Genomic DNA, 46057 nt, shown 5'->3' on the forward strand with positions numbered 1-46057 from the left:
CCCAGCTCCAGGATCGGGAACAGGTCGGTCAGGTAGTCACGCAGCACGTTGCCGGTCACCGAGATGGTGTCCTCGCCGCGGCGGATGCGCTCGACCGAGAGCTTGGTGGCCTCGACGGGGGCGAGGACACGGATGTCCAGGCCCTCGGTGTCGTGCTCCGGGAGGTACTGGTTGACCTTGGCGATCAGGTTGGCGTCGTGGGCGCGGGTCTCGTCCAGCCAGAACACGGCCGGGTCGCCGGAGGCGCGGGCGCGGGTGACGGCGAGCTTCACCCAGTCCTTGATCGGCGCGTCCTTGGTCTGGCAGGCGCGGAAGATGTCGCCGGCGGAGACCGCCTGCTCCAGCACCGCGTCGCCGGCCGCGTCGACCAGGCGGACCGTGCCGGTGACCGGGATCTCGAAGGTCTTGTCGTGGCTGCCGTACTCCTCGGCCTTCTGCGCCATGAGGCCGACGTTCGGGACGGAGCCCATGGTCGACGGGTCGTAGGCGCCGTTGGCGCGGCAGTCCTCGATCACGGCCTGGTAGACGCCGGAGTAGGAGGAGTCCGGCAGGACCGCGAGGGTGTCGGCCTCCTGGCCGTCCGGGCCCCACATGTGGCCGGAGGTGCGGATCATGGCCGGCATCGAGGCGTCGACGATGACGTCGGACGGCACGTGCAGGTTGGTGATGCCCTTGTCGGAGTCGACCATCGCGAGGGCCGGGCCCTCGGCGAGCTCGGCGTCGAAGGACGCCTTGATCTCGGCACCCTCGGGGAGGGCCTCCAGACCCTTGAAGATGCCGCCGAGACCGTCGTTCGGGGTCAGACCGGCGGCGGCGAGCGTCTGGCCGTGCGCCGCGAAGGTCTTCGGGAAGAAGGCACGCACGACGTGACCGAAGACGATCGGGTCGGAGACCTTCATCATCGTGGCCTTGAGGTGCACCGAGAACAGGACGCCCTCGGCCTTGGCGCGGGCGATCTGCTCGGTGAGGAACTCACGCAGCGGCGCGACGTGCAGGACGGACGCGTCCACGACCTCGCCGGCCTGCACGGGTACCGACTCGCGCAGCACGGTGGTGGAGCCGTCGTCGCCGACCAGCTCGATGCGCAGCGTGCCGGCCTCGGAGATCACCGCGGACTTCTCGGTGGAGCGGAAGTCGTCGACGCCCATGGTGGCGACGTTCGTCTTCGACTCGGACGACCACGCGCCCATGCGGTGCGGGTGGGTCTTGGCGTAGTTCTTGACCGACGCGGGGGCGCGGCGGTCGGAGTTGCCCTCGCGCAGGACCGGGTTCACGGCGCTGCCCTTGACCTTGTCGTAACGGGCGCGGATGTCGCGCTCCTCGTCCGACTTCGGGTCGTCCGGGTAGTCCGGAAGCGCGTAGCCCTGCGCCTGGAGCTCGGCGACCGCCGCCTTGAGCTGGGGGATCGACGCCGAGATGTTCGGCAGCTTGATGATGTTCGCGCCGGGCGCCTTGGCCAGCTCACCGAGCTCGGACAGGGCGTCCGCGATGCGCTGGTCCTCCTGGAGGAACTCCGGGAAGAGGGCGATGATGCGCCCGGCCAGCGAGATGTCACGGGTCTCCACAGTGACACCCGCCTGAGAGGCGTACGCCTGGACCACCGGCAGGAACGAATACGTCGCCAGGGCCGGGGCCTCGTCAGTGTGCGTGTAAATGATGGTCGAGTCAGTCACCGGGTGCTCCGCTCCACGTCTGCAACATTGCTCGACATCAAGATATCTCGTGGGAGCCCCCGGCTCGACAGGGGTCCGTCCCGCGTCGGACGAGGAGAGGCGGGAAACGGCCGTACGGGCCGAAGCGGGTCCGCCGGAGCGAATCGCCCTCATCGGACACCTCCGGCATCCCTCCGGCCGCGGAAGTGAACGCGCGAGCCGGAGTGAAAACCGGTTCCACCCGCCGGAGGCAACCGGACGGCCCGCTCAGCCGTACATCAAAGAGACCGCGCAACTGATCTTGCGGCGGATCTCCCTGCCCTCTGTCGCCCGAACGAAAGCGAACCATGAGATATCGCACCAGAGTGACGGCCCCCGCGGCCGCGCTGCTCGGAACGGCGGCCGCGCTCGCCGTCGCCCCCACCGCCTCGGCGCGGCCCCTGGCCTTAAGGCCGGACCAGGGCACCCCGGGGGCGGAGACCCTCGGCGACTCCGTCTTCCCGGCCCTCGGCAACGACGGCTACCGCGTCGAGGCGTATCACCTCGACTTCGCGTACGACGCCACGACCCGCCTGGTCGACGCCAGGGCGACCTTGAGGATCAAGGCGACCCAGGACCTCTCGCGCTTCTCGCTCGACGCGCTCGGCCTGGACGTGCGGACGGTGCGGGTCGGCGGAGTGGCCGCGGCCTTCGAGCAGGCGGGGGAGAAGCTGCGGGTCACCCCGGCGCGGACCCTGCCGAAGTCCTGTGCCGTCGCGGTCTGTGTCGAGTACGGCGCCGACCCGGCCAGGACGCTGGCGTACACCGCCTGGGTGCCCACCCCCGACGGATTCGCCATCTGCCCCCAGCCCAACGCCGCGCACACCGTCTTCCCGTGCAACGACCACCCGACGGACAAGGCGGACTTCAGCTTCCGCATCACCGTGCCGAACACCCTGCGCGGTGTCGCGAACGGCTCGCTGACCCGCACGGAGCAGCTCGACGGCGACCGGACCGCGTACACGTACCGCTCGGCCGACCCGATAGCCACCGAACTGGTGCAGATCACCGTCGGCGACTACGTCGTCAAGGAGCGGCAGGGCCCGCACGGGCTGGGGCTGCGGGACGTCGTCCCGACCGCGCGGGCCGCCGCGCTGGAGCCGGCGCTCGCGCTCACCCCGAACCTCGTGGCGTGGCTGGAACAGCGCCTCGGCGCCTACCCGTTCGAGACGTACGGGCTGCTGCCCTGCAACAACGACGCCTCGAACGCGTTCGACTTCACGGGCCTGGAGACCCAGACCCTGACGCTCTACAAGCCGAACTTCCTGCTCCAGGAGGAGAAGAAGATCGGCTCGCACATGATGCACGAGCTGGTCCACTCGTACTTCGGCAACAGCGTCAGCCCCGCCGACTGGGCCGACCTGTGGCTGAACGAGGGCCACGCGGACTTCTACGGGCTGCTCTACCGGTACGAGCGCGGCTGGGCCGACTCGCTCGGCCTGACCACCATGGAAGCCCGGATGAAGGACACGTACGCCAGGGGCGACCAGTGGCGTCAGTCCTCCGGCCCCGTCGCCGCGCCGAACGCCGTCAACCTCTTCGACAACCAGCGCTACCTGGGCGGAGTCCTCGTCCTGTACGCGCTGCGCGAGCTGGTCGGCGAGGACGTCTTCAACCGCGTCGAGCGCACCTTCCTGGAGCGGTACCGCAACCGCGCGGCGACCACCGCCGACTACATCGCGGTCGCCACCGAGATCTCCGGCGCGGACCAGTCCGGCTTCCTGAACGACTGGCTGTACGGGACGAAGACCCCGCGCATGCCGAACCACCCGGACTGGACGGTCACCCCGGTCGTGTCGAGTCTGGTCGCTCCGCGCAACCGCGCGCCCGGCCACTACCCGGACTCGACCGCCACGCTCTGACGGCCACGCCGTGACCGCCACGCTCTGACCGGGCGGGCGTGAAAAGGGGGCCGGGCGGAGTGATCCGCCCGGCCCCCGGCCCGTTCTCAGGGCCCTGCGCGGGGTTCTCAGGGCCGCTGCGCGGCCTCGCGCTGATGCGGGATGGCGGTCTCCAGGAAGCCCGCTCCGCCGGGCTGGAGCGCGACCGTCCGGGCGGGCGACGGAATCCGGATGCCCTCGTCCCGGTAGCGCTTGTGCAGGGCCTTGATGAACTCGTGCTTGATCCGGTACTGGTCGCTGAACTCGCCCACACCGAGGATCACGGTGAGACCGATGCGCGAGTCGCCGAACGTGTGGAAACGCACGGCGGGTTCGTGCTCCGGGACGGCACCGTCGATCCCGTTCATCACGTCGGCGACGACCTCGTTCGTGACCCGCTCGACGTGGTCGAGGTCGCTGTCGTAACCGACGCCGACCTGCACCAGGAGGGTCATCTTCTGCTCGGGCCGGGTGAAGTTGGTCATGTTGGTGCCCGAGAGCTGGGCGTTGGGGATGATGACCAGGTTGTTGGAGAGCTGACGGACCGTGGTGTTGCGCCAGTTGATGTCGACGACGTAGCCCTCCTCCCCGCTGCTGAGACGGATGTAGTCGCCCGGCTGGATCGTCTTCGAGGCGAGGATGTGCACGCCCGCGAAGAGGTTGGCGAGGGTGTCCTGGAGCGCGAGCGCGACGGCCAGACCGCCGACGCCCAGGGCCGTCAGCAGGGGCGCGATCGAGATGCCCAGGGTCTGCAGGACGACCAGGAAGCCGATCGCCAGCACCACGACCCGGGTGATGTTGACGAAGATGGTGGCCGAACCGGCGACGCCCGAGCGGGACTGCGTCACCGACCGGACCAGACCGGTGATCAGCCGGGCCGCGGTGACCGTCGTGACCAGGATCAGCAGGACGGTCAGCGACCGGTTGACGGTGCGGCCGACCGGCGCGGTCAGCGGCAGCACCGCGGCCGCCGCGGCGATGCCCCCGGCCACCGCCGACCACGGCACGACGGTACGCAGCGCGTCCACCATGACGTCGTCGCCGCTCCAGCGGGTGCGCTCGGCGTGCTTGCCCAGCCAGCGCAGCAGCATCCGCAGCAGGAACGCCGCCAGCAGCCCGGCCGCCACGGCTATTCCGGCGATCATCAGGTCGTCCAGGGTGACGGAGCGCTTCATCGGTGACCTCCTCGGAGAGCGGGACCGGGACCCGTACCGGGATGAGGGCCCACGGGCCGAATGTGCTGTGTCGTCACTTGCCACCTGCTCGAATCCGGGAACGCGATCATGCCCGGACGGGCGTTCGCCGTCGTCCGGGGAGACGGCTCATCCTGCCGCATCCCCCTGCCTCTCCGTCACCAGCCCTACGGGGGGCAGCCTTTGGCAACCCGATCCGGCCACCGCGCACCGGCCACCGAGCACCGGCAGCCGGGAGCGCACCGGCCACCGCGCACCGGCAGCCGGGAGCGCGCCGTCGGGGCCGTGCCGGTACATCACATGCCCGTCGCCACCGACGGTCACCTCTTGTCCAACGGCGACGGGCGGATGCACCGGCACGGCCCCGACCCACCACCGGACCGGAACCGCGCGACCGCGGCCCCCGCCGCACACGCGCCCGCCGGTGTCACCCCTCGCCGAAGGCGCCGTGGCGTCCCGCGCCGGAGGCGAAGCGGGCCGCGCCCTCCATGCTCTCCTCCAGGACGCCCATCCCGTAGCGGAGTTCGGTCCGCATGGCCTCCTTCTCGACCAGGCCCTCCTGGTCGAGGACCGAGGCCCGGTCGCTGCGCAGGCAGGCCTGCGGGAAGCCGGCGATCTCGGCGGCCAGCCGTTCGGCCTCGGCGCGGGACCGGCCGGCCGGGACGACACGATTGGCGAGCCCCATCTCGTACGCCTCCCGGGCGCCGACGGGACGGCCGGTGAGGATCATGTCCATCGCCCGGCTCGTGCCGATGAGCCGGGGCAGCCGTACCGTGCCCCCGTCGATCAGCGGCACGCCCCAGCGACGGCAGAACACCCCGAAGACGGCGTCCTCCTCGGCGACCCGCAGATCGCACCAGAGCGCCAGCTCCAGACCACCCGCCACGGCGTGCCCCGCGACCGCCGCGATCACCGGCTTGGTCAGCCGGAGCCGGGTGGGCCCCATCGGCCCGTCTCCCTCCTCGGCGACCTCGTTCCCCCGCTCGGTGCCGATGGCCTTGAGGTCCGCGCCCGCGCAGAAGCTGCCGCCCTCGCCCCACAGCACGGCGACGCGCGCCGTCTCGTCCGCCTCGAACTTCCGGAAGGCGTCGACGAGTTCGGCGGCGGTCGGCCCGTCCACCGCGTTCCGGGCCGCGGGCCGGGAGAGGACGATCGTGGTGACGTGACCCTGACGTTCGCTGCGGACCGGCATCGCGCTGTCCCTTTCGGCGGCCGACGCGCCACACCGCACGCCGTGGTTACTCCTCGGTATCACAGCATGCGGCGCACCGCACGACCCCGGGACGGACGCGCTCGTGTCCCCTCGCCCCGGACCGGGTCAGATCACCTTCCAGCGGACCAGCGCGCCGAGCGTCAGCGCACCCGGCAGCAGCGGCACCCACACCGTGATGATCCGGTACGCCAGCACCACCGCCGTCGCCACGGCCACCGGGCCGCCCGCCGCGACCAGGGCCACGATCAGCGCGGCCTCCACCGAACCGAGCCCGCCGGGGGTCGGCACCATCGCGACCGCGATCGTCGCCGCCAGGTAGGCGATCATCATGTGCGTGGGCGACACCGGAAGGCCCAGCGCGCGTCCCACCGAGGCCAGTCCGGCGGCCTGGAGCAGCGGGAAGGCGAGCGAGCCGCCCCACAGGGCGAAGGCGCGGGACGGGCGGGTGTGCACCGAGCGGGCCTCACCGAAGGCGGTGCGCAGGAAGGAGAGGACGGCCGTGCGCAGCTTTCGTACGAGAGCGAGCACGGCCAGCGCGGCGCACAGGACCACGCCGACGCCGAGCAGCAGCGGCCCGGTCGCGCCGTCGGGTATCAGACCGTCGACCCGCAGCGCGTCGGGGAACGCGATCAGCAGGCCGACGAGCAGGGTCAACCGGGCCACCGCCTCGGCCAGCAGATACAGCGCGAGCGCGGCCGAGGACCGGGCCAGCGGCACCCCGCACACGGTCATGAACCGCAGATTGACCGCCCCGGCACCCAGTCCGGTCGGCAGCAGATGGTTCGCCGCGCCCGCGGCGAACTGCGTGGCCAGCAGACGCCGGGCGGGCAGCCGTTCCATGACCGCGCCCTGACGGGTCACGGCCGCGGCCACCCAGGTCAGGCAGGTGGCGGCGGCCGCGGCGACGAGCCAGGGCCACTCGGCCGACCTCAGATGGCCGAAGCCCTCGGCGAGCACGGACCGGTGGCGTACGGCCACCACCAGGACCAGCGCGAGCGGGATCAGGCACAGGACCGGCCGGACGGCGGGCCGCAGGGTGAGGAGGCGGGGGAGGCGGGGGAGCCGGGGCAGTGCCCGGGGAAGTCGTACGGCTGTCACATCTCGAGAGGTTTTCCACGCCGCACCAACGCGAGGTTGCGGGCGCGGGGACGGAGGCTGACACGCCGGGCAAGCCGTGGGACGCGCGGCCCGCGCGTCGTCCGCGGGGGCGGGGGAGGCCCACCCGTGGGAGTGCTCCCGCCCCGATGCGTTGACCTCAACAAAGCTTGAGGTCCTACTGTCTCTCTTATGAGCATGGAGACCACAGCCTGGACGCAGTTGCACAGTGTCATGAACGCCCAACAGGAGCGTCGTCCCTTCGACCGCGCGACGCTGCGCCGCATCGCCGCCTTCGCCCGCCCGCACCGCCGCCGTATCGCGCAGTTCGTCCTCCTCAGTGTGGTGACGGCGCTGCTGGCCGTCGCGACGCCGGTGCTCGCGGGCCACGTCGTGGACACCATCGTGGCCCACGGGGACGAGAGCACCGTCGTGCGTCTTTCCGTGCTCATCGCCGTCATCGCGCTCGCCGAGGCGGCCTTCGGGATCGTGGGCCGCTGGCTCTCGTCGACGCTCGGCGAGGGGCTCATCCTCGATCTGCGCACGGCTGTCTTCGATCATGTGCAGCGCATGCCGGTCGCGTTCTTCACACGTACACGTACGGGAGCGCTCGTCAGTCGACTCAACAACGACGTGATCGGCGCCCAGCGCGCGTTCAGCAACACCCTGTCCGGCGTCGTCGGCAATGTCGTGACCCTGCTGCTCACGCTGGTCGTGATGCTCACCCTGTCCTGGCAGATCACGCTGCTCGCGCTGGTCCTGCTGCCGGTGTTCGTACTCCCCGCCCGCCGCATGGGCAGCCGCATGGCCAGGCTCCAGCGGGAGGCCGCGGACCTCAACGCCTCCATGGGCACCCGCATGACCGAGCGCTTCTCCGCGCCCGGCGCGACCCTCGTCAAGCTCTTCGGGCGGCCCGGGGAGGAGTCCGCCGAGTTCGCGGCGCGCGCCCGGCGGGTGCGGGACATCGGTGTCCGTACGGCGATGGCGCAGTCCGCCTTCATCACCGCGCTCACCCTGGTCTCGGCCCTGGCACTCGCCCTCGTCTACGGGCTCGGCGGCTGGTTCGCCCTCCGGGGCACCCTGGAGCCGGGCGCGGTCGTCTCACTGGCCCTGCTGCTCACCCGTCTGTACGCGCCGCTCACCTCGCTGGCCGGAGCGCGCGTCGAGGTCATGAGCGCCCTGGTCAGCTTCGAGCGCGTCTTCGAGGTGCTCGACCTGAAGCCGCTCATCGAGGAGAAGCCGGAGCCCCGCACGGTCCCGGAGGGGCCCGCGGCCGTCGAGTTCGAGGACGTCCGCTTCGCCTACCCCTCCGCCGACAAGGTCTCCCTCGCCTCCCTGGAGGAGGTCGCCGCCCTCGACACCCGCGGCGGCGACGAGGTCCTGCACGGCATCTCCTTCCGCGCCGAACCCGGCCAGACCGTCGCGCTCGTCGGCTCCTCCGGCGCCGGCAAGTCGACCATCGCGCAACTCCTGCCGCGGCTGTACGACACCGACGCGGGCGCCGTGCGCATCGGCGGCGTCGACGTCCGCGAGCTCAGCGCCGCGTCGATGCGCGCGACCCTCGGCATGGTGACCCAGGACGGGCACCTCTTCCACGACTCGGTCCGCGAGAACCTGCTCCTCGCCCGGCCGGACGCGACCGAGGACGAGCTGTGGGACGTACTGAACCGGGCCCGTCTCGACGACCTCGTACGGTCCCTGCCCGACGCTCTCGACACCGTGGTCGGCGAGCGCGGCTACCGGCTCTCCGGCGGCGAGCGCCAGCGCATGACCATCGCCCGGCTCCTGCTCGCCCGCCAGCGCGTCGTCATCCTGGACGAGGCCACCGCCCATCTCGACAACACGTCGGAGGCGGCCGTCCAGGAGGCGCTCACCGAGGCGCTGGAGGGCCGCACCGCCCTCGTGATCGCGCACCGGCTGTCGACGGTACGGGCCGCCGACCTGATCCTGGTCGTCGAGGCGGGCCGGATCGTCGAGCGGGGCACCCACGAGGATCTGCTCGTGGCGGACGGGCGCTACGCGGAGCTGTACCGCACGCAGTTCAGGACCGGCCGGCAGCACCACGAGGAGCAGCTCCCGGTCACGGCGGACGCGACGCCGTAGCGGCGACGCGAACACCGTGACCACCCGATCACCTCGGCCGGCTCGGTCCGCTCGGCCCCCGCTCAGACGGTGAAGCGGTGGCTGCCGGAGCCGACGCGGTACACCGCGCAGCCGTCCTCCGTACGCAGGAAGGCTGCGCCGGTGTGGGCGACCGCGTCCGGGCCGGCCGCCGGGATCCATACCTCGGCCGTGGTGTTGGCGGGCACGGCGCAGGTGAGGTCGAAGCCGTCGGAGCGCTGCCGCCACCGGGTGGAGACCGGGCCGTAGAGGGAGGTGAACGTGGCCCGCGCGGAGGTGACGCCGCCGCCCGGCCGGGGACGGACGACGGTCTCCCGGTAGCCGGGCCCGCCCGGCGAGATGCCGGCGACGGTCGCGTACATCCACTCGCCCACCGAGCCGTAGGCGTAGTGGTTGAAGGAGTTCATGTCCGGGGTCTGGAAACCGCCGTCGGGCCGGATGGAGTCCCAGCGTTCCCACATCGTGGTCGAGCCCTTGTCGATCTGATAGCCCCAGCTCGGGAAGGAACGCTGCAGAAGCAGCCGGTAGGCGACGTCGGTGTGCCCGGTGTCCGTGAGGACCGGGAGCAGCCGGGGCGTCCCGAGGAAGCCCGTCGACAGATGCCAGTCCCTCGCGCGGATCAGGTCGACGAGCCGTCCGGCCGCCGCCGTGCGCAGGGCGTCCGGAACCAGGTCCATCGACAGGGCGAGCACGTACGCCGTCTGCGTGTCGCCCCGCACCTTCCCGTCGGCGCCGACGTAGGCGTTCCGGAACGCTTCCCGGACGCGGTCGAACAGGCCGGCCCAGGGCGCGGGATCCTCGCCGAGCGCGGTGGCCATCCGGGCCGCGAGGTCGGCGCTGTGCGCGAAGTACGCGGTCGCGATGACGTCCTTGGGCGTCTCGTCCGAGACGTTCAGCCAGTCGCCGTAGCCGTCCGCGGGCCGCAGCAGGCCCTGGCTGTGGCGCTCCAGGTAGCCCAGCCACGCCCGGACGGACGGCCAGGCGTCGGCCAGGACCTGCCGGTCCCCGTAGGCCTGGTACAGCGACCAGGGGACGGTGACACCCGCGTCGCCCCAGCCCGCGACCCCGTTGCCCACCGTCCCGACCATGGGCGCCACGTCCGTGAACGCGCCCTCGGCGGTCTGGCCGTCGCGCAGGTCCACGAGCCACTTGGCCAGGAAGCGCGCCGACTCCATGGTGTACGCGGCCGTGGGCGCGAAGACGTTGATGTCACCGGTCCAGCCGAGCCGCTCGTCGCGCGCGGGCGTGTCCGTGGGGACGGAGAGGAAGTTGCCCCGCTGGCCCCAAGTGATGTTGCTGTGAAGCTGGTTGAGCAGGGGAACGTCGGTCTCGAACTCCAGGGTGAAGGGCGCCGACGTATGCATGACGCGGCCGGTCACGGCCCCCGCGGAGGGAGTCCCGGGGAACCCGGTGACCTCGACGTAGCGGAACCCGTGGAAGGTGAAGCGCGGCTCGTACGTTTTCTCGCCACCACCCCTGAGGATGTACGTGTCGGTCGCCGCCGCCGAGCGCAGATTGGCGGTGTAGAGGGTGCCGTCCGGGTTGAGGACCTCGGCGTGACGCAGCCGCACGGTCGTTCCGGCCTCGCCCGAGACGCGCAGCCGGACCGAGCCGACCATGTTCTGGCCCAGGTCGAAGACGTGGACGCCCGGGGCGGGTTCGGTGACTTTCTCGGCGGGCCGTTCGGCGGCCACGCGCACCGGGCCGTCGGGCTGCGCGACGATCCGGTGGGGCGCCGCGTCCCCGGCGGCGCGGACGGCGAGCCAGGTCCGGTCGTCGAAGCCGGGGGAGGTCCAGCCGTCGGTCTCCGCTCGCGCGTCGTACGTCTCGCCGTTCAGCAGGTCGGCCGCGACGATCGGTCCGGACGCGGCCCGCCAGTCGGTGTCCGACGTGACGCGCTCTCTCGTCCCGTCGGCGTACTCCACCTCCAACTGCGCCAGCAGCGCGGGGCGTTCACCGTACTGGTGGGGTCCGAACATGCCGACGTTCCCCGCGTACCAGCCGGGCGCCACCCAGACGCCGATGGCGTTGGCCCCGGGCCGCAGGAGGGAGGTGACGTCGTACGTCTGGTACTGGACGCGCTCGCGGTAGTCGGTCCAGCCGGGGGCGAGCTGGTCGCGGCCCACCCGTCGGCCGTTGAGGTGGGCCTCGTACAGGCCGAGGGCCGTCGCGTACAGGCGCGCGCGGGCCACTCTCCTGTCCGGCAGGGTGAACGCGTGGCGGAGCTGGTTCGCGGCGAACGACGCCGGGACGACTCTGCCCCAGGGGCCCGCGCCCCACGCGGCGGCCACCTTGGCAGCCGGCCAGCCGCCGTCGTCGAAGCCGTCCCCGCGCCAGCCGTCGGCGGGCTTCGCGTCCGTGGTCCGCCAGGACGCGTCGGTGACGGTCCGCCGCTCACCGGAGGCGGTGGTCAGCGTGAGAACACCGACGAGGCCGGCGGGCCCCACCGTCGCGTTGGCCGCCTCCACCGCGAGCACGTTCCGTCCGGGGCGCAGCCGTCCGAGGACGTCGACGACGGCCGGACGGCGCCAGTCCTCGTGCTCGGTCGCCAGGTCGGTACGGGCCACTTCGCCGCCGTTCACCGAGAGCGAGAAAACGTTGTCGGCGCTGAAGGCGATCTTCGCCGCCGTGACACCGTCGGGAACGTCGACGACCCGCCGGAACCACCGTGTGGCCGCCGGGGCGCTGCTCGCCGGATCACCCTCGGGGAACCAGATCCAGGCGCTGCCCTCCAGAGAGGGCGCGTCCGTGAGGGCGGGAGGAGCCGAGACCCACTCCGCCGACCACGGCGTGTCCAGGAGACCGGTCTCCCACCAGGACGGCGCGCTCCAGCCGGAGGCCGTGCCGTCGGTGTCCCAGACCCGCACGGACCAGAAGTAGCGCGTGCGCGGGGCGAGCCGGGGACCGGCGTACGGGACGAGGACGGACTGGCCGGACGTCACCTTCCCGCTGTCCCAGACGTCGGGCCGGGAGAGCCCGGACGCGCTGGTGGCGACGCGGATCCGGTACGCGCTCTGCCGCGTCCCCGGTGCGTCCGAGACCATCGGCCAGCTCAGCCGGGGGTGCGGTGTGTCGAGCCCCAGCGGGTGCTCGACGTACTCGACGGTCGGAGCGGTGACGCGCGGGGCCGCGCGCCGGGCACGCGGGCCGGCCGGCGCGGGTGCCGACGAGGGCGCGGCCGAGGCCGTTCCCGCTCCGGCGGCCGTCGCCGCGACGACACCCGCCGCTCCGGCCGCGCCCGCCAGGATGTTCCTCCTGCTGATCAACTGGGGCCCCTCACCTAGGAGTTGTGAATCGTTTCACGGCGGTGAAGGTAGGGGCGGGGGAGGCGACGGTCAACAAGGGCGGCGGTATTTTCCGGAAATCGGCCATGCTTATCCGTGTCATCAACCGAATCGGCCGGTTCGCGTGCTCGAACATTGAACGGTTTCAATCGATCGGAGGGGGCGGGCTGCCGCCGGCCCGCGGCCGGTGCCGCGTGCCCGCCGTGCGGTCGCGTGGTGATGGTCACGGACGCCCTCGGAGACCCTCGCCGCGCTGCTATAGTCATTTTCGATCGATCTCGATCGCAGGATTGTTACTCCCTACGCAGACGCCACCGGCGTCCGGCGTGAGGGAGGCAAGGCCTGGGTGGCGCCCCGTGCGCTCCCCGGGCCTTTTTTGTTGCCTCGTTCCGTGCGTGCGAGATCGCGGACCGAGGCAAGACCGCAAGAATCAGGGATGCAAGGACGCGTCATGAACACACCCACACCCGGTGCGCTGGCGGAGAAGATCCTCAGTGGCGTCGGCGGCTCCGAGAACATCGAGAGCCTCACGCACTGCGCCACGCGCCTGCGCTTCCAGCTCCACGACGGCGAGAAGGTCGACCAGGTCGCGCTCGACGCCCTCGACGGCGTCATGGGCACGGTGCCCCAGTCCGGCGACCGCTTCCAGATCGTGATCGGCGGCGCCGTCGCGGGCGTCTACTCGGACATCATGAACCTGCCGTCGATGACCGGCGGCGCCACGCCCCCTCCGCAGTCCGACGCCGAGGTCAAGGCCGAGATCCGCGCCAAGGGCCGGGGCCGCTTCTCCTGGCTCGACAACTTCTTCGAGTACCTCTCGGACTCGTTCCGTCCGCTCCTGGGCGTGCTGCTCGGCGCCTCCCTGATCATCGCGATCGCCTCCATGCTCGACGCCTTCGGCATCGTCGACTTCCGGTCCGCGGACAAATCCGCCACCTGGGTCTTCGTCGACTCGATGTGGCGCTCGGTGCTGTACTTCCTGCCGATCATGGTCGCCTACAACGCGGCCAAGAAGCTGAAGATCGACCCCTGGGTCGGCGCCACCGTGATGGCCGCGGTGATGACCCCGAACTTCACGGGCATGATCGGGTCCAAGACCCCCGGTGTCACCACCACCACCAACGCGACGCTGGGCACCTCGGAGTCCGTGGCGCACGTCTTCGGGCTGCCGATGCAGCTCAACGACTACGGCGGCCAGGTGTTCGTGCCGCTGCTGATGGTCGCCCTGCTCGCCCTGGTCTACAAGGGCCTGAAGCGGATCTTCCCCGAGAACGTGCAGATGGTCTTCGTACCGTTCTTCAGCATGCTGATCATGATCCCGCTGACCGCGTTCCTCATCGGTCCCATGGGCGTCTGGGCCGGCAACGGCCTCGGCACGGGTCTCTCCTGGCTGAACGGCAACGCCCCGATCGTCTTCGCGATCGTCATCCCGATGCTGTACCCGTTCCTGGTGCCGCTCGGTCTGCACTGGCCGCTGAACGCGCTCATGCTCGTGAACATCAACACCCTCGGGTACGACTTCATCCAGGGCCCCATGGGCACGTGGAACTTCGCCTGCTTCGGCGCGACCGCCGGTGTCCTGCTGCTGTCGGTCCGGCACCGTGAGAAGGACATGCGCCAGACCGCCACCGGCGCCCTGGCCGCGGGTCTGCTCGGCGGTATCTCCGAGCCGTCGCTGTACGGCATCCACCTGCGCTTCAAGCGGATCTACCCGCGCATGCTCGTCGGCTGCCTCGTGGGCGGTGTGATCATCGGCGTCCTGGGCGGCGTGAACACCAAGGCCTTCGCCTTCACCTCGCTGCTGACCATCCCGGTCTTCGACCCGATGATCAAGTACATCATCGCGATCTCGGCGGCCTTCTTCACCTCGATGGCGCTCGTGTACTTCGCGGACTACCGCACCAAGGACGAGCGCGCCCAGGTCAACGCCGAGCGCGACGCGGCCGAGGCGGCCGCGGGCGGCAAGGCCGTCGTCCCCGCCCAGCCCGTGGCGGCCGACGACCGCGAGCTCGTCGCCGTCGGCGCTGCCGCCGCTGCCACCGGTGCCTCCGCCGGTACCGTCGCGGGAGCCGCCACCCCGGCCGGGACTCCCGCCACCGCCGGCGAGGCTCCCGCCGCCGGGAAGGGCCTCGACCTCACGGCGCCCGTCGCCGGTCGTGTGGTCGGCCTCGGCGAGGTCGAGGACCCGGTCTTCGCCTCCCGCGCGCTCGGCGAGGGCGTGGGCATCGAGCCGGCCGACGGCCACGTCGTCGCCCCGGTCGACGGTGAGCTGGTCACCGTCGCCGACACCGGCCACGCCTTCGGCATCCGCACCGCGAACGGCGTCGAGGTCCTCATCCACGTCGGCATCGACACCGTGAAGATGCAGGGCAAGGGCTTCGACGTGCGCGTCGCGGCCGGGCAGAAGGTCTCCGCCGGCGACCTCCTCGCCGAGGTCGACCTCGGTGCCGTACGCGCCGCGGGACACCCGGCCGTCACCCTGATGACCGTCCTCAACACCGCGGACATGACCTCGGTCGAGCCGCACACCGGGCAGGACGTCACCGCCGGCACCCCCGTGGTGACCGTGCGGCGGTGATCAGCCGCCCTTGAGGCATCCGATCCGGCGCGTGCACGCCTCCCGAGAGGGAGCGTGCACGCGCCGGATCGGTGTTCGGGAGACGATGGAGATCGGACGGAAAGGAGGGCCGGCGGTGAAGGCTGTGCGTGTCCTGAACAACAACGTGGTCCTCGCGAGCGACGAGAAGGACCAGCCGGTCATCCTGACCGGGCGTGGCATCGGCTTCAGCTCCCACCAGGGCAAACCCGTCGACCCCACGCTCATCGAGCGTGTCTTCGTCCCGGCCGACGGCCGCGATCCCGCCGCGGGCTCCGGGCCCGACGCGGACCCCGACCGGCTGGCCGAGGCCATGGCCCTCATCAGCGAGGAGATCTTCGAAGCCGTCGTGACCGCCCTCGGCGACGCCGGTATCGAGGGGCGCGAGTCCACCCGCCCCACCCTCGCCATCGCGGTCGCCGACCACGTCGCCGGAGCGCTGGACCGGGCCGCGCGGGGCATCGTCATCGAGTACCCGCTGCGCGCCGAGGTGCAGACCCTGTACGCCACCGAGTACGCCCAGGCCCAGCTCCTGCTCCAGGCCGTCAACGAGCACGTGACCCCGCGACTGGATGCCTCCGAGGCGACCCCGCTCGCCCTCCACCTGGTCAACGCGGGCTTCGTCTCGGGCGATCTGTCCTTCACCTACACGATGACCGGGGTCATCCAGCAGATGCTCGCCGTCATCAGGGAGCGGTACGGGCTGGACGTCTCCCACGAGTCCATGAACGTGGCGCGGTTCATCACGCACGTGCGCTATCTCTTCGTACGGATCCAGCAGCGTCGGCAGCTCAAGGGCCACGAGTCCACGATCGGGAAGGGCATCCGCCAGTACTACCCGGAGGCGACCCGCACCGCGCAGCAGCTCGCGACGATCGTCGAGCTGCGTCTGGGACGCCAACTGAGCGAGGACGAGGTCTCCTACCTGGCGCTCCACGTGGCCCGCATGACCATGGAGGCCGACGACACGGCGGCGTGACCCCGCGACGCGACCCCGGACCGAGGCTCCCGGCCGCCGCCCGGACCGCTCGGCCCGGTCGCCCCGCCCTCATTGAGGGAGCCCCGACGCCCGCAGTACCGCCCGCACGGTCTCGTCGTCGATCCGGTGTCCCAGCCGGTCGAGGAGCTCGGCGCCCTCGCGCAGGGTGCCGAGCTCGACGGACCGGCGTACACCGGTGTCGAGTTCGTGCCAGATCAGCGGGTTCGCGGTGAGGACGCGGGGGTCGAGTTCCGCGCGGTGGCCGTGGACGTCCCGCAGCACCAGGTGGGAGGACACGCCGGCGTACTGCCGTACGGTCGTCAGCGCGTCCGTGTGGACGACGTGCCGGCGCCACGGCGTGCGGACCACCAGCCGGCCGGGCCCCGCGCTCACCCGGGGCGGCAGCAGGACGAAGCCCACCGCTGCCGACACCGTGACCCACAGCAGAGCGCGCAGTGGCGTCACGCTCCCCGCGTCCCAGTCGACGAGCAGGGCCATGGCGCAGAACAGCAGAGCGCACGTCACCGCGAGCCGCGCACCAGCACGCCAATTCCGGTCACCGGCCGAGCCGGCCGTTCCGCTTCGCTCCACGGAGTCGACGCTATGCGGGGCCACCGGATCCGGCGCCCGTCGCTGACGGACCCCTGACGCCCGCGATGCGGATACTGACGGATCCCATACGCGTGGCGCCGTCGATCTCGACGGCCGGAGCGCACAGCCGGACCCCACGCGCGGCCCCTCCGCCGCGGGGACGCCGAGTCGGCGTACACCGGCAGCAGGGCCGTGTCGCACATGCCCGGGTGCACGGACACGGCGGTGACGCGAGCGTCGGCGGCGCGTCAAGGCGGTGTCAAGGTCTCCGGGAACTCCGCCAAGGAAGCGCCAACAGCCGGGCCGCCCGGCGCGTGAGGCGGCTTCCCTGGAGGAGGGATCCTCCCGCACGGGGGAAGCCGGAGCAGGGAGAGGAGCGCGTCGGCGGCGATGACGGACGTACGGCCCGGACGACTGAAGGTCTACCTCGGGACGGCACCGGGGGTCGGCAAGACCTACCGGATGCTCGACGAGGGGCGCCGCCGTGCCGCCCGCGGGGCGGACGTGGTGGTGGGGTTCGCGGAGTGCCACGGGCGCCCGCGCACGGAGGCGATGCTCGAAGGCCTGGAGACCGTTCCCCGGTCGCCCTGCTCCTACCGCGGCGGACGCTTCGAGGAGATGGACCTGGCCGCGGTCCTCGGCCGGCGCCCGCAGGTCGCGATCGTGGACGAGCTCGCCCACGGCAACATCCCCGGAGACGGCCGCAACTCCAAACGGGTGCAGGACATCGAGGCCCTGCTCGCCGCCGGAATCGACGTGATCACCGCGCTGAACGTCCAGCACCTGGAGTCCCTCAACGACGTCGTCGAGAGGATCACCGGCGTGCCGCAGCACGAGACGGTGCCGGACGAGGTCGTACGCCGCGCCTGGCAGATCGAACTGGTGGACATGCCCGCCGAGGGACTGCGCCGGCGCATGGCCCACGGCAACATCTACGCCCCCGAGAAGATCGACGCGGCCCTCGCCAACTACTTCCGGACGGGCAATCTGACGGCGCTGCGACAGCTCGCGCTGCTGTGGCTGGCCGACCGGGTCGACGAGGCGCTCCAGGAATATCGCTCGCAGCACAGCATCGGCAGGGTCTGGGAGACCCGCGAACGCGTGATGGTGGCGCTGACCGGCGGACCCGAGGGCGACACGCTCGTACGGCGGGCCGCGCGCATCGCCGACCGGTCCGCCGGCGGCGATCTGCTGGCCGTGCACGTGGCCCGCAGCGACGGCCTGGCCGCCGGCGTCTCGCACGCCTCGCTGGCCCGGCAGCGCCGGCTGACCGAGGACCTCGGCGGCAGCTACCACTCCGTCGTCGGCGACGACGTGGCCACCGTGCTGGTGGAGTTCGCCCGCACCGAGAACGCCACTCAACTGGTACTGGGCACCAGCAGGCGGGGCCGCCTGGCACGCTTTCTGACCGGGCCCGGTACCGGGGAGACCGTCACCGAGCTGTCCGGGGACATCGACGTCCACCGGGTCACCCACGAGCGGGCCGGCCGGGGGACACTCCTGCCCTCCAGGCGGCGCACGCTGTCCACGGGCCGGATGGTCGCGGGACCGGTGGCCGGACTGGTGCTGCCGGTGCTGCTCACGGTCGTCCTCACGCAGCTCCGGGGACCGCTGAACCTGACCAGCGAGGCGCTGCTGTTCCTGCTCGCGGTGGTGGGTGTGGCCTGCATCGGCGGGGTCGTCTCGGCGGTGATCGCGTCGGTGACGGCGTCCCTGCTGCTCAACTACTGGTTCATCCCGCCCATCGGCGCGTTCACGCTGGGCGACCCGAACGCGCTGGTGGCCCTCGCGGTGTTCGTGGTCGTGGCGGCCACGGTGGCGGCGGTCGTGGACCGGTCCTTGCGGCTGTCACGCCGTTCGGCCAGGGCGACGGCCGAGGCCGAGACCATGTCGTCCCTGGCCGGAAGCATCGTGCGCGGGGAGGCGACCATTCCGGCCCTGCTGGAGCGGACGCGCGAGACCTTCGCGATGGAGTCGGCGGACCTGGTCGACGAGCCCCCCGACACCGCCGGGACGACCGTCGTCCCGGCGGGCCCCGGCGCCTTCCTCGCCCTGCGGGGCCGCACGCTCTCCTCGTCCGAGCGACGGGTCCTGGCCGCGTTCGCCGCCCACGCGGGTTCCGCGGTCGAGCGGGCCCGGCTGGCCGAGGCGGCGGCCGAGGTGGAGCCCGTGAAGGCCGCCGACCGGCTCCGTACCGCCCTGCTGCGGGCCGTCGGCCACGACCTGCGGAGCCCGCTCGCCGCCGGCTGGGCCGCCGTCACCTCCCTGCGCAGCCGGGACGTCGACTTCACCGACGAGGACCGGGACGAACTCCTCGCCACCGCCGACGAGTCCATGGCCAAGCTCAACCGCCTGGTGGAGAACCTGCTCGACCTGAGCCGTCTGGAGGCCGGCGCCCTCACCCTGGACCTGCGCCCGACCACCCTGGAGGAGGTGCTGCCCATGGCTCTGGCCGACCTCTCCGACGTGCGGGTGGCGGACGTGGAGCGCGTTCCCGCGGTCCTCGCCGACCCGCCGCTGCTGGAACGGGTGATAGCCAACCTGGCCGGCAACGCAGCCCGGCACACCCCGCCCGGGAAACAGGTGCTGGTCACGGCCAGCGTCCTGGCCGGGCGGGTGGAGCTGCGGGTCGTGGACCGCGGGCCCGGTCTCCCCGTCGACGGCCGGGACCGGCTCTTCGAACCCTTCCAGCGGCTCGGCGACACCGACAACAGCACGGGACTCGGCCTCGGGCTCGCCCTCGCACGCGGCCTGACCGAGGCGATGAACGGCACCCTCAGCCCCGAGGACACCCCCGGCGGCGGCCTCACGATGGTGGTCGCGCTCCCGATGGCGGGACAGGCGCAGGGTGCCGAACCGGCCACGGGACAGCACCGCGCGGCCGCCGCCCCCGAAGCCTCTCCGTCCCCCTCTCGTCGTCCCTGAGGACCTCCTCGTCAAGGTCCTGTCAAGGGAGGCCGATCGGGCGCGAAGAAGGCGCAAGGAACGGCCACCGAGACGGGAACCGGACCGAATCTGGGTGCACCCGCGGGCCTTTCGGCCGTCGCGCGGGGCTCAGGAACAAAGGAGTACGCACCCATGTCCGTCCTCATCCGGACCACCGGGCAACCCGATGCCGTCCCCGGCGGCGAGGAGCCGCCCGACAGCGGCGAACGGCATCGGCTGACCGCCGTCACCGGGCTCGCGGCCCTGTCGCTGGACGCGATGGCGTCGGTGGCCTACGGCCCCGAGGCGATCGTCCTCGTCCTCGCCGCCGCCGGCGCCCGTGGACTCGGCTTCACGATGCCGGTGACCCTCGCCATCGCCGGCCTGCTCGCGGTGCTGGTGGCCTCCTACCGGCAGGTGATCGCGGCCTTCCCGGACGGCGGCGGCGCCTACGCCGTGGCCAAGAGGCACCTCGGCCCCCGCACCGGCCTGGCGGCCGCGGCCTCGCTCGTACTGGACTACGTCCTCAACGTCGCGGTCGCCGTGACGGCCGGCGTGGCGGCCCTCACCTCCGCGTTCCCCGCCCTCTACGACGACCGGATGTGGCTGTGCCTGGCGGTGCTGGCCCTGGTCACGGCCGTCAACCTGCGCGGGATCGTGGAGTCGGCGCGAGCGTTCATCGTGCCGACGGCCGTTTTCGTCGGCGCGATCCTCGTCCTGATCGTCGTCGGTCTGTTCAGGTCCCACCCCGTGAGCACGGCGACCGCGGCCGGGCACGCCTCCGTCCTCGCGGACAACGCCTCGACCGTGGGCGCGCTGCTCCTGCTGAAGGCGTTCGCGTCCGGTTGTGCCGCGCTGACGGGCGTCGAGGCCATCGCGAACGCCGTCCCGTCCTTCCGGGCCCCGCGGGTCCGGCGGGCCCAGCGCGCGGAGGTCGCCCTCGGCGCCGTACTCGGACTGATGCTGATCGGCCTGTCGGTGCTGATCGGCCGCTTCCACCTCCAGCCGGTCGAGGGCGTCACCGTCCTCGCCCAGCTCGCGGACGCCTCCTTCGGCCACAACTGGGCCTTCTACGTCATCCAGTTCGCCACGATGACCCTGCTGGCGCTGTCCGCGAACACCTCCTTCGGCGGGCTCCCCGTCCTGCTGAAGCTGCTCGCCCGAGACAACTACGCCCCGCACATGTTCGCCCTGAAGGCCGACCGCCAGGTCCACCGGCACGGCGTTCTGACGCTGGCCGTGGTCTCGGCCGCGCTGCTGGTCTTCTCCGGCGGCGACACGAACACCCTGGTGCCGCTGTTCGCCATCGGTGTCTTCGTCGGCTTCACGATCGCCCAGGTGGGCATGGTGAGGCACTGGTGGCTCGAGCGGGGACCGGGCTGGCGCGGGAAGGCGGTGCTGAACGGCTTCGGCGCCGTGCTCACGGGCGTCGCCACGGTCGTCGTCACCGCGAGCAAGTTCACCGAGGGCGCGTGGTTGATCGTGATAGCCGTCCCGGCGCTGGTGGCGGCCTTCGAGGCCGTGCACCGCGCCTACGGCCGGATCGGCGAGCGGCTCGGCCTCGGCCGCGTCCCCGAGACTCCGCACCGGGAGCGCTCCCTGGTGGTGGTACCGGTGGCCTCGCTCTCCCGCCTGACATCGGAGGCGCTGACGGCGGCGGCCGCGCTCGGTGACGAGGTCCGTGCGGTGACCGTGTGCTACGCGGACCCCGAGGACCGGGCGCGGACGTACGCCTTCGAGCGTGCCTGGGCGTTGTGGGACCCGGGCGTGGAGCTGGTGCGGCTGCCGTGCGAGCGGCGCGGTCTCGGCCGCCCCGTCGCCGCGTACGTCCGTGCGGCGGCTGCCGCCGCGCCCGGTACCCGGGTGACCGTGCTGATCCCGGAGGCCGAACCGGAGCGGCTGTGGCAGCGCCTGCTGCAGAACCAGCGGGGCGCGGTGGTCGCCCACGCGGTGCGGCGGGAGACCGACGCGGTGATCTGCAGGCTGCGCTTCCGGCTCATGTGACACGAGCCACCTGCCGCCACCCTGGCCCGACCGGCTGACGGATCAGTGGCCGTAAGAGTCGCGTCAAGGCGGGGAGCGCCGCCGTATGGGAGTCGTCAACGGCGGCCGCATCCGGCCAGGGAGGCGGTTTCCTCTAACCGTCCGATGCAAAACGAACCTCCCCTAGGAGCTCGCGATGGCCGATCTGGCCTTCGTCGTCACCATGATCGCGGTGTTCGCGCTGGTGGCCCTCGTCGCCAAGGGGGTGACGAAGCTGTGACTGCCGAGAACATCGTCGGCCTGATCGTGGCCGTCGCCCTGCTGGGCTATCTGGTCCTTGCCCTTGTCTTCCCGGAGAGGTTCTGACTGTGACATCAGCTTCTGTCGCAGCGGACGGCATGAGCCCCGTCCTCGCCGGCGTCCTCCAGTTGCTCGCCCTCATAGGCGTGCTGGCGCTCGTCTACATCCCCTTCGGCAATTACATGGCCCGGGTCTACTCCTCCGAGAAGCACCTGCGGGTGGAGAAGTGGGTCTACAAGGGCATCGGCGCCAACCCGGACGCCGAGATGACCTGGCCCGCGTACCTTCGCGCGGTCCTCGCCTTCTCCGCGGTCAGTGTCCTGTTCCTCTACCTGCTCCAGCGGCTGCAGGGAGTGCTGCCGGGCTCGCTGCACTTCGGCTCGGTCAACCCGGCCCAGTCGTTCAACACGGCCGTGTCGTTCGTGTCGAACACGAACTGGCAGTCGTACTACGGCGAACAGACCATGGGTCACGTCGTGCAGACCGCCGGTCTGGCCGTGCAGAACTTCGTCTCCGCGGCGGTCGGCATGGCGGTCGCGGTCGCGCTGGTGCGGGGCTTCGCCCGCTCCCGTACCGGTGAGCTGGGCAACTTCTGGGCGGACCTGGTGCGCGGCACGCTGCGCATCCTGGTGCCGGTCGCCGCGGTCGCCGCGGTGATCCTGGTGGTGTGCGGGGCGATCCAGAACTTCTCCGGTATCCACTCCGTGGGTCAGTTCATGGGTGGCTCGCAGCAGTGGAACGGCGGTGCGGTCGCCTCGCAGGAGGCCATCAAGGAGCTCGGCACCAACGGCGGCGGCTACTTCAACGCCAACTCCGCCCACCCCTTCGAGAACCCGACCCCGTTCTCGAACCTCTTCGAGATCTTCCTGATCCTGGTGATCCCGTTCGCGCTGACCCGCACGTTCGGCGTGATGGTCGGCTCGGTGAAGCAGGGGTACGCGATCCTCGCCACGATGGCCACCATCTGGATCGGGTTCACCGCCCTGATGATGGCGACCGAGTTCCACCACCACGGCGCGGCCTTCGACCTCGCGGGCGGGGCGACGGAGGGCAAGGAGACCCGCTTCGGCGTCGCCGGCTCGTCGATCTTCGCGGTGGCCACGACGCTGACCTCCACGGGAGCGGTGAACTCCTTCCACTCCTCGTTCACCGGACTCGGCGGCGGTATCACCATGCTGGGCATGCAGCTCGGCGAGATCGCGCCCGGCGGCACCGGATCCGGCCTCTACGGCATGCTGATCATGGCGATCATCGCGGTGTTCATCGCCGGCCTGATGGTGGGCCGCACCCCCGAGTACCTCGGCAAGAAGATCGGCGGCCGGGAGATGAAGCTCGCCGCCTGCTACATCCTCATCACGCCGGCGCTGGTCCTCGTCTTCGCCGCGGCCTCCATGGCGTTGCCGACCCCGCCGCACTCGATGCTCAACTCCGGTGCGCACGGATTCTCCGAGGTCCTGTACGCCTTCACCTCGGCGGCCAACAACAACGGCTCGGCGTTCGCCGGCCTGAACGCGAACACCGACTGGTACAACACCATGACCGGACTCGCGATGCTGCTCGGCCGCTTCCTCCCCATGGTGTTCGTGCTGGCCCTGGCCGGTTCGCTCGCCGGACAGAAGCCCGTCCCCGTGACCGCGGGCACCCTGCGGACCGAGAAGCCGCTGTTCACCGGTCTGCTCGTGGGCGCGGTCCTCATCATCACCGGTCTCACGTACTTCCCGGCCCTCGCCCTGGGCCCGCTCGCCGAAGGACTCGCGTGATGACCACCCGTACAGAGAAGGCAGAGGACTCGATGTCCACAGCCACACCCACCAGGGCGCCGCACAGCGACGTCCCCACCGCGCACAAGCCCACGGACGGACGGGTCGGAGCCGGTCTCTTCGACGCCGGGCAACTGATCAAGTCCGTGCCGGACGCGTTCCGCAAGCTCGACCCCCGGGTGATGGTCAAGTCGCCCGTGATGTTCGTGGTGTGGATCGGCTCGGTGCTCACCACCGCCTTCTCCCTCAAGGACCCGGGCGACTGGTTCGGCTGGACGATCAGCGCCTGGCTGTGGCTCACCGTCCTGTTCGCCAACCTCGCCGAGGCGGTGGCCGAGGGACGCGGCAAGGCGCAGGCCGACACCCTGCGCAAGGCCAAGACCGACACGGTCGCCCGCCGGCTGCTGCCGGACGGCTCCGAGGAACAGGTGCCCGGCACCGTGCTGACGATCGGTGACAGGGTCGTCTGCGAGGCCGGTGACATCATCCCCGGCGACGGTGACGTCGTCGAAGGTGTCGCCTCCGTCGACGAGTCGGCCATCACCGGCGAGTCGGCCCCGGTCATCCGGGAGTCCGGCGGCGACCGGTCGGCCGTCACCGGCGGCACGAAGGTCCTCTCCGACCGGATCGTCGTCAAGATCACGACGAAGCCCGGCGAGACCTTCATCGACCGGATGATCGCTCTGGTCGAGGGCGCGGCCCGGCAGAAGACGCCCAACGAGATCGCGCTGAACATCCTGCTGGCCTCGCTGACGATCGTCTTCCTGCTGGCCTGTGCCACCCTGCCGCCGCTCGCGGGCTACGCGGGCACCCATCTGACGATGGTCGTGCTGGTGGCCCTGCTGGTCTGCCTGATCCCGACCACCATCGGCGCCCTGCTCTCCGCGATCGGCATCGCCGGCATGGACCGGTTGGTGCAGCGCAACGTGCTCGCCATGTCCGGGCGGGCGGTCGAGGCCGCCGGTGACGTCTCGACGCTGCTCCTGGACAAGACTGGCACCATCACGCTCGGCAACCGGCAGGCCTCGGAGTTCGTCCCGGTGACCGGGACGACCGAGGCCGAGGTCGCCGACGCCGCCCAGCTCTCCTCCCTCGCGGACGAGACCCCCGAGGGCCGCTCGATCGTCGTCCTGGCGAAGGAGAGGTACGGACTGCGCGAGCGTCACCAGGGCGAGCTCGCCGGCGCCGAGTGGATCGCCTTCACCGCCCAGACCCGTATGTCCGGCGTCGACGTCGACGGACGCAAGATCCGCAAGGGCGCGGCCGGTTCGGTCATCGCCTGGGTCAAGGAGCAGGGCGGCACGGTCTCCGCGGACGCCGGCACCCTCGCGGACCGGATCTCCGAGGCGGGCGGCACCCCGCTGCTCGTCGCCGTCGAGGACGTGCACGGCGCACGGGTCCTCGGGGTCATCCACCTCAAGGACGTGGTCAAGGAGGGCATGCGGGAGCGGTTCGAGGAACTGCGCCGCATGGGCATCAAGACGGTCATGATCACGGGCGACAACCCGCTGACGGCCAAGGCGATCGCCGAGGAGGCGGGCGTCGACGACTTCCTCGCGGAGGCCACTCCCGAGGACAAGATGGCCCTCATCAAGCGGGAGCAGGCCGGCGGCAAGCTCGTCGCGATGACCGGTGACGGCACCAACGACGCCCCCGCGCTCGCCCAGGCCGACGTCGGCGTGGCCATGAACACGGGCACCTCGGCCGCCAAGGAGGCCGGGAACATGGTGGACCTGGACTCCAACCCCACCAAGCTCATCGAGATCGTCGAGATCGGCAAGCAACTGCTGATCACCCGGGGCGCGTTGACGACGTTCTCCATCGCCAACGACGTCGCGAAGTACTTCGCGATCATCCCGGCGCTGTTCGCGGCCGTCTACCCGGGCCTGGACAAGCTCAACGTCATGCACCTGTCCTCGCCCGACTCCGCGATCCTCTCCGCGGTCGTCTTCAACGCGCTCGTCATCATCGCCCTGGTCCCGCTGTCGCTGAAGGGCGTCCGGTACCGGCCCGTCAGCGCCGACAAGCTGCTGCGCCGCAACCTCGGGATCTACGGACTCGGCGGCCTGGTCGCCCCGTTCATCGGCATCAAGATCATCGACCTGCTCGTCTCACTCATCCCCGGAATCGGCTGAAGGACATGAACAACTCCTTTGTGAACACCGCCCGGTTGCTGGGCGCGGGCCTGCGGGCCCTGCTCGTACTGACCCTGGTGACCGGTGTCGTCTACCCGCTGGTCGTGACCGGTGTCGCCCAGGGCCTCTTCTCCGCGCAGGCGAACGGCTCCGAGATCAAGGCCGACGGCAAGGTCGTCGGCTCCTCCCTCATCGGCCAGTCCTACAACCTGCCGCTGAAGAAGGGCCAGGAGACTCCGGAAGCCGACCTCAAGTGGTTCCAGGGCCGCCCGGCCAACGGGCTCGGCTCCAACAGCATCAACACGCGGTACACGCTGATCCTCTCGGGCGCCACCAACCTGGCCGGCGACAGCGGCGCGGTCGACGGCACCTGCCCGGCCAAGCCCGAGGACGGCACACTCTGCGCCCAGGTGCTCGCCGCCAGGACCGCCGTCGTCAAGGACAACTCGGTCCCCGGCTACACCGTCGAGCCGTCCGCCGTACCCGCCGACGCCGTCACCTCCTCCGGCTCCGGCCTGGACCCGGACATCTCCCCGGCCTACGCCGAACTCCAGGTCCACCGGATCGCCGAGAGGAACGGCCTGCCCGTCGCCCGGGTCGAGAAGCTGGTCGAGGACCACACCGAGGGCCGCACCCTCGGCTTCATGGGTGAGCCCCGGGTCAACGTCCTGGAGCTCAACATCGCGCTGAAGGACCTCGCGGCGAAGCAGTGACGGTCTTACGCCACCCGCAGGGGAGCCGGCGGCCCGGGAGTCACCCCGGACCGCCGGCTCCCGCCGCCATGAAGTCGGCCGTGCGCTGTCCGCGCCACCGGTCCGACGTACGACAGGAGACGCACACCCCATGACCCGGGTGCTCGTGGTGGAGGACGACCCGCAGCTCGTACGGGCCCTCGTCATCAACCTGCAGGCACGCCACTACGGCGTGGACGCCGCCCCCGACGGAGCGACCGCTCTCCGGCTCGCCGCCACCCGGCAGCCCGACGTGATCCTGCTCGATCTCGGCCTGCCCGACCTCGAAGGCGTCGACGTCATCAGGGGCATACGAGGCTGGAGCCGCGTGCCGATCCTCGTCCTGTCCGCCCGGCGGGCGTCCGACGAGAAGGTCTCCGCCCTCGACGCCGGAGCGGACGACTACATCACCAAGCCCTTCAGCATGGACGAACTCCTCGCCCGGCTGAGGGCCGCCGTCCGCCGCGTCGCGGACCTACCCCTGGCCCACGAGACGAGCCTGGTCACGACGGAGCACTTCACCCTCGACCTGCTCGCCAAGAAGGCGGTACGGGACGGGCGCGACGTGCGGCTGACCCCGACCGAGTGGCATCTGCTGGAGATCCTGGTGACCAACCGCGGCCGGCTGGTCACACAGCGGCGGCTTCTCCAGGAGGTCTGGGGCGTCTCGCAGAGCGACAAGACCAACTATCTGCGGGTCTACATGGCGCAGTTGCGCCGGAAGCTGGAGACGGACCCCTCCCGGCCCCGCTACCTGATCACCAAGCCGGGCATGGGCTATCGCTTCGAGGGATGACAAGGCGCGGGGAGGGCTGTGCGGCCGGCGGCATCGGCGCCGGCCCCTGGGTCTACCTCGGATTCGTGCCCTCCCGCTCCAGGTCACCGGTGTCCAGGCGCAGCCGCAGGGCGTTGCGGCGGTGCGCGGCTGTCAGCGCCGCCCGCAGCGGGGAGGGCGGGACCGCGAGAACGGGACAGACGGCGTGGGCGAGGCAGTGGCGGCCGACCGACGGCCACAGCGCGCGGCGCAGCAGGCCCCGCCCGCCGGCGCCGACGACGAGGAGGTCGCCGTCCCGGTCGGCGACGCGCACCAGCGCCGGTCCGGGAGCGCCCCGGACGACGAGCGCCCGCCCGGGCAGCCCGGTGCCGGCGCTGCCGAACGCGTCGCGCAGCGCTTCCCTGAGCCTTTCCCCGGCGAGCCGCTCCCACTCCGGGACCAGGAACCTCGTGGCCGGGAACCTGCGGGCGGTGAGATCCCCCTCCGGAGGCTCCCAGGCGACCACCGGCCAGAGTTCCGCGCCGCGGAGCCGGGCCTCCTCGGCGGCCCGGCCCAGGACGGTGAGGCACCCCGGTGAGTCGCCCACTCCGACGACGACGCGAGCGGCTGGGGGCTTGGGGGACTCGGACATCGCGTTCACCTTCTGCACGTGCCGGCCAGGCGTTCCCGGCCGGCGATTCCTTTGGGCAACCGCCTCCATCTCACCCCCGCGTCCGTGCTCCCGGCAGTCCGCGCGCCCGTTCTTGGCGCCCTTCTGACGGTCCTCCGGGCGCCCTCCCACCAGCGGTGTCAGCGGTCCGTCAAAGTCGTCCGGCTCCTCGTCAACGTCCCGTCAGGACCGTTCCCGCCGACCGGAGGTCCGGGCATAACGTCGGCAGTGAACCCCGGCCCGGCTCCCCGCGTCCGGGGTCCCACAGCTCCGATCCCACACTCCCTGCCCTTCGGGAGGCACCCCATGACAGAACTCCTCCACGGCGAAGACCCCGAGCCCGCCGATCGGTTCCCGGCCGGACCCCTGTACGTACCGGTCCGGCCGGGTCCCTCCGGGTGTGCGGCCCGGCTCTTCCGCACCCCCCTCGGCCGGCGAACGGCCGTCGGCTTCACCTCCGAGCGCCGGCTGACCGCCACCCTCGGCTCCGGCCAGGCGTGGATCCGGCTCGCCGAGCCCGCGCTGCGCGCGCTGACCGCGCCGCTCGGCGTCACCACCGTCACGGTCGACCCGCAGTTCACCGCCCCGGCGCCCGGACGCGTCACGCCGCCCGTCGCGGTCGCGCCCGCGGCCCCCGTCCCACCCGCCGGGCCGGTCACGCAAGAGATGTCCGCGCTGCGGATCGCCTGAGAGGAGCCACGATGACCACGGTTCACGAACCAGCCACCGCGACCGCCGCCACCACAACTACCCCCGCCGCCACAACTACCGCGACCGCCACAACTACCGCGACCGCCACAACTACCGCGACCGGCACCGCCGCCACCGCCGTGGCCGGCCTGTCCGTGTGGCCCGCCTCCACCACCGAAGCACCGCACGGCGACCTCGCCGTGGGTGGCGTACCGCTCGCCGAGATCGCCGACCGCTTCGGCGCCCCCGTCTACGTCCTGGACGAGGCCGAGGTCCGCGACCGCTGCCGTACCTACCGGGACGCCTTCCCCGAAGCGGAAGTCCTCTACGCGGCCAAGGCGTTCCTGTGCCGCGCGATGGCCCACTGGATGGACGAGGAGGGCTTCGGCCTCGACGTCTGCTCCGCCGGCGAACTCGAACTCGCCGTCACCACCGGCTTCCCGCCCGAGCGGATCGTGCTGCACGGCAACGCCAAGTCCCCCCACGACCTGGACCTCGCCCTGCGGCTGGGCGTCGGCCGCATCGTCATCGACAGCCCCTCCGAGATCGCCCGGCTGGCCGCCGCCGTCGGCCCGGACGGCCACCAGAAGGTGATGGTCCGCGTGGTGCCCGGCATCCGCGCGGGCGGCCACGAGAAGATCCGCACGGGAACCGACGACCAGAAGTTCGGCCTGTCCATCGCCGACGGCTACGCGGCGCACGCCATCGCCCGGATTCTCGACCAGCCGCAGCTCGAACTCACCGGTCTGCACTGCCACTTGGGCTCGCAGATCACCAGTGTCACGCCGTACCGGATCGCCGTACGACGCCTGGTCGGCCTCATGAGCCGGCTCCACGAGCAGCACGGCCTGGTCCTGCCCGAACTCGACCTCGGCGGCGGCCACGGCATCGCCTACCGCCCCGGCGAACCGGCCCTGGACCTCACCGCGCTGGCCCGCAAGGTACGCGCCGAACTCGCCGACGCCTGCGCCACGGCCGGACTCCCCGTCCCCCGCCTGATCATCGAACCGGGACGGGCCATCGCCGGACCGGCGGGCATCGCCGTCTACCGCGTCCTGTCCGTCAAACACACCGGCGAGCACGTGTTCGTGGCCGTCGACGGCGGTATGAGCGACAACCCGCGCCCCGCCCTGTACGGCGTCCGCTACGCCCCCCGCCTGATCGGCCGGCGCAGCACCGCGGACCCGGCCCGGGTGACCGTGGTCGGCCGGCACTGCGAAGCCGGCGACATCCTCGCCGCCGACGCGGACCTCCCCGCCGACGTACGCCCAGGCGACCTCCTCGCCGTCCCCGTGGCCGGCGCGTACCACCTGTCCATGGCCTCCGGCTACAACCTGGTCGGCCGCCCGCCCGTGGTCGCCGTACGCGACGGACGGGCCCGCCTCCTCGTCCGCCGGGAATCCCTGGACGACATCCGCCGCCGCGACGTGGGCCTGTGACCGGCCGCTGATCTCCGGGCGGGCCGGTCCATCCTCCCTCGCCGACCGGCCCGTCCGGGCTTTCGTGCCCGGATGCCGCACGAGCGGCGCGCCGCCGACACCGGCCGGCGCGCCGCTACACGTCGATCTGCGAGCCCATGATCACCGTGTGGGCCCGGGGGAGGCCGAAGTACTCGGCGGCGTCCGCGGTGATGTGGGAGGTGGCGATGAACAGCCGCTTGCGCCAGGGGGCCATCGTCGGTGCCTTGCCCCGCCGCAGCTCGATCGTCGACAGGAAGTAGGACGCCCGGTCGAGCTCCAGCGGTCCTTCGGTCCTGTCCGGGTCGAGCATGGCCAGGGTGCTGGGCACGTCCGGCGTCTCCATGTAGCCGAAGCGGGCGGTGACGTGAATGATGCCGTCGTCGCCGTAGCCGAGATCGTCGACGACGAGCCGCCGGTCGGCCGGGACGCGGGGCACCGGCTCGGTCTCGATGGCCAGGATCACGACCTGCTCGTGCCGCACGTGGTTGTGCTCGACGTTGGCCCGCATGGCAAGGGGAGTCGTCTGCTTGCCCCGGTTGAGGAAGACGGCCGTCCCGGGGACGCGGAGCGTCGACAGCTCACCGCTGCGCAGGCGCTCGACGAAGTCGGGCAACGGGCCCTCCTGCCGGACGCGTTCCGTGGTGACGATCTCGCGCCCGCGCTGCCAGGTGGTCATGACGGTGAACGCGGTGAGCCCGATCAGGAGCGGCAGCCACGCACCGTGGACGAGCTTCGTCAGGTTGGCCGCGACGAAGAGCAGGTCCACGAAGAGCAGCACACTCGCGCCGATCGCGACGAGCCATACAGGTGTGCCCCACTTGGCCCGTGCGACGTAGAAGAACAGAAGCGTGGTGATGGTGATGGTGCCGGTGACCGCCATACCGAACGCGAAGGCCAGCGCCGTGGAACTGCGGAAGGCGAAGACCAGGGTGAGGACCGAGACCATCAGCAGCCAGTTGATCCAGGGGACGTAGATCTGGCCGATCGTGGACTCGGAGGTGTGCGCGATGCGCAGCCGCGGCAGGTAGCCGAGCTGGGCGGCCTGGGAGGTGACCGAGAACGCGCCGGTGATCACGGCCTGCGAGGCGATCACCGTGGCGGCCGTTGCCAGCAGGACCATCGGCCATCTGCCCCAGTGGGGCACCAGCAGGAAGAAGGGGCTGCTGATGTTGCGGGGATCGGCCAGGATCAGCGCGCCCTGGCCGAAGTAGCTCAGCACGCATGCGGGAAGGACGAGGAACATCCAGCCGCGGGTGATGGCCCGGCGGCCGAAGTGACCCATGTCCGCGTAGAGGGCTTCCGCGCCGGTGACCGAGAGCACGACCGCGGCGAGGGCGAAGAAGGCGGTGCCGAAATGGCCGAACAGGAAACCCAGGGCGTACGTGGGCGACAGTGCCCTGAGGATCGCCGGGTGGTCGACGATGCCGTCCACGCCGCAGGCGCCGATGACCACGAACCAGGTGATCATGACCGGCCCGAACACCCGGCCCACGGCCGCGGTCCCTCTGCGCTGCACCAGGAACAGCAGGACGATGATGACCGCGGTGATCGGCACGACCGCGCTCTCCAGCGACGGCTGGACCACCTTGAGCCCCTCGACCGCGGACAGTACCGAGATCGCCGGAGTGATCATGCTGTCGCCGAAGAACAGGGAGGCGCCGAAGACGCCGAGCGCGGCCAGGACGGCCGTGGTCCGCCGGTCACGCCGCGAGCCCCACCGCCGTACGAGCGTGATCAGGGCCATGATGCCGCCCTCGCCGTCGTTGTCGGCACGCATCGCCAGCAGCACGTAGGTGACCGTCACGATGGTCATCACCGACCAGAACACGAGCGACACCACGCCGTACACGTTGTCCGTGGTGACCGGCACCGGATGCGGGTCGCCCGGGTCGAACACGGTCTGGAGGGTGTAGATCGGGCTGGTCCCGATGTCGCCGAAGACCACGCCGAGAGCACCGATCACCACCGCGAGACGCACCGTGTCGTGCGCACTCGGACCATGTCCCCCTGGCCCCGGCGACACCTCCCCGCGGTCCCCCGCAGCCCCGTTCCGGGGATCGGTCATGGCGTCCTCCTCCGCTCGGGCCGCCGCGCGCCGGACGAGGTGTGCCGACAGGTGCCGTCCGCCGCGACGATACCGATCACCCGCACCGTCGCCCGTAGCGCACGCCGCCGCGTTCGGGCGATCTCGCGCCCGGCCCTGGCGGGACGGAGCGGAGTTCGGCGCCCGGCCCTTGTCTACGTCGGTTCCCCTTCGGTGCCACCGGCGCCCGCCGCCTCCGACCCGGCCCGGCGGGCGGCCGCTGCCAGAGCCTCCAGGGCGGCCAGGTGTGCGGCGAGCGCCTCGCGTCCGGTCAGGGTGAGCGCGAGCCAGGTGCGGGGCCGCTTGCCGAAGTAGCCCTTGCGGACGCTCACATAGCCGGCCCTCTCCAGCGCGGCGACCGTCTTGCTCAGCACGGAATCGGTGACCTCGCAGTAGTCCCGCACCGTGCTGAACTCGGCCTCGGCGCAACCGGATAGGAACGCGGCCACCGTCAGCCGGGTCGGGTGGTGGATCTCCTTGTCCAGGCCGGGCGGGCCCGTGTCGGTCACGACGCCTCCCGGGCACCGGCGCGCGCACGGCCGGCCTGCATCCAGGACACCGCACCCGCCACCACGCCGAATCCGGTGAACGCCCCGGCGCCACCGAAGAGGAGGGCTCCCACCAGGCCCGCGGCGAAGGGGATCAGGGGCAGGACCCACGCGTGCCACGCGGTCCCGCGCTCGCGCTGGGCGAACCACGGTGCGACTCCGGAGGCACGCTGCGCCCTCCAGTTCACCACCAGGAAGGCGACCGCGCAGAGCAGCGCGGCCGCGAGAATCCAGCCCCGCCATCGGGGCCATTCCGTACGACGGGCGTGCTTAATCATTCCATGCTGGCATCTACTTTCCAGTGGCAAGTAATTTCCGTCCGGGCATGTCGGAGCACGGGAGAGCCCCGCCGGGAGTGGATCTCGGCGGGGCTCTCACGCGCCTGAGTTAGTCGATGGACGCGGGCCCTGAGCGCGCGTCACCTGCGACCGGCGGGCGTCATGCCTGCTGGGCGAGTTTCGCCTCTCGGGCCAGCTGGGTGGCGGCCAGCAGGCTCAGGCCCGGCAGTTCTTGGCGCAGGGCCCGTACGGCGGCCACCTCGTGGGTGACGGGGTCCACGCCGTCGCGCTCCAGGATTCCCCGGGCCCACCGCACCCGCGGCTCCTCGCCCCGCTCCGCCAGTTCGTCCAGGATCCGCGCAGCGCGCCGCAGCCCGGGAGCCTCGTCGGCGGGAGCGTCCGACAGCGCCCGGCTCACCGCGTCCCGCGCGTCGCCGAGATCGCTGAGCGCGATCAGATGCACTTCCTTCTTGCTGAACATTCCCGTTCCGTCTCTCTCGCCCGGTCGTCCGCGGTCGCCGCCCGGAAACGCCGGACAGATGAACTCCCGGCCACGCTACAGGCTTCCCCGAGCAGCCCCTCGGCCGCGCGGACGAACCCCCTGACAGGCTTCCGTTTTGATCGTCTGTCACCTTTGCTGTTTTCCCAGAAGGGCTGCACAGCAGAGCAGTTGGCTGCCTCGGGCCCCGGATGACGGGTCTCACTTCGCCGCGCGATCATGTCGTGAACCACTCGGACCAGGCGGGCCGGCCGTGGTCCGGCCCGTGGCGGTCCGACGGGAGTCGCCTGACCGGGCAGCGGCCGTTTGAGTGTGCTGAAGCCGTGTCAGACGGCCGGCCCAAGGCCGATTGGCCATGCTGGGCGGGAATCGACATGCTGTCCGGCGACGAGGAGTACGGCATGCCCAAGGACTCGGTGGCCAGGTTCCTGGCGGCTCTGACCCCGGAGGATCGGCGGACTGTCGACTCCGAACCACGCGAAGAACAGGAGCGCCTGGCCGCGGCCTGAGAGAGCGAGTTGGAGGCGGACGCCGAACTCGACACGCTCGACGAGTTGTCGCCGCCCGCGGCAGAGGCGGAGGCCGCCCGACGCGTCCTGGACCGCAAGGACGACTGACCCGTGCGGCACCCGGTCCGCCCGTCCGCCATCGCGAAGCGGTCACGATCGGATGGCCGACCGCAACCTCGGCCGGCTGAGCGGCATGTGATCCGGCAGGGACGGTTTTCGTCCGCTCCCGACCGGATGCGAGGGGGCCCGACGGCTCAGGAGACACGTCCCGTTGTGGCGGCTCCTCGTCCGTCCGCCCCGGCGTCAGGACCCAGGCCCGATGAACCGTCTGAGCGTGTCCAGGGCCATCTTGTCCGTCACGGCGCTTCGGCCTGAGAGGCGGTGAACGAGAATCCAGCCCTGCGGTGAGGCTCCCGCGAAGACGGACGCGCCGCCTGTCGCGCCGTTGTGCCACAGCAGGCTTCCCGCCTTCTGCCAGGCCGGTGCCGGTTCACCCAGCTTGCGGTCGACCAGCAGGTCGGTGAGGAGGCGGGCGGCGGCCCGGGGAGTGGCCCACAGCCCGCCGGCGGGAAGGATCGCGCCGTCCATGGTCCAGGTCCGGCGAGACCGGCCGAACAGCCCTGTGCGGCACAGCCGCCTGCCGGACGGCGGATCGACGGCGACATCGACGATGCCGAGCGGGTCGAGGAGATGGCGGTGCAGCAGTTCCTCGTACGGGGTGCGCGTGGCCGCGACCAGGGCCGCGCCCAGGAGCGCGTAGCCGAGGTTGGAATACTCCTCGGCCGTCCCCGCGGGGGCGGTGACCAGGGTGTCGAGGTTTCGTACGACCGAGTCCAGCGCGTCCGTGTCGAAAGCCGCGTAGGGATCGCGCCCGCTGATGCCGGGAGGCATGCGGGGAAGGCCCGAGGTGTGGTCGGCAAGTTGGCGCAGGGTGATTCCCGTGCCGCCGGGCGCCGGCAGGAACAGCTCCAGCGGGTCGTCGAGGCTCAGGACTCCGTCGTCGGCCAAGGCGGTCAGGACGGTCGCGGTGAGCGGCTTGGTCAGCGAACCGATCTGTGTGAACAGGCCGGGGTCGTGGCCGTGAGAGATCTGGGGTGCCTGAAAGCTGCTGAGTACGCAGGTGGGAACTCGGATCATGATGGTCTCCCGTCGTGTGTTCGGGCCGACGCGCTGCCGCCGGTCTGCGAGTGGACAGGCGCGCTGCCGCCGCTCTGCGAGTGGACGTGCGGGGTGCCCGTTCAGTTCGACGCGAGCCAGGCTCTGAGCAGAGCCTCCCGTTCACGCGACCGGAGAATTCTGGTCGGCCGAGTCCGCACCCACCACTCGGTCATGACGGCGGGAGTGGCGGTGCCCCGTATGAAGCGGCCGATCAGTCGGCGGGAGAGATCGACCTCGAGCGCGGAGTAGGCGACGGCGGCGCTGGAGTGGGCAGGCGTCAGGACCGTGCCCTCGGGTGCGGTGATGGACACGGTCATCTCGGTGGGACTGCTCGGCACCCAGGCGTCCAGGGCCGCGGCGGCGAAGGTCACGGCGTGGGTCGTCCAGCGTCGTACAGTGGAGCGGACGGGGACTTCGGTGACCTCCAGACCCGCTATGCCGGACCACGCCCAGTCATGTGCGCGCGGACCGGTAACGCGGGGCCCAGAAGCCTCGAGCACCACGCACGGAGCCGGTGCCGTGGCCGGGGTGCCGACGTACACGCCGTCGGCCGAGACCCAGAACAGTCCCACCGTGGTGCCGTCGTTGTGGGACGGGAGTTTGGCCGGGTTCGCTTCCATCGCCTGTCTGTCTCTCATTTGTCCGTGTCACCTTGGTGGAATGCCGCATCCGCGAGCTTGCACGGCGCCCGGCATCGAACTGCGGCCTTCCGGCCGAAGGCGCCGGGAACGCTACACCGGCTCCTCCGCGAGCGTGACTTCGGCAGCGGTTTCGCCCGCCGCCTTCTCCTTCCCGGCTCGCCGGCCCAGCCGGGCGGCCGGCTTCGACACGGTGGAAACGGCCCAGCCGAGTTCCCTGTTGAGGAAGACGAGGTCGCAGGCGATCATCGTCAGAGCGAATCCCGTCAGGCCCATGCACAGACCGATGGCGACGTGGAAGCCGATCGACATGGTGGCGGCCCAGGGCCGGAGTGCGGGGACCAGCACTCCGAGGGGGAAGTAGACGAGGAACATGACGGTCGTGTACGTCCCGGCCACCACCATGAAATCGTTGTGATAGATGAGGTTCGAGACTCCGGGGAACGTGAACTCCGGAACCCGGAGCACGTAGAACAGGGCGGTTCCGTCCTGCCACATCTGTCCCTGGACCTTGTACAGACCACTGACGACGTACACCAGGCACATCTGCGACGCGATCGCCACGACACCGAGATTGTGCAGAGGCGTCGCCAACGAACGCACCTGCGTCGGCAGGCGCCGGCCGAGTCTTTCCACGCGACCGGAGGAGAAGGAGAAGCGGTCGTAGCAGCGGGTGGCCAGGAGCATCGGGAGCACCAGGTAGGCGAGGTTGTCGCCACCGTCGAGCAGGACCGGCTGACGTTCGTAGAGAGACCACAGGAAAACCCAGTGCAAGGCGAGTCCGGCCCTGCCGCCTATGCCCAGGGTGACCATCAGAGCGGTGATCAGGCCCAGGTGGAAGACCAGTTGGAACCACGCTTCCGAGGAACTCCACGTATAGAGACTGAAAGAGCCGTTGCCGTGGACCTGTTCAACGAATTCGCGCCAGGGGAGAACGGCGTCAGGGCCGAAGAGATAGTCCCGGTCGGCGTACTGGCTGACGTAGAACATCAGGCCGACGAACCCGAGGAGGGCACGGGTTCCGGAGACGCCGACGGCACCGATCGGCACCGAACTCCACCTGTCGATGGTGGAGACGACCTTCCTCATGTGACGTCCTCCGCATTCCGCCATTTCAGATCCTCGAAGCTGATCGTGCCGTTGGCGGACGGATCCTTTCGCCGCGACCACGAAGGGAGCTCGTGCACGTACATGCGCACCTGCACGGCGGAGGGAGACCCGTCGCACACGTTCCGCAACTGGGACAGCGAGTAGCGCGCCAGGAAGATCTCCGCCTGATCTCGCGAAGTCTTCTCGTAGGGAAGCAGAGGAACCGGTCGCTTCTTCTTCTCCGCTTCCTTGTTCCTGAGCCGGGTCAGAACCGGATCGGGGCTGTCCATCTGTGTGATGGTCCCGCTGACCAGCCGGTTGATGCGAGACGGGAAGAACCGGTCATGCTGGACTCTGGTCACGTAAGGGCGGGACACGTCGTAGAAATCGGTGGCCTTGCCGTTCGCGCACCTGGCACGGGCGACAATGCCGCGGTCGTCCGACAGAGGGTCCGGGGCGAAAAGCATCCAGTTCTGCGACAGATAGGGTTCCGTCACCGCGTTCATCTCGTCGTAGTAGCGCAGCTTGACGGGATTCAGGGGCGTCTGGGTCAGCGCGGCGACGGACAGGTAGGCGCCCAGGAGGGCGGCCCCGGCAATGAGGACCGCCCTCCTGAGTACGACATGCTCGGTCACTTGTCGAAGACCGTGTCGACCGCCTCGACGCCGTCGACACCCTTGGCGGGCGCCACGTGAGTCCCGAAGAAGTCGTTGGCCACCTGACCGGCCGCCTTCGCCACGTGCGGGCACGCCGCACGACCGTGCACCGCGGCCTTGCCCACGACCTTGCCCAGAAGGCTGCCGAAGCCCGCGGGCGCCCTCTCGACGTCCGGCCGGACGACCGCCGGAGCGGAATCCGCCTGCGGTGCGGCGGCCTGCGCGGTCCCCTGCACGCTGAGCGCGGCCGCGACGCCACCCATGGTGATGCCGGCCGCGACGAACAGCTTCTTCATCTTCTCTCCTTGTGCCTGTCGGATTCCGAGCAGGCTTTCTCGATGCCCGGCGCATGCCGGGCCGTAGAAGAAGGAAGGAATGCTGGCGGCACGGAACGGTGCCGCCGATGTTGGTGCTTCGAACATCGAACGCACCCGACTCCCCCTACTGGCACGGGGTCACTGCGGCATGTGGTCAGCATGCCGCCCTGCCGGTACCGGATATCCGGTCTCCCAGCGCCGTCCCCGTTGGCTCGAATACTGGCACATCTCGAATTTATGTTCCTCGCCAGTAATAACGTGAACTGACTGAAAATGATCAACGGAACGGTCAATCGCACCCGAAATCATCCAAAATTCAACGGCTACTTGTGTGCAAAGCCGGACAATCTCGAGGGTTTCCTGTTGATCATGGTTCGCCGCCCCTCTGGTCGCCGCCGGGACCTGCTTGGCCGAAAGTGTTCCCTTGCTCCCGGTGGTCCCACCTCGGCTCCGGGGTGGGTACGCGGTCAGTCCCGGCGGGCCACCAGGCGGTAGGCGTTGGACACGCCGAGCCGGTGCGCGAGCGGGCGGACCGCGAACCGGTCCAGCAGTGTGCCCAGGACCAGGGCCGGGATCCCCGCGACGAGCAGGGCCGTACGCCCGGCCCGGCGCAGCGCGCCCGGCGGCCTCGGCAGCCAGGGCGCGTCCTCGCGCGGAGCCGCGTGGTCCAGCGCCAGCCAGACGGCGGCGAGCAGGTCCACCGGATCGTGCGGCTCGGCATGCCGCTGCGCCACCACCGTGAACCCCAGCTCCGCCAGGCGGTGGCGCAGATTGGCGACCGGCACGAAGTGCAGGTGCTGCGGCTGGAGCCAGGGCAGCCACCAGCGGCCCAGCAGCCGGGCGTAGCGGCTCTCGGGGTCCGGGACCTCGATGAGCAGATGGCCGCCGGGCCGCACCGCCTGCCACGCCGCCCTCAGTTCACGGTCGGGGTCGGTGCTGTGCTCCAGGTAGTGGAACATGCTCACCACGTCGTAGCGGGCGGCGAGTTCCGGTGCCAGGTCGGGGAAGGCGCCGCGGTAGCCGTGCTCCACCCGGCCCTCGCGGGCGGCGAGTTCGACGCCGTCCGTGAAGTCGAGACCGTCGAACGCCGTGCCGGGCAGCACCTCGCGGGCGGTCGCGCAGAAGTGGCCGTGCCCGGTGCCGACGTCGAGCCAGTTCTTCGGGGCGGAGTCGTACGGCAGGATCGACTCGGCGCGGTCGCGGTACATCCCGGTACGGCCGCCGAAGGTGTCGCCGAGTCTCTTCTCGCCGAGCCCGTCGTAGAAGTCGCGGTAGTAGAACTCCAGCCCGGCCTCGCTCAGCCGGGGGTTCTGGAAGACGTGCCCGCAGGCGTCGCACCGGTCGAGGACGAACCGGCCCGGCTTGTGCTGGAGCAGGTCGGTGGTGCGCAGACGGGTGGTCAGCCGACCGGAGCCGCACCAGGGGCAAGTGGTGCGCGGCGGCTCGAAGAAGCGTCCCGTGCCCTCGGCCAGATCGGCCAGGTAGCCGGGGCGCAGCCCCGCCACCCGCTCGGCACGGCCGGGCTCCCTGACCGGTTCCTGGACGTCCTGACCGGTCGGCTGCTCGGGGGTCCGTCCGGCCGGTTCCCCGGAGTCCCGTCCGGCCCGTTCGCCGGCGTCCTGCCCGGGCGGCCGCTTCGCGGCTTGCCCGGTCGGTCCATCCATCTGCTCACTCATCGGTGCTCCCAGGCGAGTTGTTCGAGGCTGTCCGCCGCCGCGGACGCACCGCCGGCGGCGCGGAACGCCGTACCGATCCGTTCGGCGGCGGCGCGGTGCCCGGGTTCGTGCAGTACGGCGTCGAGCGCGGCGCCCAGCCGGGCGGCGGTCACCCGGCCGAACCTGACCCGGACGCCCGCCCCCGCGTCCACCACCTGCCCGGCCACCACTGGCTGGTCGTCGCGGATGGGCGCCACCACGAGCGGAACCCCGTGCCACAGCGCCTCGCACACGGTGTTGTGACCGGCATGGCAGACCACGGCGTCGACCCTTTCGAGGAGGGCGAGTTGGGGTACGGAGGGCAGGGCCAGCAGGTCCTTGTCGTGGTCGGGCGACGGTCGAGCGCCGTACGGAGCCCTGGTGCCGTCCGGAGAAGGGACGTCGCCCCGTGACGAGTCGGCGCCCGGGCCCAGAGTGTTCCCCGGGTCGACGACGATCCCCTGCACCCGGTCGGCCCGTGCGCGCAGCGCCTCTCGGCAGACGGCGAGGAACCGCCCGCCGGCGTCCGCGTTCGCGGTGCCGAGGGTCACCAGCACCGTGGCCCGGCCGGGGTCGAGCCAGTCCCAGGGGAAGCCGGGCGCGGCCGGTCTGGCCGTGATCGAGGGGCCGACCCAGCGGATCGGGCCGCCCCGCGCGGCGGCCGACGGACCGGCCAGCTCCACCGTGCTGAACGCCAGCACCAGATGCGGCGAGAACCGCGGATCGGCGTCGCCCGCCGGATCCCCGACGGACCCGCGCAGGCCCGCCAGGCGCTCCGCCAGCCACTCCGTGACCCTCGGCAGCCCGGCCAGCGGGTCGGCGAACTCGGCCGAGGTGGTCGCCGAGGTGGCCCACGGCAGCCCCGCCCGCTCGGCCACCAGCCCACCCGAGAACGCCTGCTGGTCGGCGACGACCACGTCCGGACGGAACGTCTCGACCGCCGCCCGCACCCCTGGCGCCATGGCCTCGGCCAGCGGCAGCAGATACCACTCCCACAGGAACTTCAGCGCCTCCGGCCCCCGCAGGTCGGGCGGCCGCCGGGCCTCGCCCACCCCCGGCACCGGCCCGTCGCACGGGAACACCGGGGCCCGGTCACCCGCGAGGCGTTCCACAAGACCGGGGTCGGCGCAGGCCCACGCCACCCGGTGCCCGCGCGCGAGCAGCAGGTCGGCGACCCCGACGGCCGGGTTGATGTGCCCGACCAACGGCGGTACCACGAACAGGAATCCGCTCACCGGGCCTCGGCCCCCACGCTCCGGGCCGCCGAAGTCCCCTGGATCAGCGACAGGATGTGAGCGCCCACGGTCCCGGCCGCCTCCACCAGAACCGAGTGCTCGTGCCCCGGGATCACCACCGTCCGGCAGTCCGCCACCAACGACCGTAACCAGGGCACGAGTTCGGCGAGGTCCGAGTCACCCCCGTATACGCCGAGCACGGGACGCCGCATCGCCGCGATCTGATGGTTCGTCAGAACATTGCTGGCCGGGATGTCCTGTCCGAGGGTGGTGTCCCGGGCGAGCCGGGCCGCGCCCCGGGCCAGCCGGGCCGTGTTGTGGCCACGGTTCGCCGTGATCCAGGCGAGGGCGTCGACCTCGTTGTGCGCCAGTTGGGCCACCACCCGGTCGAGGATGCCGCCGAGCTTCGACGCCCAGGCAGCGGTGGCCGGTTCGGACTCGATCAGGGACACGCTGGCCACCCGCTCCGGGTGGCGTTCCGCGAAGCCGAAGGCGATCGTGCCGCCGTAGGAGTTGCCGACCAGGTGCACCGGTCCGGTCACCGCCAGCCGGTCCAGCAGCGCCCGGAGGTCGTCGATGCTGTGGTCCAGGGTGTAGCCGTCGGGCGGGCGTTCGCTGCGGCCGTGGCCCCGCAGGTCGTACATGACGACGTCGAGGCCGGCCGCCGCGAAGGCGGGCGCCACGGTGAAGTAGTAGCTGGCCAGGCTGTCGGTGAGCAGACCGTGGACCAGTACCGCGGTCGCGGTGGCCGCCCGGCCGTCCCGGGGGCCGATCCGCTGTACGTGCAACCGGAGTCCACCGGTGTCGACCATCGCCATCCGTCAGCTCGCCTCCGCCGCCATCAGGCTGGTCACGACGTAGGCGACGAGCTGCCCCACGGTGAGCCCGATGATCTCGTCGAACTCCATCCCGGCCAGGAACTCGGCGAAGTTGACCCGCCCGCCGTACCGCTCCTCCAGCAGCCCCGCCAGCGTCACCAGGTCGATGCTCTCCAGCTCCAGATCGCGGTTGAACGTGGTCGCCATGCCGATCTCGACGTCGTCGAGGCCGTACTCGTCCTCCAGGAGCCGGGCGAGCAGTCCGGCGATGTCGGCGAGGACCAGGTCCGCGTCGGCGGGGCGGGGGGTGGCTTTCATCGGAGTCCTTTCGCGGATACCCCCGGCTTCAGCCGGGGGAGGAAACGAGACCCCTGCGGAGCAGGGCAGTAGGCCGGGATTCGCCGCCAGGACGGATCCCTGTGCCCTGACCGGCAGGTTTGATGCCTCTCCACCAGTGGCGCTAGCTTGTGGACTGTGGCCACTCACGTGAAGCGGGCGTTCAAGTACCGCTTCCATCCCACCGATGCACAGGTGGCCGAGCTGTCGCGCACGTTCGGATGCGTGCGCAAGGTCTACAACCTGGCACTCGCAGCCCGTACGGAGGCGTGGACGCGGCAGGAGCGGGTGAACTACAACCAGACCTCGGCGATGCTGACGGTCTGGAAGAAGACCGAGGAACTGGCCTACCTGAACGAGGTGTCGTCGGTTCCGCTGCAGCAAGCACTGCGGCACCTGCAGGTGGCGTTCACCAACTTCTTCGGCAGGCGGGCGAAGTATCCGAGGTTCAAGTCCCGGAAGAAGTCGCGCAAGTCCGCCGAGTACACCACCAGCGCGTTCCGTTTCCGGGACGGCCGGCTGACGCTCGCGAAGATGCGTGAGCCGCTGGACATCGTCTGGTCCAGGCCACTGCCCGCCGGCGTGTCCCCCTCGACGGTGACCGTGTCGCAGGACGCGGCCGGACGCTGGTTCGTCTCGATGCTGTGCGACGATCCGTCCGTCCAGCCCCTGCCCGCCATGGACACGGCCATCGGTATGGACGTCGGCCTGGACCACCTGCTGACCCTGTCGACCGGCGAGAAGATCACCAACCCGAGACACGAGCGTCGCGACCGTGCCGCCCTCGCCAAGGCACAGCGCCGACTGGCGAAGAAGGAGAAAGGCTCGGCGAACCGGGCCAAGGCCCGCCGCAAGGTCACCAGGATCCACGCCCGGATCGCCGACCGCCGCCGTGACACCCTGCATAAACTGACCACTCGACTCGTGCGTGAGAACCAAACGCTCGTGATCGAGGACCTGAGTGTCCGCAATATGGTCAAAAACCGGAGCCTGGCCCGAGCCGTCTCGGACGCGGCATGGACGGACTTCCGAAGCCTGCTGGAGTACAAAGCCGTCTGGTACGGGCGCGAGGTGATCGCGGTCGACCGGTGGTTCCCCTCCTCCAAGCTGTGCTCCGCCTGCGGCGCCCTCCAGCAGCGGATGCCGTTGAATGTCCGCACCTGGACATGTGACTGCCGCACGACCCACGACCGGGACGTGAACGCGGCGAAGAACCTGCTGGCCGCCGGACTGGCGGTGACAGCCTGTGGAGCTGGTGTAAGACCTCAACGGAGCACTCCGGGCGGGCAGTCGGCGACGAAACAGGAAACCCCACGGCGCGAGCCGTAGGAGTCCCCCTCCTTCAGGAGGGGGAGGAAGTCAAGGGGCGTACTCCTCCTCGTGGGGGTGTCCCGTCGGTCCGATCGGTCCCGTGGTCCAGGCCACGACATAGGCCCGTTCGGTCAGTCCGGGCGGGTTCGCGGCGGGCGCGCACCGCACCGCGTAGGCCCGTTCCAGGCGCCCCGAGACGATCAGCTCGTCCCCGGCCGGTGCCGCCTCCAGAACGGCGAAGTCGCGCGGCCGACCGCCGAAGCCGGTGCCCTCCGCCTTCGCGACCGCCTCCTTGGCGGCCCAGAACCGGGTGAACCACAGTGCCTCGCTGCTGCTGTTGCTGCTGCTGCCGCTGCCGGTGGCGCACAGCGTGCGCAGCAGCCGCAGTTCGTCGGCGCCGAGCACCGTCGCCATCGCCTGCGGGTCGCGGGCCGTGACCTCCTCGATGTCGATGCCAGGACCGGGAGCGGGCGTGTGCGGCCGTACGATCGCCACGCCCGCCTCGGCGCGGTGGGCGAGCGAGACGTCCAGCGGGGGCAGGTCCCGGCCGTGCACCCCGGTGACGTACGGGCGGCCCATGGCGTCGTTGCTCACCCGTAGCTCCGCGGGAAACACCGGGCCCTCGCCGTGGTCCCACAGCCATTGCCGTACGGCGTCCTTGACCGCGATCCGGCCCAGCAACCACTGCCGCCGGCCGCGCGGCGCGTGCCCGGTGTACTCCGAACGCTCCTGCCCGCCCAGCGAGTTGCGCATGATCAGGTCGCGCGACGCCAGATCCGGCCACCTTTCGCGCACCAGTGACCAGCCGCCCGGACGGGCCTCGGACAGGGTGTTGCGCTCGGGGAAGCGCTCCACCGGCCGGGTGTGCGGATCGTTGTCGAACCGGCGGTCCTGCCAGCCGCGCAACTCCGCCCACACCGCGCCCGCCACCGACAGTTGTACGTCGGCCTCCAGCACGGTGTCGGTGAGCGAGGTGATCCGCACCAGACACGCCACCTCCGTCCCGGGGGCAGGGTGCGGGCCGTGGAAGCGCATCTCCCGCATCCCGACCGGGAACACGACCGTCCGCTCGGAGCGGGTCGCCATGATCCAGTAGCCGAGGATCTGGCCTACGTTGTCCAGCAGGGCGCCGGGTGCCGCCGGGGCGGTGATGATCCCGCGGATGTGCCGGTCGCCGAGCGCGGTGAGTTCGGTGACTCCCTGGAACGCCGGGCCGTGGAACATCCAGCGTTCGCCGTACAGGTGCGCCGCGGTGTGCAGGGGTGCGCGCTCGCTCGCGGGGTCGGTCCGCCAACGGGCGGGCGGTGGGGCCGGGTAGCCGGTGGCGAGTTCGACGGTGGCGCGGGCCCGGGGACCGAAGGACACGGCGAGGCGGTCCGGTGCCACGGGCTCCACCGTGACCTGTACGTCGACGGCGGGGGTGGCCGTCAGCCACTCCTCGAACCGGGCGCCGTGCACCGCGACCGGCACCTTGCCCGGCGCCGCCCGCCGGGCCGCGTCCATCAGGTGGTGCACGATCGTGGTCGCCGGGACGACCGGCCAGCGGTCGGCCACGTCGGGCCAGTCGGCCCGCTGGGGGAAGAAGCAGTGGTCGAGCAGGTACGGCATGGTCTCCGGAGAGACGCGGACGACCGAGGTTCGTACGTGGGGGCCCGTCGCCGCGTCGCCGACTGCCGTCCGCGTCTCGGTGACGGGTCCGGAAGCCGCCACGGAGACGGGCACGGAGACAGGGACAGAGACGGGCACGGGGGCGGAGGCGGGGACGGGGGGAGGGGGCGTGGCGGCCGGCCGATGGGCGGGCCGCGCGGAGATGAGCGCTGCCGCCGTGTCCGCGGTGTCCCGCAGCAGGGCGTCCAGTTCGGCGGCGCCGGGGAACCGGTCGGTGAGCCCCCGCAGCGCACCCGGCGCGTACGGGGCGGCGGTGCCCGGAGCGGGGGCCGCCGCACCCAACTCGGCGCGCAGGTCTGCCAGTTCAGGCCCGTCGAGTGAGATCAGAGCGCCGTCCAGGTCGAGTCGCACGGGGGGTCGCGCCGACAGCGCGCCGCTGTCGGCGGATCCGGATCCGGCTCCTGAGGTGGCGTCCGTACGGGTCCCGGTGGGCAGGGCGGGGGCGACGGCCGCCCCCGCCGTCCACAGCGCGGCCGCCACCCGGCGCAACTGGGCGAGGCCGGTGCGACGGGGGGAGTTGGCGGCCACGGTCAGATGGTCGCGGTCGCCGAGGGTGTCGCCCATGAGCGACCCGAGCTGCCCGGGGCCCACCTGGACGAAGACCCGGTGGCCCGCCGCGTACAGGGCCTCGGTCAACTGCCGGAAGCGCACGGGTTCGAGCAGGTGCCGGACGAACAGCTCCCGTACCTCCGCCTCCCGTTCGGGGAACGGCGCCGCGGTCGTCCCCGACCACACCGGGACGGTCGCCGGATGCAGCCGGAACCGCCGCGCCGCCTGTCCGATCGGCCCGAGGTAGGGCGCCAGCATCGGCGTGTGGAAGCCGGACCGGAACGGCAGCACCTGGCCGAGCACACCGCGGGCCCGGAACGACCGGACGAAGTCCTCGACCGCGCCGTCCGGCCCGCACACCATCGACTGACCCGGCGCGTTGTCGTGGGAGAGCACCAGGCCGGCGCCCGTGAACTCCTGTTCCAGGGCGGCCAGTACGCGCTCCGCAGGCGCGCCGACGGCACCGAACGCGAGACCCGGCACCGTCACCGTGTCCGGATCGAAGCCCGCCATGAAGGCGTCGACCTCGTCCCCGGAGTACAGCCCGGCCACCGTCATGGCGGTCCATTCGCCGACGCTGTGCCCGGCGACCGCGTCCGGCACGACACCCAGGCGACGCA

General features: G+C 71.3%; 35 protein-coding genes and 1 pseudogene. 15 read left to right on the forward strand and 21 right to left on the reverse strand.

The genetic code is table 11. The annotated features are described in order from the left end of the window. Positions 1-1673: NADP-dependent isocitrate dehydrogenase (locus tag ACWEBX_RS11775; RefSeq protein ID WP_451884713.1), on the reverse strand; the 1673-nt coding region annotated here is incomplete at its 3' end. Positions 1674-1999: 326 nt separating this feature from the next. Between ACWEBX_RS11775 and ACWEBX_RS11780 the strand changes: the two genes are divergently transcribed. Then, positions 2000-3553: a M1 family metallopeptidase gene (locus ACWEBX_RS11780; protein WP_451884714.1), complete on the forward strand. Its 1554-nt coding sequence runs from the start codon at positions 2000-2002 to the stop codon at positions 3551-3553. Between the two features lie 107 nt (positions 3554-3660). Here ACWEBX_RS11780 and ACWEBX_RS11785 read toward each other — a convergent pair whose 3' ends face one another. The 3 genes from ACWEBX_RS11785 to ACWEBX_RS11795 all read right to left on the reverse strand — a co-directional run bounded on the left by ACWEBX_RS11785 (position 3661) and on the right by ACWEBX_RS11795 (position 7075). Next, positions 3661-4746 carry a mechanosensitive ion channel family protein gene (locus ACWEBX_RS11785; RefSeq protein WP_451884715.1) on the reverse strand — a complete coding sequence of 362 codons (1086 nt, stop codon included), beginning with the start codon at positions 4744-4746 and terminating at the stop codon, positions 3661-3663. 445 nt (positions 4747-5191) lie between these two features. Further along, the gene (locus ACWEBX_RS11790) at positions 5192-5956 is read right to left on the reverse strand and encodes a crotonase/enoyl-CoA hydratase family protein (RefSeq protein WP_451884716.1); all 765 of its coding nucleotides are present in this window, start codon (positions 5954-5956) and stop codon (positions 5192-5194) included. Positions 5957-6082: 126 nt separating this feature from the next. Continuing rightward, positions 6083-7075, reverse strand: a complete 993-nt coding sequence (locus tag ACWEBX_RS11795) for a lysylphosphatidylglycerol synthase transmembrane domain-containing protein (RefSeq protein WP_451884717.1) — start codon at positions 7073-7075, stop codon at positions 6083-6085. Positions 7076-7270: 195 nt separating this feature from the next. On the opposite strand from ACWEBX_RS11795, the gene ACWEBX_RS11800 reads away from it, so the two are divergent. Next, complete coding sequence (locus ACWEBX_RS11800; RefSeq protein ID WP_451884718.1) at positions 7271-9175, forward strand: ABC transporter ATP-binding protein; 1905 nt, start codon at positions 7271-7273, stop codon at positions 9173-9175. Positions 9176-9237: 62 nt separating this feature from the next. Here the strand turns inward: ACWEBX_RS11800 and ACWEBX_RS11805 are convergent, their stop codons facing one another. Continuing rightward, positions 9238-12459 (reverse strand): alpha-L-rhamnosidase, encoded by a 3222-nt coding sequence (locus tag ACWEBX_RS11805; protein ID WP_451884719.1) that lies wholly within the window; start codon positions 12457-12459, stop codon positions 9238-9240. A gap of 469 nt (positions 12460-12928) precedes the next feature. Here ACWEBX_RS11805 and ACWEBX_RS11810 point away from each other — a divergent pair, with 469 nt between their 5' ends. Both ACWEBX_RS11810 and ACWEBX_RS11815 read left to right on the forward strand, forming a co-directional pair. Next, positions 12929-15055 (forward strand): glucose PTS transporter subunit IIA, encoded by a 2127-nt coding sequence (locus ACWEBX_RS11810; protein WP_451884720.1) that lies wholly within the window; start codon positions 12929-12931, stop codon positions 15053-15055. Positions 15056-15170: 115 nt separating this feature from the next. Next, positions 15171-16052 (forward strand): PRD domain-containing protein, encoded by an 882-nt coding sequence (locus tag ACWEBX_RS11815; RefSeq protein ID WP_451884721.1) that lies wholly within the window; start codon positions 15171-15173, stop codon positions 16050-16052. 69 nt (positions 16053-16121) lie between these two features. Here ACWEBX_RS11815 and ACWEBX_RS11820 read toward each other — a convergent pair whose 3' ends face one another. Continuing rightward, a complete protein-coding gene (locus ACWEBX_RS11820) occupies positions 16122-16643 on the reverse strand; it encodes a hypothetical protein (protein ID WP_451884722.1) in 522 nt (173 codons plus the stop codon). 390 nt (positions 16644-17033) lie between these two features. Here ACWEBX_RS11820 and ACWEBX_RS11825 point away from each other — a divergent pair, with 390 nt between their 5' ends. From ACWEBX_RS11825 to ACWEBX_RS11855, 7 genes are all read left to right on the forward strand, one after another. After that, entirely contained in the window at positions 17034-19568 is a 2535-nt protein-coding gene (locus tag ACWEBX_RS11825) for an ATP-binding protein (protein ID WP_451884723.1), read from the forward strand. A gap of 153 nt (positions 19569-19721) precedes the next feature. Beyond that, on the forward strand, positions 19722-21572 hold the full coding sequence (locus ACWEBX_RS11830; protein WP_451884724.1) for an APC family permease: 1851 nt from the start codon (positions 19722-19724) through the stop codon (positions 21570-21572). A gap of 255 nt (positions 21573-21827) precedes the next feature. Continuing rightward, positions 21828-21917, forward strand: a complete 90-nt coding sequence (gene kdpF, locus ACWEBX_RS11835) for a K(+)-transporting ATPase subunit F (protein ID WP_055544543.1) — start codon at positions 21828-21830, stop codon at positions 21915-21917. Between the two features lie 32 nt (positions 21918-21949). Continuing rightward, positions 21950-23611, forward strand: coding sequence for a potassium-transporting ATPase subunit KdpA (gene kdpA, locus ACWEBX_RS11840; protein WP_451884760.1), 1662 nt, complete (start codon positions 21950-21952; stop codon positions 23609-23611). After that, a complete protein-coding gene (gene kdpB, locus ACWEBX_RS11845; protein ID WP_451884725.1) occupies positions 23611-25746 on the forward strand; it encodes a potassium-transporting ATPase subunit KdpB in 2136 nt (711 codons plus the stop codon). Before kdpA ends, kdpB begins: the two co-directional genes overlap by 1 nt. Before the next feature lie 5 nt (positions 25747-25751). Continuing rightward, complete coding sequence (locus ACWEBX_RS11850; protein ID WP_451884726.1) at positions 25752-26459, forward strand: potassium-transporting ATPase subunit C; 708 nt, start codon at positions 25752-25754, stop codon at positions 26457-26459. A 130-nt stretch (positions 26460-26589) separates the two neighbouring features. After that, a complete protein-coding gene (locus tag ACWEBX_RS11855; protein WP_451884727.1) occupies positions 26590-27273 on the forward strand; it encodes a response regulator in 684 nt (227 codons plus the stop codon). A 52-nt stretch (positions 27274-27325) separates the two neighbouring features. Here the strand turns inward: ACWEBX_RS11855 and ACWEBX_RS11860 are convergent, their stop codons facing one another. Next, the gene (locus ACWEBX_RS11860) at positions 27326-27883 is read right to left on the reverse strand and encodes a universal stress protein (RefSeq protein ID WP_451884728.1); all 558 of its coding nucleotides are present in this window, start codon (positions 27881-27883) and stop codon (positions 27326-27328) included. A 324-nt stretch (positions 27884-28207) separates the two neighbouring features. Between ACWEBX_RS11860 and ACWEBX_RS11865 the strand changes: the two genes are divergently transcribed. Together ACWEBX_RS11865 and lysA are read left to right on the forward strand one after the other, a co-directional pair. Beyond that, positions 28208-28591, forward strand: a complete 384-nt coding sequence (locus tag ACWEBX_RS11865) for an SAV_915 family protein (RefSeq protein WP_451884729.1) — start codon at positions 28208-28210, stop codon at positions 28589-28591. A gap of 11 nt (positions 28592-28602) precedes the next feature. Further along, entirely contained in the window at positions 28603-30030 is a 1428-nt protein-coding gene (gene lysA, locus ACWEBX_RS11870; protein WP_451884730.1) for a diaminopimelate decarboxylase, read from the forward strand. Between the two features lie 115 nt (positions 30031-30145). Here lysA and ACWEBX_RS11875 read toward each other — a convergent pair whose 3' ends face one another. The 4 genes from ACWEBX_RS11875 to ACWEBX_RS11890 form a co-directional block, all read right to left on the reverse strand. After that, complete coding sequence (locus ACWEBX_RS11875; RefSeq protein ID WP_451884731.1) at positions 30146-32116, reverse strand: potassium transporter Kup; 1971 nt, start codon at positions 32114-32116, stop codon at positions 30146-30148. 173 nt (positions 32117-32289) lie between these two features. Further along, a complete protein-coding gene (locus ACWEBX_RS11880) occupies positions 32290-32643 on the reverse strand; it encodes a transcriptional regulator (protein WP_451884732.1) in 354 nt (117 codons plus the stop codon). Further along, on the reverse strand, positions 32640-32960 hold the full coding sequence (locus ACWEBX_RS11885) for a hypothetical protein (protein WP_451884733.1): 321 nt from the start codon (positions 32958-32960) through the stop codon (positions 32640-32642). The genes ACWEBX_RS11880 and ACWEBX_RS11885 overlap by 4 nt, the downstream gene beginning before the upstream one ends. A 160-nt stretch (positions 32961-33120) precedes the next feature. Next, on the reverse strand, positions 33121-33441 hold the full coding sequence (locus ACWEBX_RS11890; RefSeq protein ID WP_451884734.1) for a hypothetical protein: 321 nt from the start codon (positions 33439-33441) through the stop codon (positions 33121-33123). 419 nt (positions 33442-33860) lie between these two features. Here ACWEBX_RS11890 and ACWEBX_RS11895 point away from each other — a divergent pair. Beyond that, positions 33861-34076, forward strand: a pseudogene (locus ACWEBX_RS11895) (hypothetical protein). Between the two features lie 195 nt (positions 34077-34271). Here the strand turns inward: ACWEBX_RS11895 and ACWEBX_RS11900 are convergent. The 9 genes from ACWEBX_RS11900 to ACWEBX_RS11940 form a co-directional block, all read right to left on the reverse strand. Next, positions 34272-35105, reverse strand: a complete 834-nt coding sequence (locus tag ACWEBX_RS11900; protein WP_451884735.1) for a serine hydrolase domain-containing protein — start codon at positions 35103-35105, stop codon at positions 34272-34274. 101 nt (positions 35106-35206) lie between these two features. Then, positions 35207-35764 carry a hypothetical protein gene (locus ACWEBX_RS11905; protein WP_451884736.1) on the reverse strand — a complete coding sequence of 186 codons (558 nt, stop codon included), beginning with the start codon at positions 35762-35764 and terminating at the stop codon, positions 35207-35209. 93 nt (positions 35765-35857) lie between these two features. Then, positions 35858-36853 (reverse strand): HTTM domain-containing protein, encoded by a 996-nt coding sequence (locus ACWEBX_RS11910; protein WP_451884737.1) that lies wholly within the window; start codon positions 36851-36853, stop codon positions 35858-35860. Then, complete coding sequence (locus tag ACWEBX_RS11915; RefSeq protein ID WP_369481175.1) at positions 36850-37488, reverse strand: DUF5819 family protein; 639 nt, start codon at positions 37486-37488, stop codon at positions 36850-36852. The genes ACWEBX_RS11910 and ACWEBX_RS11915 overlap by 4 nt, the downstream gene beginning before the upstream one ends. After that, positions 37485-37805, reverse strand: a complete 321-nt coding sequence (locus tag ACWEBX_RS11920; RefSeq protein WP_362400085.1) for a hypothetical protein — start codon at positions 37803-37805, stop codon at positions 37485-37487. Before ACWEBX_RS11920 ends, ACWEBX_RS11915 begins: the two co-directional genes overlap by 4 nt. Before the next feature lie 488 nt (positions 37806-38293). Next, positions 38294-39331, reverse strand: coding sequence for a class I SAM-dependent methyltransferase (locus ACWEBX_RS11925; protein ID WP_451884761.1), 1038 nt, complete (start codon positions 39329-39331; stop codon positions 38294-38296). Positions 39332-39498: 167 nt separating this feature from the next. Continuing rightward, positions 39499-40755 carry a glycosyltransferase gene (locus ACWEBX_RS11930; RefSeq protein WP_451884738.1) on the reverse strand — a complete coding sequence of 419 codons (1257 nt, stop codon included), beginning with the start codon at positions 40753-40755 and terminating at the stop codon, positions 39499-39501. Next, complete coding sequence (locus tag ACWEBX_RS11935; protein WP_451884739.1) at positions 40752-41573, reverse strand: alpha/beta fold hydrolase; 822 nt, start codon at positions 41571-41573, stop codon at positions 40752-40754. Before ACWEBX_RS11935 ends, ACWEBX_RS11930 begins: the two co-directional genes overlap by 4 nt. Positions 41574-41576: 3 nt before the next feature. Then, entirely contained in the window at positions 41577-41891 is a 315-nt protein-coding gene (locus ACWEBX_RS11940) for an acyl carrier protein (RefSeq protein WP_451884740.1), read from the reverse strand. A 156-nt stretch (positions 41892-42047) separates the two neighbouring features. On the opposite strand from ACWEBX_RS11940, the gene ACWEBX_RS11945 reads away from it, so the two are divergent. After that, positions 42048-43238, forward strand: coding sequence for an RNA-guided endonuclease InsQ/TnpB family protein (locus tag ACWEBX_RS11945; RefSeq protein ID WP_451884741.1), 1191 nt, complete (start codon positions 42048-42050; stop codon positions 43236-43238). A gap of 30 nt (positions 43239-43268) precedes the next feature. Here the strand turns inward: ACWEBX_RS11945 and ACWEBX_RS11950 are convergent. Further along, positions 43269-46057, reverse strand: a 2789-nt coding sequence (locus ACWEBX_RS11950; RefSeq protein ID WP_451884742.1) for an acyltransferase domain-containing protein, incomplete at its 5' end; no start/stop codon positions are given.

The organism is Streptomyces sp. NPDC005070 (assembly GCF_053600395.1).

Coding starts and splice junctions, on each gene's coding strand:
- ACWEBX_RS11780 (WP_451884714.1), top strand. CDS start 2,000: ATGAGATATCGCACCAGAGTGACGGCCCCCGCGGCCGCGCTGCTCGGA.
- ACWEBX_RS11785 (WP_451884715.1), bottom strand. CDS start 4,746: ATGAAGCGCTCCGTCACCCTGGACGACCTGATGATCGCCGGAATAGCC.
- ACWEBX_RS11790 (WP_451884716.1), bottom strand. CDS start 5,956: ATGCCGGTCCGCAGCGAACGTCAGGGTCACGTCACCACGATCGTCCTC.
- ACWEBX_RS11800 (WP_451884718.1), top strand. CDS start 7,271: ATGGAGACCACAGCCTGGACGCAGTTGCACAGTGTCATGAACGCCCAA.
- ACWEBX_RS11810 (WP_451884720.1), top strand. CDS start 12,929: ATGAACACACCCACACCCGGTGCGCTGGCGGAGAAGATCCTCAGTGGC.
- ACWEBX_RS11825 (WP_451884723.1), top strand. CDS start 17,034: ATGACGGACGTACGGCCCGGACGACTGAAGGTCTACCTCGGGACGGCA.
- ACWEBX_RS11830 (WP_451884724.1), top strand. CDS start 19,722: ATGTCCGTCCTCATCCGGACCACCGGGCAACCCGATGCCGTCCCCGGC.
- kdpA (WP_451884760.1), top strand. CDS start 21,950: ATGAGCCCCGTCCTCGCCGGCGTCCTCCAGTTGCTCGCCCTCATAGGC.
- kdpB (WP_451884725.1), top strand. CDS start 23,611: ATGACCACCCGTACAGAGAAGGCAGAGGACTCGATGTCCACAGCCACA.
- ACWEBX_RS11850 (WP_451884726.1), top strand. CDS start 25,752: ATGAACAACTCCTTTGTGAACACCGCCCGGTTGCTGGGCGCGGGCCTG.
- ACWEBX_RS11855 (WP_451884727.1), top strand. CDS start 26,590: ATGACCCGGGTGCTCGTGGTGGAGGACGACCCGCAGCTCGTACGGGCC.
- ACWEBX_RS11860 (WP_451884728.1), bottom strand. CDS start 27,883: ATGTCCGAGTCCCCCAAGCCCCCAGCCGCTCGCGTCGTCGTCGGAGTG.
- ACWEBX_RS11865 (WP_451884729.1), top strand. CDS start 28,208: ATGACAGAACTCCTCCACGGCGAAGACCCCGAGCCCGCCGATCGGTTC.
- lysA (WP_451884730.1), top strand. CDS start 28,603: ATGACCACGGTTCACGAACCAGCCACCGCGACCGCCGCCACCACAACT.
- ACWEBX_RS11875 (WP_451884731.1), bottom strand. CDS start 32,116: ATGACCGATCCCCGGAACGGGGCTGCGGGGGACCGCGGGGAGGTGTCG.
- ACWEBX_RS11885 (WP_451884733.1), bottom strand. CDS start 32,960: ATGATTAAGCACGCCCGTCGTACGGAATGGCCCCGATGGCGGGGCTGG.
- ACWEBX_RS11890 (WP_451884734.1), bottom strand. CDS start 33,441: ATGTTCAGCAAGAAGGAAGTGCATCTGATCGCGCTCAGCGATCTCGGC.
- ACWEBX_RS11900 (WP_451884735.1), bottom strand. CDS start 35,105: ATGATCCGAGTTCCCACCTGCGTACTCAGCAGCTTTCAGGCACCCCAG.
- ACWEBX_RS11905 (WP_451884736.1), bottom strand. CDS start 35,764: ATGAGAGACAGACAGGCGATGGAAGCGAACCCGGCCAAACTCCCGTCC.
- ACWEBX_RS11910 (WP_451884737.1), bottom strand. CDS start 36,853: ATGAGGAAGGTCGTCTCCACCATCGACAGGTGGAGTTCGGTGCCGATC.
- ACWEBX_RS11920 (WP_362400085.1), bottom strand. CDS start 37,805: ATGAAGAAGCTGTTCGTCGCGGCCGGCATCACCATGGGTGGCGTCGCG.
- ACWEBX_RS11935 (WP_451884739.1), bottom strand. CDS start 41,573: ATGGCGATGGTCGACACCGGTGGACTCCGGTTGCACGTACAGCGGATC.
- ACWEBX_RS11940 (WP_451884740.1), bottom strand. CDS start 41,891: ATGAAAGCCACCCCCCGCCCCGCCGACGCGGACCTGGTCCTCGCCGAC.